The organism is Acidovorax sp. IB03 (genome assembly GCF_016406015.1).
Classification (GTDB): Bacteria; Pseudomonadota; Gammaproteobacteria; order Burkholderiales; family Burkholderiaceae_C; genus Acidovorax; species Acidovorax temperans.
Map to the genome: position 1 here is coordinate 127,151 of NZ_JAEFCH010000004.1, position 57,084 is coordinate 184,234.

General features: G+C 61.0%; 52 protein-coding genes and 2 pseudogenes (2 of these 54 only partly in view). 16 read left to right on the plus strand and 38 right to left on the minus strand.

Annotated features, from left to right (window positions below; genetic code table 11):
• The 6 genes from IHV84_RS20730 to arsB all read left to right on the plus strand — a co-directional run.
• A protein-coding gene (locus tag IHV84_RS20730) for an EAL domain-containing protein (protein WP_198845889.1) crosses the window boundary here: on the plus strand, positions 1-1,903 show its 3' portion. It extends 632 nt beyond the left edge of the window; only the last 1,903 of its 2,535 coding nucleotides appear in the window; its start codon lies beyond the left edge, outside the window; it ends in the stop codon at positions 1,901-1,903.
• Positions 1,904-2,030: 127 nt separating this feature from the next.
• Positions 2,031-2,720 (plus strand): DUF3334 family protein, encoded by a 690-nt coding sequence (locus tag IHV84_RS03860; protein WP_198845890.1) that lies wholly within the window; start codon positions 2,031-2,033, stop codon positions 2,718-2,720.
• 124 nt (positions 2,721-2,844) lie between these two features.
• On the plus strand, positions 2,845-3,168 hold the full coding sequence (locus tag IHV84_RS03865; protein ID WP_067512141.1) for a helix-turn-helix transcriptional regulator: 324 nt from the start codon (positions 2,845-2,847) through the stop codon (positions 3,166-3,168).
• A gap of 29 nt (positions 3,169-3,197) precedes the next feature.
• Positions 3,198-3,689 carry an ArsI/CadI family heavy metal resistance metalloenzyme gene (locus tag IHV84_RS03870; protein WP_198845891.1) on the plus strand — a complete coding sequence of 164 codons (492 nt, stop codon included), beginning with the start codon at positions 3,198-3,200 and terminating at the stop codon, positions 3,687-3,689.
• Positions 3,690-3,702: 13 nt separating this feature from the next.
• A complete protein-coding gene (locus tag IHV84_RS03875) occupies positions 3,703-4,209 on the plus strand; it encodes an arsenate reductase ArsC (RefSeq protein WP_198845892.1) in 507 nt (168 codons plus the stop codon).
• Positions 4,210-4,238: 29 nt separating this feature from the next.
• Positions 4,239-5,315 (plus strand): ACR3 family arsenite efflux transporter, encoded by a 1,077-nt coding sequence (gene arsB / locus IHV84_RS03880; protein ID WP_233099689.1) that lies wholly within the window; start codon positions 4,239-4,241, stop codon positions 5,313-5,315.
• Between the two features lie 105 nt (positions 5,316-5,420).
• On the opposite strand, the pseudogene IHV84_RS03885 reads toward arsB, so the two are convergent.
• The 4 genes and pseudogenes from IHV84_RS03885 to IHV84_RS03900 form a co-directional block, all read right to left on the minus strand.
• A pseudogene (locus tag IHV84_RS03885) lies at positions 5,421-5,684 on the minus strand (SMP-30/gluconolactonase/LRE family protein); the annotation flags it as partial.
• Positions 5,685-5,715: 31 nt separating this feature from the next.
• Positions 5,716-7,050, minus strand: coding sequence for a glucarate dehydratase (gene gudD, locus IHV84_RS03890; protein WP_198845893.1), 1,335 nt, complete (start codon positions 7,048-7,050; stop codon positions 5,716-5,718).
• Positions 7,051-7,145: 95 nt separating this feature from the next.
• Positions 7,146-8,061: pseudogene (locus tag IHV84_RS03895) on the minus strand (Bug family tripartite tricarboxylate transporter substrate binding protein).
• A 273-nt stretch (positions 8,062-8,334) separates the two neighbouring features.
• Positions 8,335-9,363, minus strand: coding sequence for a LacI family DNA-binding transcriptional regulator (locus IHV84_RS03900; RefSeq protein WP_198845894.1), 1,029 nt, complete (start codon positions 9,361-9,363; stop codon positions 8,335-8,337).
• A 95-nt stretch (positions 9,364-9,458) separates the two neighbouring features.
• On the opposite strand from IHV84_RS03900, the gene garD reads away from it, so the two are divergent.
• Together garD and IHV84_RS03910 are read left to right on the plus strand one after the other, a co-directional pair.
• Positions 9,459-11,036 carry a galactarate dehydratase gene (garD, locus tag IHV84_RS03905; protein WP_198845895.1) on the plus strand — a complete coding sequence of 526 codons (1,578 nt, stop codon included), beginning with the start codon at positions 9,459-9,461 and terminating at the stop codon, positions 11,034-11,036.
• Between the two features lie 153 nt (positions 11,037-11,189).
• The gene (locus IHV84_RS03910; protein ID WP_066695076.1) at positions 11,190-12,014 is read left to right on the plus strand and encodes an MBL fold metallo-hydrolase; all 825 of its coding nucleotides are present in this window, start codon (positions 11,190-11,192) and stop codon (positions 12,012-12,014) included.
• A gap of 156 nt (positions 12,015-12,170) precedes the next feature.
• Here the strand turns inward: IHV84_RS03910 and hisD are convergent, their stop codons facing one another.
• From hisD to IHV84_RS04050, 28 genes are all read right to left on the minus strand, one after another.
• Positions 12,171-13,496, minus strand: coding sequence for a histidinol dehydrogenase (gene hisD, locus IHV84_RS03915; RefSeq protein WP_198845896.1), 1,326 nt, complete (start codon positions 13,494-13,496; stop codon positions 12,171-12,173).
• Positions 13,497-13,516: 20 nt separating this feature from the next.
• Positions 13,517-14,164 (minus strand): ATP phosphoribosyltransferase, encoded by a 648-nt coding sequence (hisG, locus tag IHV84_RS03920; protein WP_370541183.1) that lies wholly within the window; start codon positions 14,162-14,164, stop codon positions 13,517-13,519.
• Positions 14,165-14,362: 198 nt separating this feature from the next.
• Positions 14,363-15,634: a UDP-N-acetylglucosamine 1-carboxyvinyltransferase gene (gene murA / locus IHV84_RS03925; protein ID WP_198845897.1), complete on the minus strand. Its 1,272-nt coding sequence runs from the start codon at positions 15,632-15,634 to the stop codon at positions 14,363-14,365.
• Positions 15,635-15,719: 85 nt separating this feature from the next.
• Positions 15,720-15,962, minus strand: a complete 243-nt coding sequence (locus IHV84_RS03930; RefSeq protein WP_044397039.1) for a BolA family protein — start codon at positions 15,960-15,962, stop codon at positions 15,720-15,722.
• 1 nt (position 15,963) lies between these two features.
• Positions 15,964-16,719, minus strand: coding sequence for an ABC transporter permease (locus IHV84_RS03935; RefSeq protein ID WP_066695064.1), 756 nt, complete (start codon positions 16,717-16,719; stop codon positions 15,964-15,966).
• Positions 16,716-17,654 carry an ABC transporter ATP-binding protein gene (locus IHV84_RS03940; RefSeq protein WP_198845898.1) on the minus strand — a complete coding sequence of 313 codons (939 nt, stop codon included), beginning with the start codon at positions 17,652-17,654 and terminating at the stop codon, positions 16,716-16,718. The genes IHV84_RS03935 and IHV84_RS03940 overlap by 4 nt, the downstream gene beginning before the upstream one ends.
• A gap of 50 nt (positions 17,655-17,704) precedes the next feature.
• Positions 17,705-18,001, minus strand: coding sequence for a lipid asymmetry maintenance protein MlaB (locus IHV84_RS03945; RefSeq protein WP_044397037.1), 297 nt, complete (start codon positions 17,999-18,001; stop codon positions 17,705-17,707).
• A gap of 35 nt (positions 18,002-18,036) precedes the next feature.
• Complete coding sequence (locus IHV84_RS03950) at positions 18,037-18,678, minus strand: phospholipid-binding protein MlaC (protein ID WP_198845899.1); 642 nt, start codon at positions 18,676-18,678, stop codon at positions 18,037-18,039.
• Positions 18,679-18,820: 142 nt separating this feature from the next.
• On the minus strand, positions 18,821-19,618 hold the full coding sequence (locus IHV84_RS03955; protein WP_198845900.1) for a VacJ family lipoprotein: 798 nt from the start codon (positions 19,616-19,618) through the stop codon (positions 18,821-18,823).
• Positions 19,615-20,103 carry an outer membrane lipid asymmetry maintenance protein MlaD gene (mlaD, locus tag IHV84_RS03960; protein WP_198845901.1) on the minus strand — a complete coding sequence of 163 codons (489 nt, stop codon included), beginning with the start codon at positions 20,101-20,103 and terminating at the stop codon, positions 19,615-19,617. The genes IHV84_RS03955 and mlaD overlap by 4 nt, the downstream gene beginning before the upstream one ends.
• A gap of 31 nt (positions 20,104-20,134) precedes the next feature.
• On the minus strand, positions 20,135-20,917 hold the full coding sequence (gene mlaE, locus IHV84_RS03965; RefSeq protein ID WP_044397034.1) for a lipid asymmetry maintenance ABC transporter permease subunit MlaE: 783 nt from the start codon (positions 20,915-20,917) through the stop codon (positions 20,135-20,137).
• Positions 20,914-21,732: an ABC transporter ATP-binding protein gene (locus tag IHV84_RS03970; RefSeq protein ID WP_198845902.1), complete on the minus strand. Its 819-nt coding sequence runs from the start codon at positions 21,730-21,732 to the stop codon at positions 20,914-20,916. The genes mlaE and IHV84_RS03970 overlap by 4 nt, the downstream gene beginning before the upstream one ends.
• 234 nt (positions 21,733-21,966) lie before the next feature.
• Complete coding sequence (locus IHV84_RS03975) at positions 21,967-22,770, minus strand: amino acid ABC transporter ATP-binding protein (RefSeq protein WP_288484331.1); 804 nt, start codon at positions 22,768-22,770, stop codon at positions 21,967-21,969.
• Complete coding sequence (locus tag IHV84_RS03980; RefSeq protein ID WP_044397031.1) at positions 22,751-23,404, minus strand: amino acid ABC transporter permease; 654 nt, start codon at positions 23,402-23,404, stop codon at positions 22,751-22,753. The genes IHV84_RS03975 and IHV84_RS03980 overlap by 20 nt, the downstream gene beginning before the upstream one ends.
• 175 nt (positions 23,405-23,579) lie before the next feature.
• Positions 23,580-24,377, minus strand: a complete 798-nt coding sequence (locus IHV84_RS03985) for an amino acid ABC transporter substrate-binding protein (protein WP_198845903.1) — start codon at positions 24,375-24,377, stop codon at positions 23,580-23,582.
• Between the two features lie 258 nt (positions 24,378-24,635).
• Positions 24,636-26,114, minus strand: a complete 1,479-nt coding sequence (locus IHV84_RS03990) for a glutamate synthase subunit beta (protein WP_198845904.1) — start codon at positions 26,112-26,114, stop codon at positions 24,636-24,638.
• A gap of 50 nt (positions 26,115-26,164) precedes the next feature.
• Positions 26,165-30,898, minus strand: coding sequence for a glutamate synthase-related protein (locus tag IHV84_RS03995; protein WP_198845905.1), 4,734 nt, complete (start codon positions 30,896-30,898; stop codon positions 26,165-26,167).
• Positions 30,899-31,067: 169 nt separating this feature from the next.
• Positions 31,068-31,766, minus strand: a complete 699-nt coding sequence (locus tag IHV84_RS04000; RefSeq protein WP_142081861.1) for a transposase — start codon at positions 31,764-31,766, stop codon at positions 31,068-31,070.
• Between the two features lie 55 nt (positions 31,767-31,821).
• Positions 31,822-32,721: an SAM-dependent methyltransferase gene (locus IHV84_RS04005; protein ID WP_370541180.1), complete on the minus strand. Its 900-nt coding sequence runs from the start codon at positions 32,719-32,721 to the stop codon at positions 31,822-31,824.
• Positions 32,722-32,750: 29 nt separating this feature from the next.
• Entirely contained in the window at positions 32,751-33,374 is a 624-nt protein-coding gene (locus tag IHV84_RS04010; protein ID WP_233099690.1) for a DUF1415 domain-containing protein, read from the minus strand.
• Positions 33,375-33,481: 107 nt separating this feature from the next.
• A complete protein-coding gene (locus IHV84_RS04015) occupies positions 33,482-34,642 on the minus strand; it encodes a deoxyguanosinetriphosphate triphosphohydrolase (protein ID WP_066698409.1) in 1,161 nt (386 codons plus the stop codon).
• 67 nt (positions 34,643-34,709) lie between these two features.
• Positions 34,710-35,825, minus strand: a complete 1,116-nt coding sequence (gene aroB / locus IHV84_RS04020; RefSeq protein WP_198845908.1) for a 3-dehydroquinate synthase — start codon at positions 35,823-35,825, stop codon at positions 34,710-34,712.
• Positions 35,826-35,942: 117 nt separating this feature from the next.
• Positions 35,943-37,502, minus strand: coding sequence for a hypothetical protein (locus IHV84_RS04025; protein WP_198845909.1), 1,560 nt, complete (start codon positions 37,500-37,502; stop codon positions 35,943-35,945).
• A gap of 23 nt (positions 37,503-37,525) precedes the next feature.
• Entirely contained in the window at positions 37,526-39,664 is a 2,139-nt protein-coding gene (gene pilQ, locus IHV84_RS04030) for a type IV pilus secretin PilQ (protein WP_198845910.1), read from the minus strand.
• Positions 39,661-40,164: a pilus assembly protein PilP gene (locus IHV84_RS04035; protein ID WP_066698421.1), complete on the minus strand. Its 504-nt coding sequence runs from the start codon at positions 40,162-40,164 to the stop codon at positions 39,661-39,663. The genes pilQ and IHV84_RS04035 overlap by 4 nt, the downstream gene beginning before the upstream one ends.
• 38 nt (positions 40,165-40,202) lie before the next feature.
• Positions 40,203-40,889, minus strand: a complete 687-nt coding sequence (locus IHV84_RS04040; protein ID WP_044397020.1) for a type 4a pilus biogenesis protein PilO — start codon at positions 40,887-40,889, stop codon at positions 40,203-40,205.
• On the minus strand, positions 40,886-41,512 hold the full coding sequence (locus IHV84_RS04045; RefSeq protein WP_198845911.1) for a PilN domain-containing protein: 627 nt from the start codon (positions 41,510-41,512) through the stop codon (positions 40,886-40,888). The genes IHV84_RS04040 and IHV84_RS04045 overlap by 4 nt, the downstream gene beginning before the upstream one ends.
• Positions 41,509-42,588, minus strand: coding sequence for a pilus assembly protein PilM (locus IHV84_RS04050; protein WP_370541181.1), 1,080 nt, complete (start codon positions 42,586-42,588; stop codon positions 41,509-41,511). Before IHV84_RS04050 ends, IHV84_RS04045 begins: the two co-directional genes overlap by 4 nt.
• Positions 42,589-42,850: 262 nt before the next feature.
• Between IHV84_RS04050 and IHV84_RS04055 the strand changes: the two genes are divergently transcribed.
• On the plus strand, positions 42,851-45,244 hold the full coding sequence (locus IHV84_RS04055) for a penicillin-binding protein 1A (RefSeq protein ID WP_198845941.1): 2,394 nt from the start codon (positions 42,851-42,853) through the stop codon (positions 45,242-45,244).
• Between the two features lie 81 nt (positions 45,245-45,325).
• On the opposite strand, the gene cyaY is transcribed toward IHV84_RS04055, so the two are convergent.
• On the minus strand, positions 45,326-45,655 hold the full coding sequence (gene cyaY, locus IHV84_RS04060; RefSeq protein WP_044397066.1) for an iron donor protein CyaY: 330 nt from the start codon (positions 45,653-45,655) through the stop codon (positions 45,326-45,328).
• A 12-nt stretch (positions 45,656-45,667) separates the two neighbouring features.
• Here cyaY and IHV84_RS04065 point away from each other — a divergent pair, with 12 nt between their 5' ends.
• From IHV84_RS04065 to IHV84_RS04085, 5 genes are all read left to right on the plus strand, one after another.
• On the plus strand, positions 45,668-45,850 hold the full coding sequence (locus IHV84_RS04065; protein WP_198845913.1) for a lipoprotein: 183 nt from the start codon (positions 45,668-45,670) through the stop codon (positions 45,848-45,850).
• Between the two features lie 265 nt (positions 45,851-46,115).
• Positions 46,116-46,427 carry an HU family DNA-binding protein gene (locus IHV84_RS04070; RefSeq protein ID WP_066698437.1) on the plus strand — a complete coding sequence of 104 codons (312 nt, stop codon included), beginning with the start codon at positions 46,116-46,118 and terminating at the stop codon, positions 46,425-46,427.
• Between the two features lie 279 nt (positions 46,428-46,706).
• Positions 46,707-47,987 carry a methyl-accepting chemotaxis protein gene (locus IHV84_RS04075; protein WP_198845914.1) on the plus strand — a complete coding sequence of 427 codons (1,281 nt, stop codon included), beginning with the start codon at positions 46,707-46,709 and terminating at the stop codon, positions 47,985-47,987.
• 212 nt (positions 47,988-48,199) lie between these two features.
• Complete coding sequence (locus tag IHV84_RS04080; RefSeq protein WP_198845915.1) at positions 48,200-48,532, plus strand: metal-sulfur cluster assembly factor; 333 nt, start codon at positions 48,200-48,202, stop codon at positions 48,530-48,532.
• A 23-nt stretch (positions 48,533-48,555) separates the two neighbouring features.
• Complete coding sequence (locus IHV84_RS04085; RefSeq protein WP_233099691.1) at positions 48,556-49,680, plus strand: hypothetical protein; 1,125 nt, start codon at positions 48,556-48,558, stop codon at positions 49,678-49,680.
• A gap of 48 nt (positions 49,681-49,728) precedes the next feature.
• Here the strand turns inward: IHV84_RS04085 and IHV84_RS04090 are convergent, their stop codons facing one another.
• The 3 genes from IHV84_RS04090 to IHV84_RS04100 form a co-directional block, all read right to left on the minus strand.
• Complete coding sequence (locus tag IHV84_RS04090) at positions 49,729-50,064, minus strand: hypothetical protein (RefSeq protein ID WP_198845916.1); 336 nt, start codon at positions 50,062-50,064, stop codon at positions 49,729-49,731.
• Positions 50,065-50,174: 110 nt separating this feature from the next.
• Positions 50,175-50,408: a hypothetical protein gene (locus IHV84_RS04095; protein ID WP_067513407.1), complete on the minus strand. Its 234-nt coding sequence runs from the start codon at positions 50,406-50,408 to the stop codon at positions 50,175-50,177.
• 258 nt (positions 50,409-50,666) lie between these two features.
• A complete protein-coding gene (locus tag IHV84_RS04100; RefSeq protein WP_198845917.1) occupies positions 50,667-51,149 on the minus strand; it encodes a GreA/GreB family elongation factor in 483 nt (160 codons plus the stop codon).
• A gap of 431 nt (positions 51,150-51,580) precedes the next feature.
• On the opposite strand from IHV84_RS04100, the gene IHV84_RS04105 reads away from it, so the two are divergent.
• Positions 51,581-52,411 (plus strand): urease accessory protein UreD, encoded by an 831-nt coding sequence (locus IHV84_RS04105; protein ID WP_198845918.1) that lies wholly within the window; start codon positions 51,581-51,583, stop codon positions 52,409-52,411.
• 46 nt (positions 52,412-52,457) lie between these two features.
• Here the strand turns inward: IHV84_RS04105 and IHV84_RS04110 are convergent, their stop codons facing one another.
• Positions 52,458-53,369 carry a DNA-binding response regulator gene (locus IHV84_RS04110; RefSeq protein ID WP_198845919.1) on the minus strand — a complete coding sequence of 304 codons (912 nt, stop codon included), beginning with the start codon at positions 53,367-53,369 and terminating at the stop codon, positions 52,458-52,460.
• The gene (locus IHV84_RS04115) at positions 53,359-56,739 is read right to left on the minus strand and encodes an ATP-binding protein (RefSeq protein WP_198845920.1); all 3,381 of its coding nucleotides are present in this window, start codon (positions 56,737-56,739) and stop codon (positions 53,359-53,361) included. The genes IHV84_RS04110 and IHV84_RS04115 overlap by 11 nt, the downstream gene beginning before the upstream one ends.
• Before the next feature lie 204 nt (positions 56,740-56,943).
• On the opposite strand from IHV84_RS04115, the gene urtA reads away from it, so the two are divergent.
• Positions 56,944-57,084, plus strand: partial view of an urea ABC transporter substrate-binding protein gene (gene urtA / locus IHV84_RS04120; protein WP_044397004.1) — the beginning only. It continues 1,137 nt past the right edge of the window; 141 of the gene's 1,278 nt are visible here — the first part of the coding sequence; it begins with the start codon at positions 56,944-56,946; its stop codon lies off the right edge, out of view.

The window sequence follows — 57,084 nt, forward strand, 5'->3', positions numbered from 1 at the left end:
TCTGTCGAATGTGATGGATGTGTCCCATATCTCTGCGCTGATTGATGCCGCCATGCGCCAGCAAAGCGCGCGCGAGACGCTGGAGGTGCGCCCCCACCACAACCCGCTGGCCGTCCCCGTGAGCATCACAGCCCACACACTGCCCAAGACCGAAGCCGGCGACGAGCAGCGCTTGCTGCTGGTGTTTGAAGACCTGCGCGAACAAACACAGCTCACGCGCGAACTGCTCAACGCCCAGGCGGTGGCCAACATCGGCACCTGGCAGACGCATTTCGACGGTGCCATCACCCTCACCCCCCAGGCGGCGCGGCTTTTTGGCTGGCCCATGACCAAGCCGTTCACCTATGCGCAATTTCTGACCTCCATCCACGAGGACGACCGGGTTCGGGTGGATGCCGAATGGAACGCTGGCTTGCGCCTGGGTCGTTTCCGGTTTGAATGCCGGGTGCAGTCGAGCCCCCGCGTGCGCTGGGTGGAAATGCGCGGCGTGATTGAAAAAGGCCGCACGGACCAACCCATTCGCGGTTACGGCACAGTGCTGGACATCACCGACCGCAAGACCACCGAGCACGCCATGGAGCGCCTGGCGTTTTACGACTCGCTCACCGGCCTGCCCAACCGCACCAACGGCATGATGCTGGCGCAGCAAATGCTCGACCAGGCCCGGCAGGCAGGCGTGGCGGTCGCTGTGCTGTTTGTGGACTTCGACCGCTTCAAGGAAATCAACGACACCCATGGCCACATCGTGGGTGACAACGTGCTCAGCGAGCTGGCGGCCCGGTTTCGCTCGGCCTGCGCCAAGAATGATGTCTTTGCGCGCGTGGGTGGCGATGAATTCATGTGCGCTTACAAGCTCGCACCCGGCGAAGACCCACTGGAGCGGGCAAAGCAATTGCAGCACGCGCTCGGCCTTCCGGTGGTGTTCGACAGCCTGAAGTTTGAGGTAGGCGCCAGCATCGGCGTGGCCCTGTTCCCCGAGCATGGCGACAGCGTGGAAGACCTGCTCAAATATGCCGACATCGCCATGTGCGACATCAAGGGGCGCGGGGGCGACAGCCTGCTCTTTAACGAAGCGCTGGCCCTGAAGCTGGAGAGGCGCATCTCGCTGGGCGCCAAGCTGGCCCATGCACTGGCCCATTCGCAACTGCAACTGCACTACCAGCCCAAGGTGCACCTGGCCACCGGCACGCTGTGCGGCGTGGAAGCGCTCTCGCGCTGGTGCGACGAAGAGGGGCAATGGATCAGCCCGGCCGAATTCATTCCGGTGGCGGAAGAGCGCGGGCTGATCAACGAGCTGGGCGACTGGACGCTGACGCAGGCCGCGCGCGACATTCGCTACTGGCAAGAAGCAGGCGCGGCGGTGGTGCCCCGCGTGGCGGTCAACGTGTCTGCAGCGCAGATGATGGACGAAGGCTTTGCGGAGCGCGCACTCCACCTGGTGCGCGCGCAAGGGGTGGAGCCCCGCATGATCGAGCTGGAAATGACCGAATCCGCACTGATGAACGAGCCCGAAAAGGCGCGCCATGCGGCTTCGCGGCTGGTGCAGGCGGGTTTCTGCCTGTCCATCGACGACTTCGGCACCGGATACTCGTCGCTGGGGCGGCTGCAGAGCTTTCCCGTGTTCAAGCTCAAGATCGACATGTCCTTCGTGCGCGACATGGATACCAACGCAGGCAACCGCGCCATCGTCACGGCCGTGATCGGCATGGCCAAAGCGCTGAAGCTGGAGACGGTGGCCGAGGGCGTGGAGACTGCGGCGCAAGCGGCCTTGCTGACGGAGCTGCATTGCGACGAAGCGCAGGGCTACCTCTATTCCAAGGCCCTGCCACCGCAAGAGCTGCTGCAGCGCTGGCTGCAACAACCCACAGCAGTGACAGCCCCTGGCAGCACACCCAAGGCTTGAATCTGCCCCTGCGCAACCCCAGTGTTGTGCAGGGCACCACCCACGGAGCAATGCTGATGGCGGCCAACGCTTTCATGGCCTATGCTAGCGGGCACTGCTCCCTATCAACGCAACGCACATCGCCATCATGAGCATCCCTGATCAATCCGTCGTATTCGGCACCGAAGACCTGCTGATGAGCCTGTGCAACTCCGTCACGCGCGTGCTCTCCGTGGCCACACAAAGCCAGGTGCACTATTCCGGGATGGTGCAGCGCATCTCCAAAACCTGCCTGAAGCCCGACATTGGATGCTTTGTGCTGTTCGATGGCGGCTTCTCGGGCCTGGTCATCATCAATTTCTCTGCCTCCGCCGCGATGGAGCTGTACCAAAGCTACCTGCTGAGCATGGGGATGTCCAAGGAAGACCTGGTGTCTTCGTACACGTCTGATGAAGTCAGCAACGTGATGGGCGAACTGATGAACCAGGTGGTGGGCGACTTCACCGGCAAGATCCGCCGCGAACTGCAAACCCACATCACCCAGAACCAGCCCAAGATGCTGGTGCTGAACAAGCAGGTGATGCTGAGCGTGGACGCCAACCTCGACAACCCCGAGGCCCGCCGCGTGACCTTCTACACCGGCAACAACAACATCTTCTACCTGGAACTGGCCATCGACCGGACCGAGTTCATCAAGCTCTACGACTTCGAGCCCCAGGAAACCCCCGACCCCGACGCGCTGATGGCCCAGGCCCACCAGCCCGCGCCCGCTGCTGCAGCACCTGCCGCCGCGACGGACAGTGACACCGACGACCTGCTCAAGTCTCTGGGCATGTAAGGACAGCGGCGACAGCACCTGCCGCACACCTGCAGGCTGCCACACGCGGCCCAACGATCATGGCACCGGAAACCCCGGTGCTTTTTTCTTGCCTTGACTTCCATATTTCAATTATCATTGAATTATGGAAACCAATGATGTTGTCAAAGCCATGGCGGCGCTGGCCCAGGCCTCGCGCCTGGAGATTTTTCGCGCCCTGGTCGTGGCCGGTACCGAGGGCATGACGCCCTCAGCCCTGAGTGATGCCCTGGGTGTGGCGGCCAACACCCTCTCGTTCCACCTGAAGGAACTGACCAACGCCGGCCTGGTGGCGCAAGAGCGTGCAGGCCGCAACCTGATCTACCGCGCCCAGTTCGAGCGCATGAACGCGCTGATGGGCTACCTCACCGAAAACTGCTGTCAGGGCCAGGCCTGCCTGCCCGCGCAGACCACCCACTGCGCCTGCTGAGCCCCCCTTTTTCACCCCGGGAGATCCCCATGAAGCGCTTTCACGTTCACCTGCACGTCAACGATTTGGCCGCCAACATCGCCTTCTATTCGCGCCTGTTCAACGCCGCCCCCACCCGCGTGGAGGCCGACTACGCCAAATGGATGCTCGAAGACCCACGCGTGAACTTCGCCATCTCCACGCGCGGCGCGCAAGCAGGGCTGGACCACCTGGGCTTTCAGGTGGATGACGCGGCCGAACTGGCGGCGCTGAAGGAACGCGCCACGGCCGCTGACATGGCTTTGCTGGACGAGGGCGCCACCACCTGTTGCTACGCCCGCAGCGAAAAGCACTGGATCACCGACCCCCAGGGCGTGGCGTGGGAGCACTTTCACACGCTCGAAAACATTCCTGTGTTCAATGAAGCGGCAGCGGTGCCGCAAGGCGCCTGCTGCACCCCCAAAGCAACCGCTTCACCCCAGGCCACCACACAGGCCGCGTGCTGCGGCCCGTCCAAATCTTCTTCTTCCCAGTGCTGCTGACCTGAGGCCCCGAATGACCGAATCCACCACCCCTCTGAACGTTCTCTTCCTGTGCACCCACAACTCGGCACGCAGCATCCTGGCCGAAGCACTGCTCAACGCCATGGGCGAAGGGCGCTTCAAGGCCTATTCCGCTGGCAGCAGCCCGCGTGACAACCAGCAGCCCAATCCGCTGGGCCTGCAGGTGCTGCAAAAAGCCGGCATCCCCACCGAAGGGCTGCGCAGCAAAAGCTGGGACGAGTTTGCGGCCCCCGGCGCGCCCCACATGGACCTCATCATCACCGTGTGCGACAACGCCGCAGGCGAGGTGTGCCCCTTCTGGCCAGGCCACCCGGCCACCGCCCACTGGGGGTATGCCGACCCGTCCGAAGGCGATGGCAGCGACGAAGAAAAGCTCGAAGCCTTCCGCAAGACCCTGCACGCCATCCAGCGCCGCCTGTCGCTGCTGATCAGCCTGCCCGACGAAAAGCTGCACCACGCCATGCTGCAAAGCAGCGCGCGCGACCTGGCCAGCCACTGATCCTCCCCCACCCTCTGCTCCGTTTCCCCATGTCCACCCTCACGCCCACCTCCTGCCCACCCGCCGCGCCCCCCACCCAGGGCATGAGCATGTTCGAGCGCTATCTCACCGTCTGGGTGTTCCTGTGCATCGTGGTGGGCATTGCGCTGGGGCAGTTGTGGCCCGGCGCGTTCCAGGCCATCGGGCGCATGGAAGTCGCCCAGGTCAACCTGCCCGTGGGTGTGCTGATCTGGGTGATGGTCATCCCCATGCTGATGAAGGTGGACTTTGCCGCGCTGGGCGAAGTGCGCCAGCACATGCGGGGCATTGGCGTCACGCTGGTGGTGAACTGGCTGGTCAAGCCGTTTTCGATGGCGTTTCTGGGCTGGCTGTTCATTCGCCAGTGGTTCGCCCCGTGGCTGCCCGCAGACCAGATCGACAGCTACATTGCCGGGCTCATCCTGCTGGCCGCCGCGCCGTGCACGGCCATGGTATTTGTGTGGAGCCGCCTGACCGGGGGCGACCCGCTGTTCACCCTGTCGCAAGTGGCGCTGAACGACAGCATCATGGTGCTGGCCTTCGCACCGCTGGTGGCGTTCTTGCTGGGGGTGTCGGCCATCACCGTGCCGTGGGACACGTTGCTCACCTCGGTGGTGCTGTACATCGTCATCCCCGTGGCCATTGCCCAGGCGCTGCGCCGTGCCCTGCTGGCACGCGGCGCAGCGGCGCTTGATGCAGCCCTGGCACGCATTGGCCCCTGGTCCATCGGCGCGCTGCTGGCCACACTGGTGCTGCTGTTCGCCTTCCAGGGCCAGGCCATCCTCAACCAGCCGGTGGTCATTGCCTTGCTGGCCGTGCCCATTCTCATCCAGGTGTTCTTCAATGCAGGGCTGGCGTACTGGCTCAACCGCGCAGTGGGCGAAAAGCACAGCGTGGCCTGCCCCTCGGCGCTGATCGGCGCATCCAACTTCTTTGAACTGGCCGTGGCCGCCGCCATCAGCCTGTTCGGCTTTCACTCTGGCGCCGCGCTGGCCACGGTGGTGGGGGTGCTGATCGAGGTACCGGTGATGCTGCTGGTGGTGCATATCGTCAACCGCAGCAAGGGCTGGTACGAGCGCACTGCGTAAGGAAGGCATCGTTCAGAACATCAAAAATGATAGCTGCCAGCGCTTACTAAATAAGCGCTGGAGGCACTTTTGGCATCAAACTGCTCCCAGCACCCTTCCCACGCATCACACCGCCCCGTGGGCTTCCACATACAGGGCGTACAGCGAGTGCGAGCTGGCCATGTACAGGCGGTTGCGCTTGGGGCCGCCAAAGCACAGGTTGGCGCAACGCTCGGGCAGGCGGATGTGGGCCAGTGGCTTGCCCTGCGGGTTGAACACCATCACGCCATCCAGGTCTTCGGGCTTGCCCTTGAGCGGGTAGACCTTGCGGCCGCCCTGCTCCACCGGCTCGGCCTGCAGGGCGCCGTTGCTGCCCCAGCCGCACCACAGGGCAGCCGACGCAAGGAGTGGCAGGGCCTGCTCAGCGCACCATGCAGGGCAGCTTGTGGTTGAACTTCCAGCCGGGAATCAGGTACTGCATGGCGATGGCGTCGTCGCGCGCGCCCAGGCCATGCTGCAGATAGAGCTGGTGGGCCTTCTCGACTTCCACCATGTCCAGCTCCACCCCCAGGCCCGGCTTCTGCGGCACCTGCACATGGCCGCCCACGATCTGCAGGGGGTCTTTGGTCAGGCGCTGGCCGTCCTGCCAGATCCAGTGGGTGTCGATGGCCGTGACGCGGCCCGGTGCGGCGGCGCCCACATGGGTGAACATGGCCAGGGACACATCAAAGTGGTTGTTGGAATGCGAGCCCCAGGTCAGGCCCCAGTCGCGGCAGGTCTGCGCCACGCGCACCGAACCCGCCATGGTCCAGAAGTGCGGGTCGGCCAGCGGAATATCCACGCTTTGCAGCGACAGCGCGTGGGTGAACTGCCGCCAGTCGGTGGCAATCATGTTGGTGGCCGTGGGCAGACCGGTGGCGCGGCGGAACTCGGCCATCACCTCGCGGCCGCTGAACCCTTCTTCTGCACCGCAGGGGTCTTCGGCATAGGCCACCACGCCGCGCATTTTCTGGCCCAGGCGAATGGCGTCTTTGAGCAGCCAGCCGCCATTGGGGTCGAGCGTGACGCGGGCCTCGGGGAAGCACTCGTGCAGCGCCACCACGGCTTCCACTTCCTCATCACCGCGCAGCACGCCGCCTTTGAGCTTGAAATCGTTGAAGCCATAGCGCTCGCGCGCAGCCTCGGCCAGGCGCACGATGGACTCTGCCGTCATGGCCTTTTCGTGGCGCAGGCGGAACCAGTTGTTGTCAGCACCCGGGTCGGTGGCGTAAGGCAGGTCGGTCTTTTCGCGGTCGCCAATGTAGAAGAGGTAGCCCAGCATCTCCACGGCATCGCGCTGCTGGCCTTCGCCCAGCAGCGCGGCCACGGGCACGTTCAGGTGCTGGCCCAGCAAGTCGAGCAAGGCAGATTCCACCGCCGTCACGGCATGGATGGCCGTGCGCAGGTCAAAGGTCTGCAGACCCCGGCCACCGGAATCCCGGTCAGCAAACTGCTGCTGCATGCGCTGCAGCACCCGCTGGTAGGCGCCAATGGGCTGGCCCACCACCAGCTCACGGGCGTCTTCCAGCGTCTGGCGAATCTTTTCGCCGCCGGGCACCTCACCCACCCCGGTGTTGCCCGCACTGTCCTTGAGCACGACCAGATTGCGGGTGAAGAACGGGGCGTGGGCACCGCTCAGGTTCATCAGCATGCTGTCGCGGCCCGCCACGGGAATGGCGCGCAGTTCGGTCACAACGGGGGTGGAAGACGGGGTCATGGTCAGAGAGAGGAGTAGTTAAAAAGAGGGGCTGCTGTCCGTCGCGGCAACCTGCAGCCCACGGGCCTGTCAGCAGGGCCCCGCAGGCATGCACATCAATCGGCCTTGATGTTGCGGTCGGCGATCAGCTTCTTCCAGCGTGCGAATTCAGCGGCCTGGTAGGCGGCGAACTGCTCGGGCGTGTTGGCCACGATTTCAAAGCCCAGGTCCAGCAGCTTGGGTTTGACCTGGGCATCGTTCAGCCCGGCCACGATGGCGGCGTGCAGCTTGGCTTTCACATCGGCGGGCAGGCCGCGCGGCGCGGCAAAGGCCTGCCACGAATACACGTTGGCGTCCTTGATGCCGCCCTCTTCCAGCGTCTGCACCTGGGGCAGCAGGGGCGAGCGCTTGGCGCTGGTGATGGCCAGCGCCCGGAGTTTGCCCGCCTGGATTTGCGGCATGGCGGTGTTGATGTTCATGAACGAGGCATCGACCTGGCCGCCCAGCAAATCGGTCATCACCGGGCCACCGCCACGGTAGGGCACGTGCACGCCGCTGGTGTTGGTCTGCTGCCAGAACAGCTCGGCCGTGAGGTGGTCGCTGCTGCCGTTGCCCGACGAGGCAAAGGTCATCTTGCCGGGCTGGGCCTTGTGGAAGGCGATCACATCGGCCAGCGATTTGTGGGGCGATGCGGCGGGCACCACCAGCACATTGGGCGCCTGCACCGCCACCGTGAGGTAGTCAAAGTCTTTCAAGGCGTCGTAGGGCACCTTGGCCAGCAGGTGGGGGGCAATCACCAGCGGGCCCAGCGAGGTCACCAGCAGGGTGTGCCCGTCAGCCGGCGAGCGCACCACAGCACCCGCGCCGATGGTGCCCGTGGCACCGGCCTTGTTGTCCACGACGAAGGTGCCGCCCACCTTGTCTTGCAGCTTGGGGATGAGGGTGCGGGCAATCAGATCGGTGGAGCCGCCGGGGGGGGAATGGCACGACCATGGTCACCGGCTTGTCGGGCCAGGCCAGGGCCGAGGTCATGGTCAACGCAGCAGCCACCGCGCACAACAGCTTCTTCATGTTTGTCTCCTTGGGTTGAATGAGAGCACCGGCATTCGGACGGCCAGCTGAATCTTTCAAAGATAGCGTCAAGCAAAATGGTACCGCTACCAAATTCAGAATGACGCAATGGTAGCGATACCAAAATAGCACGTCAATGTCGTACAACTCAGGGTATTCCCGGAAATTGAAGAAGTTTCTGCGTACCCCTTGCCCGCGCCCCGGGCCCAGCGCCCGCCAGACCGGTCAAAAAACTCAGGTCGTATCGCGTTCGACGATGGAGAAGTCCACCTGCACCACGGCGGGGTCCACCTCCCGCCCCTCGGCACGGTCCATCAAATACCGGGCTGCCAGCCTGCCGATGTGCGCGCCATTGATTTGCACCGTGCTCAAGGCGGGCAACATGTCGGCCACAAAGGGCACATCGCCAAAACCCATGATCGCCAGCCGCCCGGGCACGGCAATCTGCCGGGCGCGGGCCTCGGTCGCCACCCCCACGGCCAGCAGGTCAGAGCTGCAGAACACGGCATCAGCCTCGGGACATTCGTGCACCAGGCGGTCCAGAGCATCACGCCCGCTGCGCAGCGAGCGTTGCGCCCCCACGTTGACCACATGCACCGGGGGCAAGCCCGCCTGCTCGGCGGCCTCGGCAAAGGCAGCGGCGCGCCGCGCAGCCCGCTCGTCTTCGGCGGTGACCAGTGCCAGGCGCTTGCGCCCCTTGGCGACGAAGAACTGCGCCACGGCACGGCCAATATCAAGGTGCGAGAAACCCACCAGCATGTCGATGGGCGTGGGGGTCAGATCCCAGGTTTCCACCACCGGAATGCCCGAGGCCACCAGGCGCGTGCGCCCCTTGCCCGCCCCCATGATGCCGGTGAGAAAAATGCCATCGGGCCGTCGGCCAATGATGGCCTCCAGCAGCAACTCCTCCCGGTCGGCGGAGTAGCCCGACTGCCCCAACATCAGCTGGTAGCCCGCATCAAACAAGGTGCTGTTGAGCGCCTCGATGGTTTCCATGAAGACCGACATCACCGTGCTGGGCACCACCGCCGCAATCAGCCGGCTGCGCGCTGACGCCAGCCCGCCCGCCATGCGGTTGGGCACATAGCCAGTGCGCTGCACGGCATCGAGCACACGCTGGCGCACCTCGGGCGAGACCTGGTCGGGGGTGTTCATCACCCGCGATGCCGTGATGGGCGCCACACCTGCGAGTTTGGCCACATCACGCAGGGTGATCGCACCACTGCTGCGGCGCGAGCGCCTGGGGTTGTCTTTTTCAGTCATCAGTGGTTTAAAATGGTACCGGTACCATACACATCACACAAGCCGGCGCGACCTGGGGAGGGATGCGCGCGAAGTGCCAGATCATAGGAGACAGCATGTCCGATTGCCCCACCGATGAGCCCCTGAAACCGCTCACCATCCGCATGCATGACAGCGACAACGTCGCCATCGTGGCTAACGATGGTGGCCTGCCCGCAGGCACCGCCCTGCCCTCGGGCCTGGTGCTGCGCGACAAGGTGCCGCAGGGCCACAAGGTGGCGCTGGTCGATCTGCCCGCCGGGGGTGCGGTGCTGCGCTACGGCATTCCGATTGGCTATGCCATCAGCGACATTCCGGCGGGCAGCTGGGTGCACGAGCGGCTGCTGTCCATGCCCGAGGCGCGCGAGCTGGACGCCCTGCCCATGGCCACCACGCGCGGCCAGGCCTTGCCCCCGCTGGAGGGCTACACCTTTGAGGGCTACCGCAACGCCGATGGCTCGGTGGGCACTCGCAACATCCTGGCCATCACGCAAACGGTGCAGTGCGTGGCGGGCGTCACCCAATTTGCCGTGCAGCGCATCAAGCAAGAGCTGCTGCCTCGCTACCCGAACGTGAACGACGTGGTGGCGCTGGAACATGGCTACGGCTGCGGCGTGGCGATTGACGCGCCCGACGCCATCATCCCCATCCGCACCCTGCGCAACCTGAGCCTGAACCCCAACTTTGGCGGCGAGGTGATGGTGGTGAGCCTGGGCTGCGAAAAGCTGCAGCCCGAGCGATTGCTGCCCCCCGGCTCCATCCCCGTGGTGGACGAACGCAGCAGCACCCAGGGGCTGGATGTGGTGTGCCTGCAGGACGAAGCCCATGTGGGCTTCATGTCGATGGTGGAGTCCATCATGCGCCAGGCAGAAACCCACCTGCAGCGCCTGAATGCGCGCCGCCGCGAAACCGTGCCTGCGAGCGAACTGGTGGTGGGCGTGCAGTGCGGGGGCAGCGATGCGTTCTCGGGCGTCACCGCCAACCCGGCCGTGGGCTTTTGCACCGACCTGCTGGTGCGGGCCGGGGCCAGCGTGATGTTCTCGGAAACCACCGAAGTGCGTGACGGCATTGCGCAGCTCACGGCCCGCGCCGCCACCCCCGAGCTGGCCGAAGCCATGGTGCGCGAGATGGCCTGGTACGACGCCTACCTGCAGCGCGGCAGCGTGGACCGCAGTGCCAACACCACGCCGGGCAACAAGAAGGGCGGGCTGTCCAACATCGTCGAAAAGGCCATGGGCTCGATCGTCAAGTCCGGCTCCGCCCCCATCTCCGGTGTGCTGTCGCCGGGCGAGAAGCTCCAAACCCGGGGCCTGACCTACGCGGCCACGCCTGCCAGCGACTTCATCTGCGGCACCCTGCAACTGGCTGCGGGCATGAACCTGCATGTGTTCACCACGGGCCGCGGCACGCCTTACGGGCTGGCAGAATGCCCGGTCATCAAGGTGGCTACCCGCACCGATCTGGCCCGCCGCTGGCACGACCTGATGGACGTGAACGCAGGCACCATTGCCGAAGGCCAGGCCACCATTGAAGAGGTGGGCTGGCAGCTCTTTCACCTGATGCTGGACGTGGCCAGCGGCCGCAAGAAGACCTGGGCTGAACACTGGAAGCTGCACAACGCCTTGGTGCTGTTCAACCCGGCCCCGGTGACCTGAGCCGCGGGAGGCCTCTTTCACGTAGCAGCCTTGGAGGGAGGTGCCTAGCAAAGCCAGCACCGCTCTTTTTTTAACAATTCGGCTTGATATTGATCAACTTTCGTTGTTGGGGGTACTCGTACAGTCAACGCTTCATTGCTTCTGTGCGCCACCATGTCCATCGAACTCTATCGCGACAAGAATCATGCTTGCATCATGTTCACCGACCTCATCGAGGAGGATGGGCAGGCAGTGCAGGCCAACCAGTTCCTGATCGTGGACGATGACACCGGTGCCATCATCGACCCCGGTGGCAACCTGGCGTTCAACGAACTGTTCATGGGGATGACGAAGCATTTCCCCCCCCACAAGCTGTCGTACCTGATCGCCTCCCACGCAGACCCGGACATCATTGCCTCGCTGGACCGGTGGCTCACCAGCACCAAGGCATCGCTGGTCATCTCCCGCGTGTGGGAGCGCTTTGCACCGCACTTCACCAAGGTGGGCAAGACAGAAAACCGCGTCATCGGCGTGCCCGACAGCGGTGGTCACTTGCCCCTGGGGCGGCATGAACTGGTGCTGTTGCCAGCCCACTTCATGCACTCGGAAGGCAACTTCCATTTCTACGACCCGGTCAGCAAGATCCTGTTCACGGGTGACCTGGGCGTGTCGATGATGTCCGGCGCCGAGGCAAGCCGCCCCGTCACCGATCTGCAGGCCCACATTCCCCGCATGGAAGGCTTCCACCGCCGCTACATGGTGTCCAACAAGATCCTGCGGTTGTGGGTGAACATGGCCCGGCAACTGGACATTGCCATGATCGTGCCGCAGCACGGCGCCCCCATCATGGGCAAGCCAGCCATCCAGGATTTCTTTGCGTGGATCGAAAACCTCAAATGCGGCATCGACCTGTTTGATGACCGTGCCTACCAGGTGCCCACAGCGCACATCGACCCCGTGACGCGCCAGATGCGTCCCGCCTTGCGGCAGGTGGGTTGACACTCTGAGCAGGGCTGCCGGCGGGCGGGCCCTGCTTTCTGGCAACAAGCCGCACGACAAACGAGTTTTGGAGCCTCCCCTCGAACAAGGGTTCTCACCACATCGCTAAGGACTTGGCCGACAGACCACCGCCGGTGGTCAGCCGTTGGCAGAGACTCAGCCCTGCTTCTTCAAGCGCATCTCTGCCGCCTGCGCATGGGCCTGCAGGCCCTCGCCGTAGGCCAGCTCGGCAGCGATTTTCCCAAGCACCTGGGCACCCGCTTCGCTCACCTCAATGAGGCTGCTGCGTTTCTGGAAGTCGTACACGCCCAGCGGCGAGGAGAAGCGCGCGGTGCCGCTGGTGGGCAGCACATGGTTGGGGCCTGCGCAGTAGTCGCCTAGGCTTTCGGAGGTGTACGCCCCCAGGAAGATCGCGCCCGCGTGGCGCAGCAGTGGCTCCCAGCGGTGCGGGTCGTTGCTGCTGACTTCCAAGTGCTCTGGAGCGATGCGATTGCTGATCGCGCAGGCTTCTTCCATGTCCTTCGTCAAAATCAGCGCACCCCGGCCGGTAAGGCTCTTGGCGATGATTTCGGCGCGCGGCATGGTGTGCAGCAGGCGGTCGATTTCGCGCTGTACGGCGTCGAGATAGGCGGCGTCGGGGCACAGCAGGATGGACTGGGCCAGCTCGTCGTGCTCGGCCTGGCTGAACAGGTCCATCGCCACCCAGTCGGGCGGCGTGGTGCCGTCGGCCAGCACCAGAATTTCGCTGGGGCCCGCAATCATGTCGATGCCCACGGTGCCGAACACGCGCTTCTTGGCGCTGGCCACGTAGGCGTTGCCAGGGCCGGTGATCTTGTCCACCTTGGGCACGGTTTCGGTGCCGTAGGCCAGCGCGGCGACGGCCTGCGCACCGCCGATGGTGAAGGCGCGGGTCACACCGGCCACGTAGGCGGCTGCCAGCACCAGCGCATTCTTCTCGCCCTTGGGGGTGGGCACCACCATGATGATTTCTTCGACCCCCGCCACATGGGCCGGGATGGCGTTCATCAACACGCTGGAGGGGTACGCCGCCTTGCCGCCAGGCACATAGATGCCAACACGGTCCAGGGGAGTGACCTTCTGGCCCAGCAAGGTGCCATCTTCGTCGCGGTAGCTCCAGCTCTCGCCGGAGGCCTTCTTTTGAGCCACGTGGTAACTGCGCACCCGCGCTGCGGCCGCTTGCAATGCGTCACGCTGCACCGCGGGGATGGCGTCGAAGGCCTCCTTGAGTTCTGCCTGGGTCAGCTCCAGCGCTGCCATGGTGGGCGCGGTAAGGCCGTCGAAGCGGGCGGTGTACTCCAGCACCGCCGCGTCGCCGCGCTTTTGCACAGCGGCCAGGATGTCGGCCACGCGCTGCTCGATGGCCGCGTCGGTGTCGGCAGACCAATGCAGGCGGGCTGCAAAATCAGCCTCAAAAGTGGCTGCAGCGGTGGACAGACGAGCGGGAGCAGCTACCAATTTCATAGTGCGTTGCAGTTCAGGTTTCAGTTTTGCTCTGCCGGAATGGCCGAGGCAAAGGCATTGATGATGCGGCGCAGCGGTTCACGCTTGAGCTTGAGCGCCGCCTGGTTAACCACCAGGAACGAGCTGATGTCCATGATGCGCTCCACTTCCACCAGGTGGTTGGCCTTGAGCGTGTTGCCGGTGGAGACCAGATCGACGATGGCGTCGGCCAGGCCGGTGAGCGGGGCCAGCTCCATGCTGCCGTAGAGCTTGACCATGTCCACGTGAACGCCCTTGGTCGCAAAGAATTCGCGGGCGATGGAGGTGTACTTGGTGGCCACCTTCAGGCGCGAGCCCTGTTTGACGGCGCGCTCGTAGTCAAAGTCCTGGCGCACAGCCACGCTCACGCGGCATTTGGCAATGCGCAGATCCAGCGGCTGGTACAGGCCCTGGCTGCCGTGCTCGATCAGGGTGTCCTTGCCCGTCACGCCCAAATCCGCGCCGCCGTATTCCACATAGGTGGGCACGTCAGATGCACGCACCAGCACCACGCGCACGTCAGGCTGGTTGGTGGGCAGGATGAGCTTGCGTGACTTTTCGGGGTCTTCCAGCACCTCGATGCCTGCAGCAGCCAGCAGCGGCAGGGTTTCTTCAAAGATGCGGCCCTTGGAAAGCGCCAGGGTGATCATCGTCATGTTTTTAATTACTCCACTGTTTCTTGCCTGCTACTGCACTGCGATTTGTGCGCGCCCTATGCCGGGGACGCCGTGCAAGGGCCGCCAAGCCGCGTAAGCGGCGCTTCGCTCGCGTGCACTGGCGTCGTCCCCCTTCCCACGCGCAGCGTGAGAGAAGGGGGAAGAGGCGAAGCCGCTCAGGGGGATGACAATTCATCTCACTCGCTCGATGTCGGCACCGATGCCACGCAGTTTGGCTTCCATGCAGTCGTAGCCACGGTCCAGGTGATAAATGCGGTCCACCATGGTTTCGCCATCGGCCACCAGGCCCGCGATGACCAGGCTGGCCGAGGCGCGCAGGTCGGTCGCCATCACCGTGGCGCCGGACAGGCGAGGCACGCCTTCGATCACGGCCACCTTGCCGTCCACCTGGATTTTGGCGCCCAGGCGAACCAGCTCGTTGACGTGCATGAAGCGGTTTTCAAAAATCGTTTCGGTCACCGTGGCCGTGCCCTGGGCGATGCAGTTGAGCGCCATGAACTGGGCCTGCATGTCGGTGGGGAAGCCAGGATATTCGGTGGTGCGAAAGCCCTGGGCCTTGAGCGTGGCGCCGCCAGTGCTTTGCACGCGGATGCCGCCGTCCACCGCCTGCACCTTGGCGCCCGCTTCGCGCAGCTTTTCAATCACAGCGTCGAGGTGGTCGGCACGGCCATGGCGCAGCACCACATCACCGCCGGTGGCGGCCACGGCGCACAGGAAGGTGCCCGCTTCAATGCGGTCGGCCACCACGCGGTGGGTGCAGCCGTGCAGCTTCTCGACGCCCTGGATGCGGATGCGGCTGGTGCCGTGGCCTTCGATCTTCGCGCCCATGGCGATCAGCATCTCGGCCAGGTCCGAAATCTCGGGCTCTTGCGCGGCGTTTTCCAGCACCGTCTCGCCCTCGGCCAGCGCAGCGGCCATCATGAAATTTTCGGTGCCCGTCACAGTGACCATGTCAGTGGTAATGCGGGCGCCCTTCAGCCGCGTCCAGCCTGCGGGCAGCTTGGCGATCATGTAGCCGTGCTCGACCACGATCTCGGCGCCCATGGCGGCCATGCCCTTGATGTGCTGGTCCACCGGGCGCGAACCAATCGCGCAGCCGCCGGGCAGCGACACCGTGGCCTCGCCAAAGCGCGCCAGCAGCGGGCCCAGCGCCAGCACCGAGGCGCGCATGGTCTTGACCAGCTCGTAAGGGGCCTCGGGCCAGTTCAAAGCGCTGGCGTCAATGCGCACCGTGCCGTCGTCAGCCCGCTCGGCCGTCACACCCATGTTGCGGATGAGCTTGAGCATGGTGCTCACGTCCTGCAATTGGGGCACGTTGAGCAGGGTCACGGGCTCGGCCGTGAGCAGTGCGGCGCACAACTCCGGCAAGGCGGCATTTTTGGCACCAGACACCAGCACCTCGCCTTGCAAGGTACGGCCGCCGCGGATCAGGAGTTTGTCCATCTCAAAAAACCAGAATATGAATCAAAAGTGCCTCCAGCGCTTTCGTGTCAAGCGCCAGCAGCTATCAATACAGTAGCAAGCCGAATCAAGCCTGCTGGGTGGCCCACTCGGCGGGCGTGAAGGTCTTCATCGACAACGCATGCACTTCATCGGTCTGCATGCGGTTGCCCAGGGTGGCGTACACGCGGCGCTGGCGCTGCAGGGTGCGCTGGCCCTCGAACTCGGCCGAAACGATGGTGGCGTACCAGTGGCGGCCGTCGCCCTCCAGGGTGATGTGGTCGCAGGCCAGGCCAGCGCTGATGATGTCTTTGAGTTGGTCTGCAGTCATTTCAGTTTCTGATTTTGTAGCCGGTGCGCAGCAGGTGCACAGCCAGTGCGCTTACCGCAAGCCAGGCCAGACCGACGATGCCCAGGCTGACCCAGGGCGACACATCGCTTTGGCCAAAGAAGCCGTAGCGGAAGCCGTCGATCATGTAGAAAAACGGGTTGAGGTGGCTCACGGTCTGCCAGAACGGCGGCAGCGACTGAATGGAGTAGAACACGCCCGATAGGAAGGTCATGGGCACGATGATGAAGTTCTGGAACGCGGCCATCTGGTCGAACTTGTCGGCCCACAGCCCCGCAATCAAGCCCAGCGTGGCCAGCAGCGCAGCGCCCAGCAGGGCAAACAGCAGGATCCACAGCGGCGCCGCAAACTCCGGCCGTGCAAACGCCAGCGTGACGATGAACACGCCCAGGCCCACCACCAGACCACGCACCACCGACGAGCCCACATAGGCCACGAACCACGCCCAGTGCGACAGCGGCGTGAGCAGCACAAACACCAGGCTGCCCATGATCTTGCTCTGGATGATGCTGGACGAGCTGTTGGCAAACGCGTTTTGCAGCACGCTCATCATCACAAGGCCTGGCACCAGAAACGCGGTGTAGCTGATGCGGTCGTAGACCTTCACATGGTCTTCCAGCACATGGCCGAAGATCAGCAGGTACAGCACGGCGGTGAGCACCGGCGCGGCCACGGTCTGGAAGCTGACCTTCCAGAAGCGCAGCACTTCTTTATAAAAAAGCGTCTGCCAACCCGTCATAGAGCCACCTCGGACAAAGGAATGTTGGAAGCCGAGGTACCCGACATCACCTGCAAGAACACATCTTCCAGGTCAGGCCGGCGGATCTCCATGTCCTGCACCTCCACGCCGGCGACGCGCAGCGTAGCCAGGTGGTTTTCAATTTCTGCCGCATCCTGCGCGGGCAACTGAACAATGCGCCCCGTGACCCGCGCGATGGATGCCAGCGCCGCAGGCAGCACCGCGTCGGTCTTGAACTGCAGCACGCTGCCAGAAGCGGCCTTGAGCAGCTCGGACGTGCGGTTCAGCGCCGCCACCTGCCCGGCCTTGAGCATGGCGATGCGGCCGCACAGCGCCTCGGCTTCTTCCAGGTAATGGGTGGTGAGCAGCACCGTGTGCCCTTCCTTGTTCAGGCGGGCGATGAAGTGCCACAGCGTCTGGCGCAGCTCTACGTCCACACCGGCGGTGGGCTCGTCCAGCACGATGATGGGCGGCTTGTGCACCAGCGCCTGGGCGACCAGCACGCGGCGCTTCATGCCGCCCGAAAGCTGGCGCATGTTGGCGTTGGCCTTGTCGGCCAGGCCCAGGTTTTCGAGCAGCTCGTCAATCCAGGCGTCGTTGTTCTTCACACCGAAATAGCCGGACTGGAAGCGCAGCGCCTCGCGCACGTTGAAGAAGGGGTCGAACACCAGCTCCTGCGGCACGATGCCCAGCTTGCGGCGGGCATCGGCATAGTTGGCTTGCACATCGCTGCCTTGCACCAGCACACGGCCACTGGTGGCGCGGCCCAGGCCCGCCAGGATGCTGATGAGGGTGGTTTTGCCGGCGCCATTGGGCCCAAGGAGCCCAAAAAATTCGCCCTGTTCAATGTCCAGGCTGACTTGGTTCAGCGCCTGGAAAGGGCCTTTGGGCGTGGCAAAGGTCTTGGAGATGGCTTGGAATGAGACTGCGGGCATGAAGCCCTCGATTTTACGGGCTGGGGGCGGTCTGCGCTCGTCCGCACCCATCAGGCCGCGTCGTTGAGCAGGCCATCCACCCCATACAGCCCCGCCATGCCCTGCAGCGCCTGTGGCAGGCCCTGTACGGCAAAGCGCAGCCCGGCGGCCAGCGCTTCGCGCCGAAACTCCAGCAGCACGGCCAGGGCCGAGGTGTCAAACACGCGCAGCGGGGCGGCGTCTACCACTAGGGCGCTGCCAGGCGCAGCGCCCCCCACCGACTGCAGCAACTGCGCCAGACAGGCCGTGGCCTGGCGGTGGGTCAGCTCGGAGGGCAAACGCAGTGCAGCGGCGGCAGAGGTCGTCATGGCGTGTGGAATGAAAAGAAGCTGCGCGCCAACGGTCAGCCTTTAGCGGCGTTCGACTTGTTGCGGGCCACCAGCGTGTCGATCAGGCCATCAATGCCCTTGGCGTTGATTTCCTGCGCGAACTGGCTGCGGTAGGTTTCCACCAGCCACACGCCCAGCACGTTGAGGTTGTAAATCTTCCAGCCCGCGCCCTCGCCCGGCGTCTTTTCCAGGCGGTAGTCGAGCTGAATGGGGTCCCCCTTGCCCACGATTTCGGTGCGCACCAGCACATCCTTGTCGTCTGCGGCCGCCCGCATGGGTTTGATGCGCACCGTCTGGTCGCTCACCTGCGCCAAGGCGCCTGCGTAAGTGCGCACGAGCAAAACCTTGAACTCGTCCTGCAAGCGCTTTTGCTGTTCTGGCGTGGCCTGGCGCCAGCCGGGGCCCACCGCAGCAGCGGTCATGCGGCGAAAGTTCACGTTGGGCATCACGGTCTTGTCCACCAGCGCGATCACCTTGTCGATATCACCCGCCTGGATGGCCTTGTCCGCGCGCACGGTGTTGAGCACGTCCTCCGAAAGGCGCCTGATCAGCGCATCCGGCGTCTCATCGGCCGCCAGCGCCGCCAGTGGCAGCCCCAGCGCATAAACGGTTCCAGCAGCAAGGGCAGCACGCCCCAATTCACGTCGATTCATCATTCTTTCGGCTCCAGCTGCACCACGGGCAGCCTTGATGGCATTTTGTTCTGGGCTCTCAGCACACAGGCTTCTGCTGTGTACCAAGGTGCAAGCATGTGCAACGCCGCGCGCAATCCACGCAGCATCACGGGCTTATCGGGTCTTAGCGGTCAGGCTCGGGCGGCAGCACGCCGTCGTTGGCGCCGCGATCGGCATCGTCCTTGAACAGCGGCTCGCTCGACTGACCCTTGCGCAACTGCATGTACACGTCGCGGGTGAAGGAATATTTGTCGAGCGCGGCATTGTCAATCACAGACCCGGCGCGCAGCAAGTTCGCGCGCGTGTCCACCATGCGCAGGGCGTACAGCGAATTGCGGTCAGACACAGGGCGCACCTGCCGCAACGGGTTGCCATTCATATCCAGCGGCAGTGCCACGGCATCGCGCAGCGTGGAGGGCCCCAGCAGGGGCAGCACCACATACGGACCGGTGTCCACGCCCCAGCGCCCCAGCGTGAGGCCGAAGTCCTGGCGGGACCGCTCAATGCCCAACTCGCTGGCCACATCCAGCAAGCCGCCCAGACCAAAGATGGTGTTCACATTCACCCGCATGAAGCTGTTGGCCGCGCCCTCGGCACGCAGCTGCAGCAGGTTGTTCACAAACGACCACACATCGGACAGGTTGCCGAAGAAGTTGCTCACGCCCGTGCGCACCGGCGTTGGCGTCACCTCTACATACGCCGTGGCCACGGGTTTCAGAATGGCCGCGTCCACATCATCATTGAAGCGCGTCATGCTGCGGTTGTAGGACTCGAACGGGTCGTCCGGGTTGGTGCGTGGGCCACTGGCGCAGCCCACCAGTGCCAGCGCGGCCAATACGGGCAAGCCCCGGCGGGCCCAGGCCGCGAGTCGGGGTTGGGCCGCCTTCACTGCGGGGGCGTCATTGACTGTCGATGTTTTCATTTGTTGGTGTCCGTCCCTGCGGATTTGCCGCCGTCTTCGGCCTTGTTGTAGAGGAACTGGCCGATCAGGTTTTCCAGCACCACGGCCGACTGCGTGGCCGTGACCGTATCCCCGGCCACCAGGTTTTTCTCGTCGGCGCCCGCTTCAATGCCGATGTACTGCTCGCCCAGCAAACCGCTGGTCAAAATCTTCAGCGAGCTGTCTTTGGGGAAAGCGTAGCGATCATCCATGGACAAGGTCACGCGCGCCTGAAAGGTCTTGTCATCAAACGTGATGGATTCCACACGCCCGACCACCACACCCGCGCTGCGCACAGCCGCCTGCGGCTTGAGGCCGCCAATGTTGTCAAACCGCGCACTGATGCGGTAACCCTTTTGAAAATTGAAACTGAGCAGGTTGGCCGACTGCAGCGCCAGGAACACTAGCGCCACCGCACCCAGCATCACAAACAACCCGACCCACACATCATTTTTGGAGCGTTGCACGCTGATCCTTCCACCACCGGGCGAGCCGGCATCAAATACTGAACATCAAGGCCGTGAGGACGAAGTCCAACGCCAGCACGGCCAACGAGGCAATGACCACGGTGCGCGTGGTGGCACGGGAAACCCCCTCGGGCGTAGGGCGGGCCTCAAAACCCTGCAAAAGCGCAATGAACGTCACGGTGAAGCCAAACACCAGGCTTTTGAGCACGCCATTGCCCACGTCTTTCCACACATCCACCCCGCCCTGCATCTGGCTCCAGAAGGCGCCGGGGTCGATGCCGATCATCAGCACGCCCACCACCCAGCCGCCAATCACGCCCACGGCGCTGAACACGGCAGCCAGCAGGGGCATGGTGATGACACCGGCCCAAAACCGGGGGGCGAGGATGCGGCGCACCGGATCCACGGCCATCATTTCCATGGCGCTGAGCTGCTCACCCGCACGCATGAGGCCGATCTCGGCCGTCAGCGAAGTACCTGCACGCCCCGCGAACAACAGAGCCGTGACCACCGGGCCCAGCTCGCGCACCAGCGACAGCGCCACCAAAAGGCCCAGCGCTTCCGAAGATCCGTAGCGCTGCAGCGTGTAATACCCCTGCAGGCCCAGCACAAAACCGACAAAGAGCCCCGACACCGCAATGATGGCCAGGGAGTAGTTGCCCAGAAAGTGCACCTGATCGCGCACCAGCCCTGGCCGCGCAAACGCAGCGCCCACCAACTGCATCAGGCGAGCAAACAGCCGGGCGCCACGGCCAATGTCGGCCAGTTTCGACCGCACGGCAAAACCGAGGTTGGCGGGATGGAACCAGTTCATGGCCGTGCCCCTGCGGTAGGGCCAAAGTCCTGGGCGGCATCAGGCCCTGGGTAGTGGAAGGGCACGGGCCCCACGGGCAGCGCATTCACGAACTGGTGCACCAGCGGGTCGGTGCTGGCCATCACCTCCGCAGGGGTGCCCTGCGCCGCTACCACACCCGGCCCCAGAACGATGACGTGGTCCGCCAGATGGAAGGTTGCCGTGAGGTCGTGCGACACCAGCACGCTGGTCAGGCCCATGGCGTCGTTGAGCTGGCGGATGAGCTGGGCCGTGGTGCCCAGCGAGATAGGGTCCAGGCCCGCAAAGGGCTCGTCGTACATGATGAGTTCGGGGTCGAGCGCAATGGCCCGGGCCAGGGCCACACGCCGGGCCATGCCGCCGGATATCTGGCTGGGCAGCAAATCCCGCGCCCCGCGCAAGCCCACGGCGTTCAGCTTCATCAGCACCACATCGCGGATCAGGGCTTCAGACAAGTCCGTGTGCTCGCGCAGCGGAAAGGCCACGTTCTCAAACACGCTCAGGTCGGTGAACAACGCTCCGAACTGGAACAGCATGCCCATGCGACGGCGCGCTGCGAACAGGCCGGCCGCATCGAGCAGGCCCACGTCCTGCCCGTCAAACAGGACCTGGCCCCGCTGTGCGCGTTGCTGCCCGCCAATCAACCGCAAGACCGTGGTTTTGCCCCCGCCCGAGGCGCCCATGAGCGCCGTGACCTTGCCGCGCGGCACTTGCAGCGACACGTCGCGCAGGATCACCCGCTCCCCATAGGAGAAGGTGACATTGCGCAAGTCAACGAGGGCGGAAGTGTCTGGCATTCAAAAGTGCAGGGACAAAGCAAACGAAAAGGAACGGGCAAACCCCGATTGTCGCGGCGCAGCATTCACCGCAGAAGGCGCTATGGTAATCCATGCACCTATACATACATTCACATTTGTTTGTTTCTGAAACGTGAATGCTGTGTTCGCAATGTCGGAGGCTGCGCGCTAGTGAGTAACAGCGCTCCCATCCGGAGCGTCGGGGCAACCCACGCGCGTCACATCAGAGGCCTGCTACAGCATATGGTTCAAAAAAGCCCGGCTGCGCTCGTGGCCCGGGCTACCAAAAAACTCGGCAGCAGGCCGCGTTTCCAGCAGCTCGCCCTGGTCCATGAACGCCACGGTGTGCGCCACCTCGCGCGCAAAGCCCATTTCGTGCGTCACCACCAGCATGGTCATGCGCTCCTGGGCCAGGGCGCGCATGGTGCGCAGCACCTCGCCCGTCAGTTCGGGGTCGAGCGCCGAGGTGGGCTCGTCAAACAGCATGATGTCGGGCTCCATGGCCAGTGCCCGGGCGATGGCCACACGCTGTTTTTGCCCACCCGACAGGCGCGCGGGGTAGTTGTCACGCTTGGCACGCAGGCCCACTTTGTCCAGCAGCACTTCGGCGCGGGCAATGGCCTCGTCGCGGGCCATACCGCGCACCACCAGGGGCGCTTCGATCAGGTTTTCCAGCACGGTGAGGTGCGGAAACAGGTTGAAGTGCTGGAACACCATACCGGTCTTGCGGCAGATGCGGCGCACCTCGGCATCGCTGACGTACGTGCAGTTCCCCGCAGCATCCGTCTGCGCCAAGGCCTCGCCTTCGATGGCGATGAAGCCCCGGTCGATGGTCTCCAGATGGTTCAGGCAGCGCAGGAAGGTGCTCTTGCCCGAGCCCGAAGGCCCGATCAGCGCCACCACTTCGCCCTGCCCCACCGTGAGCGAGACATTGCGCAGCACGGGCACACGCCCAAAGGCTTTATGAATGCCGCGGGCTTCGATCATGGGCTGACTGGCGGCAGCGGCGCCTGCGCGCTCATTCGTCGTGCTTGGCATAACGTTTCTCCAGACGCTGAAAGCCCCAGGTGAGCACCAGGGTCATCACAAGATAGAAAGCCGCCGCCACGATGAAGGGCGTGGTGGTGAAGTCACGCTGCACGATGCCGCGCGCTGCACGCAGCAAGTCGTTGAGGGCCAACACGTAGATGAGAGACGTGTCCTTGACCAAGGTGATGGTCTCGTTGCTCATGGGCGGCAGGATGCGGCGCACCATTTGCGGCAACACGATGCGGCGCATGGTCTGGCCATAGCTCATGCCCAGCACCTTGGCGCCTTCGTATTGGCCCCGGTCAATGGACTGGATGCCCGCGCGGAAGATTTCAGCGAAATACGCCGCGTAGTTCAGCGCGAAGGCGACCACGGCAGCAGGAAAATCTGGCAGCCGCACACCGATCACCGGCACGAATGGCAGCGCAAAGTAGATGAACAACATCTGCAGCATGAGCGGCGTGCCACGCATGAGCCAGATGTAGCCATTGACGAAGGCCGACAAGGCCTTCCAGCGCGACACGCGCGCCAACGCCAACACCAGCCCCAGCGGCACCGCCAGCAGCAAGGTGATGACAAAAAGCTTCAGGGTGACAGTAGCGCCTTGCGCCAGCGGCCCCAGAAGTGAGAGAACGTAATCCATGCTGTCGCGACAGTTCCGTGTTTTGTTTCAGCGACCGTCCAAACAGGCGCTGCGCAGGCCAGTAGCCACCGCGCAAGGGCCGCCCCGCAGCGCTGGTGGCGTCCCCCTTCCCGACTTGCGCAGCAAGGCGAGAGAAGGGGGAAGCGGCGCAGCCGCTCAGGGGGATGTGCCGAAGTTATTTAATGATGTTCTTGCCAAACCACTGTTCGGCAATCTTGGCAGCGGCGCCATCGGCCTTCATGTCGGCCAGAGCCTTGTCGAGCTTGCCCTGCAGCTCGGTGTCGTCCTTGCGCACGCCCACGCCGTAGTCTTCCGTGCCGAAGTGGGCTTCCAGAACCACGTAGTCCTGGGGCTTCTTGGCCACGTAGTAACGGCCCACCACTTCGTCCACCACCACGGCGTCCAGGCGGCCGGTGGACAGGTCCATCAGCGCGGTCACGTTGTCGCCAAAGGTCTTGAAGTCCTTGAAGCTCTTGAAGACGGCCTCTTCCTTCTTCACGGCGTCGACAGCGCTGCTGCCTTCCTGGGCGCCCACGGTCTTGCCGGCCAGATCGGCCTTGGTCTTGATGGCGGAGCTGGCTGCCACCACGATGATCTGGTGGTTTTCCATGTAAGGCGCGGTGAAGGCAATGTTCTGCTTGCGCTCTTCGGTGATGGTCAGGCCGTTCCACAGCGCGTCCACGCGCTTGCCCGACAGCTCGGCTTCCTTGGCGCTCCAGTCGATGGGCTTGAAGCTCACTTCCAGGCCCAGGCGCTTGGCGGCTTCCTTGGCCATGTCGATGTCAAAGCCCACCAGCTCGTTCTTCTCGTCACGGAAACCCATGGGCGGGAAGTTGTCGTCCAGGCCCACAACGATCTTGGTCACAGCCGCTGGCGCGGGCGTGGCGGCCGCAGGCGCGGGGGTTTCGGTCTTGCTGCACCCAGCAATCAAGGCGCCCAGCAAAACAAGGGCAGCGGCAGCGGTCTTCTTCATGGCAAATCGATTCTCAAAACACAAAAACAAAACACGGCACGCAATCGCGGCCGTGGCGCAAAACCCATGATTGTCCCTTAGAACCTGTTCTTATGACGTCCAGCCGGGCACCTGCAAACCTGAGCGGCGCCTCGGCACTTCATACCAAAACAGCCTCCAGCGCCCACTCAATAAGCGCGACCAGCTATTAAAACAGGAGCAACGAAAAAGCGCCCCGCAGGGCGCTTGGCATGGTGAGCGGCGCCGCAGCGCCTTCGCTCAGCGTGGCAGGTCGGAGTAACCCATCAGGAACTCGTCCACCGAGCGTGCTGCCTGGCGGCCTTCGCGAATGGCCCACACCACGAGCGACTGGCCGCGGCGGATGTCGCCCGCAGCGAACACCTTGGGCACGTTGGTGGCGTAGCCGCCGTCAAAGTCCGTCGTGGCGCGGGCATTGCCGCGAGCGTCCTTCTCCACGCCAAAGGCGTCGAGCACCGTCGCCACCGGGCTCACAAAGCCCATGGCCAGCAGCACCAGGTCGGCCTTGAAGACCTTTTCGGTGCCAGGCACTTCAACGAACTTGCCGTCCTTGAATTCGACCTGCACGGTCTTAAGGCCGGTGACCTTGCCCTTGTCGCCCATGAACTCCTTGGTGGAGATGGCAAATTCACGCTCGCAACCCTCTTCGTGGCTAGAAGAGGTGCGCAGCTTGTAGGGCCAGTAGGGCCAGACCAAAGGCTTGTTCTCCTGCTCGGGGGGCATGGGCATCAACTCGAACTGGGTCACGCTGGCCGCGCCATGGCGGTTGCTGGTGCCCACGCAGTCAGAGCCGGTGTCACCGCCGCCGATCACAACGACGTGCTTGCCATCGGCTCGCAGCTGGCCCTTGACCTTGTCGCCCGCGTTCACGCGGTTTTGCTGGGGCAGGAACTCCATCGCGAAGTGGATGCCATCGAGGTCGCGGCCGGGCACGGGCAGGTCGCGCGATTGCTCGGCGCCACCGGTCAGCAGCACGGCGTCAAACTCTTTTTGCAGTTCTTCCGGCGTGATGGTTTCCTTGGCCAGGTTGGTGACCTTGGAGCCCTTGCCCAGCGGGTCCTTGGCTGCGCCCACCACCACACCGGTGCGGAAGACCACCCCCTCGGCCTTCATCTGCTCCACACGGCGGTCGATGTGCGACTTTTCCATCTTGAAGTCAGGAATGCCGTAGCGCAGCAGGCCACCCACGCGGTCGTTCTTTTCAAACACCGTCACATCGTGGCCCGCGCGGGCCAGTTGCTGGGCTGCCGCCATGCCGGCAGGGCCTGCGCCCACCACGGCCACCTTCTTGCCTGTCTTGTGCTTGGCAGGGCGCGGCTGCACCCAGCCTTCCGCCCAGGCGCGGTCGATGATGGCGTGCTCGATGGACTTGATGCCCACGGGGTCGTTGTTCACATTCAGCACGCAAGCCGCTTCGCAAGGCGCGGGGCAGATGCGGCCGGTGAACTCGGGGAAGTTGTTGGTGCTGTGCAGGACGGCAATCGCGCTCTTCCAGTCTTGCTGGTACACGAGGTCGTTGAAGTCCGGGATGATGTTGTTGACCGGGCAGCCGTTGCTGCAGAACGGCGTGCCGCAGTCCATGCAGCGCGCGCCCTGGATCTTCGCCTGGTCTGCGTCCAGACCAATGACGAATTCCTTGTAGTGCTTGAGTCGCTCACCGACGGGCTTGTAGCCCTCTTCGATGCGCTCGTATTCCATGAAGCCAGTAGTTTTTCCCATGACGGAGTGTCCTTGTCTATGAATGTGGTGCGAAGGTCTGCGGGGTCACCTTATTTGGCGGGTACTGCTTCTTTTTTAGTAGCAGCTACCGCTGGTGTAGCGGACTCCTCCAGCACTTTCCGTTCATAAATCTCAGCCAGCGCGCGCTTGTACTCGGTGGGGAACACCTTGACGAATTTGGCGCGCGAAGCGGCCCAGTTGTCCAGCAGCTCGCGGGCGCGCTTGCTGCCCGTCCAGCGGTTGTGGTCTTCCAGCAGCTTCTTGAGCTGGGCTTCATCGGTCTGGCCGTTGTGCCAGATCGAGCGGGGCACGGTGGCTTCTTGCTCAGCAGAAGGCAGGATGCGTTCCAGCGCGACCATCGACATGTTGCAGCGCGACTCGAACAAACCGTCTTCGTCGTACACGTACGCCACGCCGCCGCTCATACCCGCCGCAAAGTTGCGGCCCGTCTTGCCCAGCACCACCACGGTGCCGCCAGTCATGTATTCGCAACCGTGGTCGCCCGTGCCTTCCACAACGGCAGTGGCACCCGACAGACGCACGGCAAAACGCTCGCCCGCCACACCGCTGAAGAAGGCTTCACCCGTGGTCGCACCGTACATGACGGTGTTGCCCACGATGGTGTTGCGCACCGCGTCGCCACGGAAGTCAATGCTGGGGCGCACGATGACGCGGCCGCCCGACAGGCCCTTGCCTGTGTAGTCGTTGGCATCGCCAATCAAATACAGCGTGATGCCGCGTGTGAGGAACGCGCCAAACGACTGACCACCCGTGCCTTCGAGCTGGATGCGGATGGTGTCATCCGGCAGGCCTTCAGGGTGCACGCGGGTCACAGCGCCCGAGAGCATCGCGCCGACCGAGCGGTTGACGTTGCGCGCCACTTCGATGAACTGCACGCGCTCGCCCTTTTGGATGGCGGGCTGGCTGCGCTCGATGAGCTTGCGGTCCAGCGTGTGCTCGATGTTGTGGTCTTGCACGTCCACATGGAAGCGCGGCACATCGGCGGGCACATTGGGCTGGGCAAACAGACGGCTGAAGTCCAGGCCGCGTGCCTTCCAGTGCTCGATACCGTTGCGCATGTCCAGCAGATCGGTGCGGCCGATCATGTCGTCGAACTTACGGATACCCAGCTGGGCCATGATCTGGCGCACTTCTTCCGCGATGAAGAAGAAGTAGTTCACCACATGCTCTGGCTTGCCCGAGAACTTCTTGCGCAGCTCGGGGTCTTGCGTGGCCACGCCCACGGGGCAGGTGTTGAGGTGGCACTTGCGCATCATGATGCAGCCTTCCACCACCAGCGGAGCGGTGGCGAAGCCGAATTCATCCGCGCCCAGCAGCGCGCCGATGGCGACGTCACGGCCGGTCTTCATCTGGCCGTCGGCCTGCACGCGGATACGGCCGCGCAGGCGGTTGAGCACCAGGGTCTGCTGGGTTTCGGCCAGGCCGATTTCCCACGGGCCGCCCGCGTGCTTGATGGACGACCAGGGCGATGCGCCCGTGCCGCCATCGTGACCGGCGATCACCACATGGTCGGCCTTGCACTTGGCCACGCCGGCTGCAATGGTGCCCACGCCCACTTCGGACACCAGCTTGACGCTGATGCCGGCGTGCGGTGCCACGTTCTTCAGGTCGTGGATCAGCTGGGCCAAATCTTCGATGGAATAGATGTCGTGGTGCGGCGGGGGCGAGATCAGGCCCACACCGGGCACGCTGTGGCGCAGCTTGCCGATGTAGGTCGAGACCTTGCCGCCGGGCAGCTGACCGCCTTCACCGGGCTTGGCGCCCTGGGCCATCTTGATCTGGATCTGGTCGGCTGACGAGAGGTATTCCGCCGTCACACCAAAGCGGCCCGACGCCACCTGCTTGATGCGGCTGCGCAGCGAATCGCCGTCCAGCAACGGCAGATCGACCTCCACGTTCTCGGCGCCAATCACGCTCTTGAGCGTGTCGCCCTTCTTGATCGGGATGCCCTTGAGTTCGTTGCGGTAACGCGCGGCGTCCTCACCGCCCTCACCCGTGTTGCTCTTGCCGCCAATGCGGTTCATGGCCACGGCCAGCGTGGCGTGCGCCTCGGTGGAGATGGATCCGAGGGACATGGCGCCAGTGGCGAAGCGCTTGACGATTTCCTTGGCAGGCTCGACTTCATCAATCGAGATGGCCTTGGACGGATCGATCTTGAACTCGAACAGGCCGCGCAGCGTCATGTGGCGCTTGCTCTGGTCGTTGATGATCTGGGCGTATTCCTTGTACGTGTTCCAGTTGTTGGCACGCGTGCTGTGCTGCAACTTGGCAATCGCGTCCGGCGTCCACATGTGGTCTTCGCCACGGGCGCGCCAGGCGTATTCACCACCCGCGTCCAGCATGGTTTCGAGCACAGGGTCGTCACCAAACGCGGCCTTGTGCATGCGAATGGCTTCTTCGGCGATTTCGAACACGCCAATGCCTTCCACGCGGCTGGCGGTGCCGGTGAAGTACTTGCTGACGGTTTCCGTGTTCAGACCGATGGCCTCGAACAATTGCGCCCCGCAGTAGCTCATGTACGTGCTCACGCCCATCTTGGACATGATCTTGGACAGGCCCTTGCCAATCGCCTTGACGTAGTTGTAGATCGCCTTGTCGGCCGACAGGTCGCCACCCAGTTCCTTGTGCATGTCGGCCAGGGTTTCCATGGCCAGGTAGGGGTGCACGGCTTCGGCGCCGTAGCCTGCCAGCACGGCGAAGTGGTGCACTTCACGCGCGGTGCCGGTCTCAACCACCAGGCCCGCCGTGGTGCGCAGGCCTGCAACCACCAGGTGCTGGTGGATGGCCGACAACGCCAGCAGCGCGGGGATGGCCACCTGCGTGGCGCTCACGGCGCGGTCGCTGATGATGAGGATGTTGGCACCGCCCTTGATGGCGTCCACAGCCTGCGCGCACAGCGAGGCCAGCTTGGCTTCCACGCCTTCACGGCCCCAGCTCAGGGGGTAGGTGATGTCGATGGTCACGCTCTTGAACTTGCCGTTGGTGTGGCGTTCAATGTCGCGCAGCTTGGCCATGTCGGCGAAGTTCAGCACAGGCTGGCTGACTTCGAGGCGCATGGGCGGGTTGACCTGGTTGATGTCCAGCAGGTTGGGCTTGGGGCCGATGAAGCTGTTGAGCGACATCACGATCGCTTCGCGGATCGGGTCGATCGGCGGGTTGGTCACCTGCGCAAACAGCTGCTTGAAGTAGTTGTACAGCGGCTTGTTCTTGCCCGAGAGTACGGCCAGCGGGCTGTCGTTGCCCATGGAGCCAATGCCTTCTTCGCCATTTTTGGCCATGGGGGCCATCAGGAACTTGATGTCTTCCTGCGTGTAGCCAAAGGCTTGCTGGCGGTCCAGCAGGGGCAGGTCAGCAGTTTGTGGGGCCACAGCATCAGCACCGGTTTCAATGCTGTCGAGCTTGATGCGCAGGTTCTCGATCCACTGCTTGTAGGGCTTGGTGTTGACGATGTTAGCCTTGAGCTCATCGTCATCGATCATGCGGCCTTGTTCCAAGTCGATCAGGAACATCTTGCCAGGCTGCAGGCGCCACTTGCGCACGATCTTGTTCTCGGGGATGGGCAACACGCCAGACTCCGAGCCCATGATGACCAGATCGTCGTCGGTGATGCAATAGCGCGAGGGGCGCAGGCCGTTGCGGTCCAGCGTGGCGCCGATCTGGCGACCATCGGTGAACACGATGGAGGCAGGGCCGTCCCAAGGCTCGAGCATGGCGGCGTGGTATTCATAGAAGGCGCGACGGCGCTCATCCATGGTGGTGTGCTGCTCCCAGGGCTCGGGGATCATCATCATCACGGCCTGGCTGATGGGGTAGCCCGCCATCGTCAGCAATTCCAGGCAGTTGTCGAACGTGGCGGTGTCGGACTGGTCGGCAAAGCTGATGGGGTAGAGCTTTTGCAGGTCGGCCGCCAGCACGGGCGAGGCCATCACGCCTTCGCGGGCCTTCATCCAGTTGTAGTTGCCCTTGACGGTGTTGATTTCACCGTTGTGCGCCACATAGCGGTAGGGGTGGGCCAATGGCCACTCTGGGAAGGTGTTGGTGGAAAAGCGTTGGTGCACCAGGCCGATGGCCGAAACGCAGCGCTCATCCTGCAGGTCGAGGTAGTACTTGCCCACCTGGTCGGCCAGCAGCAGGCCCTTGTAGACCACGGTGCGGCTGGACATGGATGGAACGTAGTATTCCTTGCTGTGCTTGAGCTTGAGCGCCTGGATGTTGGCGCTGGCCGTTTTGCGGATCACGTACAGCTTGCGCTCCAGCGCGTCCTGCACGATCACGTCGTTGCCACGGCCGATGAAGACCTGGCGCAGGATGGGCTCCTTCTTGCGCACGGTGGGGGACATGGGCATGTCCACATTCACCGGTACATCGCGCCAGCCCAGCAGCACCTGGCCTTCGGCCTTGATGGCGCGCTCCATCTCCTGCTCGCAAGCCAGGCGGGAAGCATGCTCTTTGGGCAGGAAGATCATGCCCACACCGTACTCGCCCGCCGCAGGCAAGGTCACGCCTTGCTTGGCCATTTCTTCGCGGTACAGAGCGTCCGGAATCTGGATCAGGATGCCCGCGCCATCGCCCATCAGCGGGTCGGCACCCACGGCGCCACGGTGGTCAATGTTCTCCAGGATCTTCAGCGCTTGCGTCACGATGTCGTGGCGCTTCACACCCTTGATGTGGGCCACAAAGCCGAGCCCGCAGGCGTCGTGTTCGTTACCCGATGAATACAAACCGTGTTGTTGCAGATGCTGAATCTCGGCGGCCGTGGTCATGGCGCACTCCTCATATTTTTCGCAGGGATGCCGAGATTAGTGCAATGCAACATGAGTTGCAAGAAATTTAATTAGGGTCAGATACTAATTAATAAATCACCAGATTGGTGCTTACATTTATTGGGGACACATTAAATACGCACCAAAAAAAGGCATGCATAGAAAGCCTTCAGTTTTCGACGGGAGTCTTGCGTGGCCTGCCAGGCTTGGACTTGATGATGCGCCGAGGGGTTTGTTGCTGCAAGCCCTGCACAAACTCCGGACTGCCGAGTGCCCAGCCGCTCAGCGCAGCATCCGCCAGCAAGCGCTCCACTTGCTGTGATTGACCCTCTTGGAGCATGGAGGCATAGGCTGCCTCGCGGGCAAACGGGGTGTTGCCCAAAGCCCAGTAGGCTGCGTGCGGGCTCAACATGCGGTCATGCCGCAAGCCCAGCCAATGGGCAGCGCTGGACCACGGGTAATCAGCCGCTTGGGCCACCATGCCCGAACGCACGGGGTTCGAGTCAATGAAAGCCATGCAGGGCAACAAGTACGTCTGCGCTTCCAGCACCGTCGCACGGTAGCGCCCTTCCCACAGCGTGCCGGTGCGTTGGTGCCGCTTGTTGAAATATTGGGCATAGGCCCTGCCGACCGACTGCATCATCTTGGGCAAGCCCTCTTCCGAAGCAGGCGTCACCAAAAGATGAAAATGGTTGGGCATGGCCACGTAGGCATGCACCTGCACCTGGTTTTTGACGGAATGCTCTGCCAGCAGCGCCAAAAACTTTTCAAAGTCTTCAGCATCCGTGAAGACAACCTGGCGGTTGTTTCCACGCTGAATGACGTGGTGGGGATACTGGGGCAGCGTCAGTCGAGGGAGTCGGGCCATGGAGCGGGCAGTGAGGGCAAGAAGAAACAAAGCCCAATACTAACCCGTCCCCATTTTATTGCTCAGGCTGCGCTGCTCCCAGGCCGAACCGCGGGCCCATGGATTGCTCCAGACCGAACTCGCGCAGCAGCGCCACCAAGCGCTCTGCCGCACTGCGCTTTTTCTGACCGGTGTACCGCGCAATGATCAGCTCGTTCTTCATGCTGTGCTCCCACCCCACCAGCTCGGTCACCGTGACTTGGTAACCCTGCGCCTCCAGATAGAGGCAGCGCAACACGTTGGTCACCTGACTGCCCAACTCCCGGGTGTGCAGTGGGTGGCGCCACAACTCGGCCAGCGGTGTGCGCCCCAGCTGCAAAGCCTTGTCACGCCGCAAGCAGGCCGCCATTTCAGCCTGGCAGCAAGGCACCAGCACCATGGCCCTGGCCTGCTTCTGAAGGCCGAAGGCAATGGCGTCATCGGTCGCGGTATCGCAGGCATGCAAGGCAGTGACCACATCAATCTGGGCGGGCAACTCGGCCGCATCCATCGACTCGGCCACCGATAGATTGAGAAATGACATGCGGCCAAAACCTAGGCGCGCCGCCAATAACCGTGATCGCTCGACCAGTTCGGCGCGCGTTTCAATGCCATAGATATGACCACGACCCAGCGCCTTGAAGTACAGGTCGTACAGAATGAACCCCAGGTACGACTTGCCCGCTCCATGGTCCGCCAGCGTAGGGCTGCGCCCCTCCGCCGAGAAGTCTTGCAGCAAAGGCTCAATGAAATTGAACAGGTGGTACACCTGCTTGAGCTTGCGGCGAGAGTCCTGGTTCAGCTTTCCTTCTCTGGTCAGGATGTGCAGTTCCTGCAGCAGCTCAATGGATTGGCCAGGACGCAGTTCCTGCATCACCGCAGCATCAGCGCCGCGCTCCTTCGCCGTTACATGAGAGGTCGGCTTTCCCGTTTTCATTCCCTGACGGTTCGCTTGGCGTGGAGCATTCATGCATGTTCCCCCTGGCCGTTCACTGAAGGCTGCGCATGCATAGGGCACCTGGGCCCTACATCCAGGTCCGCCCACCCCTGCGGCCCCAGGCCTTCCAGCACTTCAATATTTCTCTCAAAAATGGCATCAGCCTCGGGGAAAACCGCTACAGCACGGTCGATGCTTTCTTCACGCAACAAATGCAAGGTGGGATACGGCGTGCGGTTGGTGCAATTGGAAACGTCGTCTGCCTGCGTGCCAGCAAACTGGAACTGGGGGTGGAAAAAAGCCACCTGCAAGATACCGTCAAGCTCCAGTTCTTCAATCAAATCATCGGCCAGCGCCGTGAAGTCATTGAAATCCAAGAAGTCTTGCATGCACGCAGGCGCGATCAGCAACGTCGTATCGCGCTCTTCGGCAGAGATCGCGTTCAGCGCCAAGAGCTCGCGCCGCAAATCGCCCAGCAACGCCTGTGGCTCCGCCGCCGGGCTGACCACGTAATGCACCTGCCCTTTGACGTGCACGCCTTTGGCAAACGGGCATAGATTGAGGCCGATGACCGCGCGCTCCAGCCATCGCACGGTGTCTTGCAGCACCACGTCTTCACGGATGCCGTTGGGCAAAGGGCTGGTTTCGGTCAAAGAGGAATGTGGGGAAGATGGCATCAGGCACGCAGGGTGAGGGGTCGCGACACGCGAAGGCGCAAATTGTAGGCGCCGGGCCGCCTTGGCCGCTCGGCCACGCCCCATCAAGCCATCAAGCGCTCACCCGAAAGACGCTCGTGTTCGCGGATGGCGAACCTGTCTGTCATTCCGGCGATGAAGTCAGCCACAGTCACTGCGCGCACCGTGTCGTCACCCTGCTGCGCCTTCCATGCGAAGGCTGGCTTCATCTCAGCCGGACTGTGCACGTAAATGGCAAACAAATCTCGCACAATCCGCTTCGCATTTCCCGTCATCTCCATCACCTGGGGGTGACGGTACAGGGAACGGAACAAAAACCGCTTGAGCTCTAGAGACTGCTCACGCATCAATGGACTGAAACGCACCAGAACCGGCAATGCACGCACCGACTCCACGTCGGTCGGCCGGTATTCATTGATCGCCTCACGCGTCGCATCCATCACATCGTAAACCTGCGCGCTGAGCATTCGACGGATGGATTCATGCAGACAGCGGCGCTGCATGCCTTGGCCCAGCAAATGCGGATGTTCTGTGGTCGCTTCGTCACGAAAGCGCGCAAACAGCGGCACATCGTCCAGCTGATCCAACGTCAAAAGCCCCGAGCGCACACCATCGTCAATATCGTGCGCGTTGTAGGCAATTTCGTCAGCCAAGTTGCACAGCTGGGCTTCCAGGCTCGGTTGCTGCTTGTGCAAAAACCGCCATCCCACGCCATTCGGCTCTTGCCCTTCCAGGCGCTGCGCATTTTGCAAAGAGCAATGCTTGAGGATGCCCTCCCGGGTTTCAAACGTGAGATTGAGGCCATCGTAGGCGGGGTATCTCTCTTCCAGGCTATCGACCACCCGCAAACTCTGCAGGTTGTGCTCAAACCCACCAAAAGGCTTCATGCATTCGTTGAGCGCATCCTGCCCCGCATGGCCAAACGGGGTGTGCCCCAAATCATGCGCCAGCGAGATGGCCTCCACCAAATCCTCATTGATCTGAAGCGCCCGGGCAATGGAACGCCCCAGCTGGGCAACCTCCAGGGAATGCGTCAACCGCGTACGAAAAAGGTCACCTTCATGGTTCAGGAACACCTGCGTCTTGTAAACAAGACGCCGGAACGCGGTGGAGTGAACGATGCGGTCGCGATCCCTCTGGTAGTCCGTGCGGGTCGGAGCGGCCACCTCAGGGTGCAGGCGCCCTTTGCTGTTGGCAGGATGACAGGCAAACGGGGCAAGATTCATGGCTTCGCATTAAAACGACCTCTAGCGCTTATCAGATAAGCGCTAGAAGCTATCAAATTAATAGCAATCAGGCGCAACAGGCATCAATCACTTCACGCACCAGCGCATCGGGCGCGGCACGCACGCAGGCCCGGCCCGGCCCGTCAATCAGCACAAAACGGATTTCGCCCGCCTCCGCCTTCTTGTCCACGCGCATCAGTTCCAGATAGCGACCAGCATTGTCGGCAGCATCCAGCACCGCGCCACGCAGGGGCAGTCCGGCACGCTGCACCAGCACCTTCAAGCGCGCCACAAACGCATCATCTACCAAGCCCAGCCGGTGCGACAGCTCGGCCGCCATCACCATGCCTGCACCCACACCCTCACCATGTAGCCAGGCGCCATAACCCATGCCGGCCTCTATGGCGTGGCCAAAGGTGTGACCAAAATTCAAAATGGCGCGAAGTCCGGCCTCGCGCTCGTCCTGCCCCACCACCCAGGCCTTGATCTCGCAGCTGCGCCGCACCGCATGCGCCAGCGCCGTGCGGTCGCGCGCCAAAAGCGAATCCATGTGCTCTTCCAGCCAGCCCATGAAATCCATGTCGGCAATCGGCCCGTATTTGATGACCTCAGCCAGGCCGGCAGAAAGCTCGCGCGCAGGCAACGTATCGAGCGTGGCCAAGTCACACACCACCAGCTGCGGCTGGTAGAACGCGCCAATCATGTTCTTGCCCAGCGGGTGGTTGATGGCCGTTTTGCCGCCCACCGACGAATCGACCTGCGCCAGCAGCGTGGTCGGCACCTGCACAAACGGCACACCGCGCATATAGCTGGCAGCGGCGAAGCCCGTCATGTCACCGACCACGCCGCCGCCCAGGGCGAACAACACGGTCTTGCGGTCGCAGCCGTGCTGCAGCAGGGCGTCGAAGATCAGGTTCAGGGTTTGCCAGTTTTTGTGCTCTTCGCCGTCTGGCAGCGTCACCGTGTGCACGACTGGATAGCGTTGCTTCAGTGCCACGACCAACCTTGAACCGTAAAGGGGCTGCACCGTTTCGTTAGTCACAACCAAAGCAGCCGTGCCTGCTGGCACTGCCCCATCACCGCTCAGACCCTGCAGCAGATTTTGACCGATTTGGATGTCGTAGCTACGGTCATCCAGCTGGATGCGCACATTCTCGGCATTGAAAAATACGAACGGCTTCATGCGAAATTTATTCATCAAAAAATAATCCCCGGCTAGCGGGGATCATTTCAACTAAAGAGGTCAGATAAACCAATGCGGAAGCGGAAACTTTTGTTGGATACCAGACACCGTTATACCTTACTGACAACTAGGTGCAGCTACATCCAATCGCACGGTTTGCACGGTCTTGCTAGGCCCTCCAGTAAACGTGAAGATCCAAGTGTCTTTACCGCCAGGGCTACCCGCTTTACCACCGGCTGACAATCGCACTTCTGTACGACCACTGGACCGATCCAGCGTTGGTGAGCCAGCTATTACCGACGGGGTAGCAAGCTCCTTCAGTGAAGTCACTGCGATAGTAGTGCCAGTCGGCGCAGCAAACTTTTTATCAGTACCCAGGAACAAGCTCACGCTTTCATACTTACAAGTTGCTTTGTCGGCCAATGACAGCTGGAGGGCCTCACTTGGTGGAAGTGCCGCATATGAAATCGCGATATCAGAAAGTGCCTTTTCATAGAGGTTAAGCCAACCAACCGAGGTCACCCACAGCTGCATCGAATCGCTGATTAATGTTCCCTGCCCCGTCTGCGTAGAGAACACAACGGTCACGGGCTCACCGTCTGTCGGGCGCGGGTTCTGCACCGTGTAGTCCACGCTGCAAACACCGTTAACGGTAGTGCAACCACCGCGTCCGGATGTTCCGACAGCGCCAAAATCTGCTTGCGCAACCACGGGCACGCCGTCTGCGACCGGATTACCGTTGGCATCAACAATCCTCACAGTCAACTTAGACGAATCGCCGGAAAGATCGTAGTCCAAATTAAACTTTGAGGCAGAAAGGTCAAAACCACTCGGAGTAGCCACACCGGTTGTGACCGTCAACGTGTCGGACTGCGTGCTGATGCTGCTACGGTCACGAACCGCTGCCTTGATGATGACCGAGGTCGGCGAAGACTTCGAGTTCACCGTCGCAATGACCTGACCGGAAGCGTTGGTCGTGCCAGACGAGGCATTCAGGGTCACGCTGTCAGCCGGCACCGCGGTGAAATCCACCACGACGTCCTGGAGCGGTGAGCCACTAGAGTCCACCACGGTAAAAGTCAGCAGGGCTACTTCAGAGCGTCCGTTACCGCCAGCACCTGCAATCACGATGGATTTGTCGCTGGGAGCGACGTTGGTGAAATTGATGGCCGAGGCAGCTGCCTGTGGATTTTGTACCACACCGCCAGAAATAGCCACGTTTTGCCTACCAACCAAAGAGACTTCCGTGCCCGTTTTGCTGGTCACGGCGGTCGTTGCGACAAGCTGTGTTGCCCCCTGCGACGTCACGGTTGCAGCCTTCAAATCGATCTCAGCAACGCCAGCACTATTGGTGAGGGCCGTCGCCGATCCCGGCATGAATGCCAGCAAGCCGGGACCACTTTCAGAAAAAGTAACGATGACATTCGATATGGCATTGCCCGATGGGTCTTTGACGGTCGCCCTGGCGCGCACCGTGGGATCGGAGGACGCGAAGTTATTCACCGCCACGTCCGCGCCAGTGACACGGCTGTACGCCTGAACGGTCACAGTCCCATTGTTCGCAGTACCACCTGTGCCACCACCACTGCCGGAAGTGCCAGGGTCACCACCCCCACCACCGCATGCCACCAAAACGGCCACCAATGGCACGGTCAATATCCTGAAAAGATTTCTCATTTTTTCCCCAACAATTAATCTATTTACCGCACTGGACCACGGTCAGTAATGACCTTCGGCGTAATAAAAACCAACATTTCACGTTTCGAAGACTCTTTTGTCCGGCTCTTGAACAAATTGCCCACCACCGGCACATCCCCCAAAACAGGAATTTTATTTTCCTGATTTGACTCTTCCATCTCAAAAATACCACCAATAACAACCGTGCCACCATTTTCAATCAAAACCTGAGTTTTAATATGTTTTGTATCAATCGCAACACCTTGGGTTGTCGTTTCACCTCGGCTGTCCTTATTAACATCCAAGTCTAAGATAATATTACCTTCTGGCGTTATTTGAGGTGTGACTTCGAGCTTCAAAACAGCTTTCTTGAAAGCAATAGTAGTGGCTCCGTTAGGTGCGGTAACCGAATAGGGATACTCAGTCCCTTGCTCGATCAGAGCTTTTGTTTGATCCGCAGTGATCAATCTTGGGCTAGAAACAATTTTACCTTGCCCTTCCGCCTCCATGGCAGAGAGTTCAAGCGTCAAAAATCTGTTGGCTGCTGAGTTGAAGATAGATAAAGCGAATGATCCAAAATTTTCGACTCCGGACAAAGATGCTGGTAAATTAACGAACGTACCCGAAGTATCGAATGTAGACCCATAGCCAGTGGAAGTTGTAGCATTTTGGTAGCTGGTACCAAATGCTATGCGATTGTTCCCACCAATCCCGTACCCCCCATCTCCCCCTCGCTGAGCGCGAAGGTCTCCACCTCCAAGCTTCACACCGAGAGAGCGACCAAATGTGTCACGAGCCTCAACAATCCGAGCCTCAATTACAACCTGACGTACGGCGACATCCAAGGTATTCAAAAGCTGGCGAACCTCTTCCAGCTTTGCTGGCGTATCCGTGACAAAAATTTGATTAGTTCGAGGTTCAGAAATCGCACTCCCTCTCTCAGAAAGAAATCTGTTTGAACTACTACCAGCAGTGGAACCGCTAGAGGCAGTGAGTTGATTAACCATATCAGCGGCTTTGGCATAATTCAACTGAAATGCCTGAGTCCGCAAAGGCTCCAATTTTTGAATTGCCTGAGCTGCCTGGTAATCCTTCTTCGTACGATCATCTATCTCGTCTTTAGGAGCGATCCACAGCACGCTACCAATTTTTCGCATCCCGAGACCCTTGGCATCCATGATGATTTGCAAAGCCTGGTCCCACGGAACGTCTTTTAAACGAAGGGTAAGCGCCCCAGTTACCGTATCTGATGTGACGATATTGAAATTAGTAAAGTCCGCGATAACCTGCAAAAGAGAGCGAACTTCAATGTTCTGGAAGTTCAAAGACAATTTTTCTCCGCTATAGCTTGGGCCAGAAGTCAGCTTTGAAAGATCGATTTTTTTCTGACGAACCTCAATGACAAACTGATTATCACTTTGGTAAGCACTATGCTCCCACTCACCGATTGGCTCAACCAACATCCGAACTTTATCGCCCTGCTGAGTAGTGGTCACCGTTTGAATGGGGGTACCAAAGTCACCCACATCTAACCGGCGACGCAAGCCCTCAGGCAAGCTAGACCGAAGAAACTCAACCGCCAGTCCTTTACCCTGCTGCTGAAGATCAACACCTATCTGATTGTTAGGCAGCTCCACGATCACTCGTCCAGAGCCATCAGCGCCACGACGAAAATCAATATCTTTGATTGCAAGAGTATTGTTGTTATAGCTATCCGAAAACTTTACAGGGGTCTGCACCTGATTCAGAGACGAAGAACTCACCGCATCCAACATGATCAGCAGCGAGTTGCCCTGCAACTCTGCCTTGTACGATGTGGGCTGTTTAAGGTTCAGAACGATTCGTGATCGCCCACCTGCCTCCACCACGTTTGCAGACCTAAGATTGCCTTGATTAATTTCCACCACGCTCCGCCCGGAGCCGTTCGTGGCTCCAGGGAAATCCAACGCAATGCGAGCAGGGGATTGCGTGGAGAAGCCGGTTGGCAAGGCAGACAAAGGCTCGGCGAGTTCTACACGGAGCACCTCTGCCCCCCCCTGAACGGAGCCAGTCACTGATCGTATGGACTGATCTGCAATAGCAAAGAACGGAACGGCGACAGCGCAGAAGGCCAAAGTCCCTCGTTGGATATTCTTGATGAATAAATTATTTTTCAGGATCATTTTTTTGCACCCTCTTGCAAATCGAGTGAAGTCATTTTCTCGGTCCAATCCCCAGTGGAGTCCTGGACAATTTCCCTCAACTGAATTGCAGATTCAGTTATTTTCACTACACGACCGTAATTCTGCCCAAGATAATCACCGACTTGAACTTGGTATAGAAGATTATCAACCTTTAACAAAGCAGTCGGCTTGCCAGCTTTGGTGAGACTTCCCACCATTGCCATGGTATCCAATGGATACGCCTCCAAAGGCTGCTTCCGCCTGATTTGCTCCGGCGCTATGAGCGAAGCATTCGCACCTGTTTGGGAAGAGTCCCGTTTCAACGCCTGAACCAATTTCAAACTGTTAAACGGATCCACTTCAGACGCCACAACGTAGGCCTGAGGTTCGAACTTTTTCGGCTCCGATATAGGAGTCACACGAGGTTTAGTTTGCGCCCTCTCATTTGCCATCCACTGCTGCAAATCATCTTCACTAGAGGAAACACATGCAGAAAGCATCCCTGCAATCAGAGGTATAAGTACTAATTTAGGCGCAATCACTTGGAAGCTCCCGGTTTAGTGGAACCAGCTTTTCGTTGAGCCTGAATTTCTTCCCCATCTAAGTACCTAAAAGTTCGAGCCGTCCCCTCCAAAACTAGCACATTGGTGTCTTTCGGATTTCCAGAAATCGATAGATCATTCAGAGTGACAATGCGAGAAAGATGTGCCACATCAGCAGCAAAAGAGCCAATGTCGTGATACTTGCCAGTTACTTTTAACGCAATAGGCAATTCTGCGTAATAGTCTCTAACCACTAACTGCCCAGGCCTGAAAAGCTCAAACTGCAAACTGCGCCCAAGACCTGCTTGATTGATATCAGAGAGCAAAGCAGCCATTTCCGCCTTGCTGGGCAATTGTTTCTCTAACTGAAGAACATACTGCTGCACCTGCTCACGCTGCTTTTTCAAAGCTTCCAAGCTCACGGCTTTTAAGAGTTTTTTCTGATAATCGGCACGAAGTGATACCTCTGTGCCTCGCTCAGTCTCCAGCTCTGCCACATAATCTTGCAAGACCACAAACCACAGAACCACTGCCACGATCATGGAGGTAGCAACATACAACAAAACGCGCGGCAAAACAGGCCAAAGCGACGGATCTTTTGCATCCAACCCACCAAATTGACGCTGCAGATATATCTGCAGATCCTCTAGGTTAAGTCGCGAAGATGATTTCTTATTGGTCATGGTTGCTTTTCCCCTGACACACCAGTTTTTGCGGATGAAGCACCGGAAGCTTTTGCAACTTCACTAGGACGCATCAGGGTGAATTGCATCTTAAAGCTAGCCACACGGCGCTGATCTTTAGGGCCTACAGAAACATTCGCTGCAGTAATCTCAAGCAACTCCGGTTTAGAAATCCATGGCGTGTTGTTTGAAAGGTTTCTTAGGAGTTCAGAAACTCGCTCGTTCGATTGCGCCACCCCCTGCATCATGACGGTGTTGTTGCTTTGCTTAAAATTAGATACATACACCCCATCAGGCAACTGACGCACCAGTTCATTCAGCAAATGAACTGGCATATTTCTATCTGCCTGAAGATTTTCGACAGCTTTTTGCCGAGAAATAAGCGCTGATATTTCCTCCTCGATCGTGGCTATTTCCTTGATCTGCCCTTCCAAAACGGCAATTTCCCTACTCAAAAATTGGTTTCTTCCCTGCTGATCTGCTATCAGCATTTGCAGCCACCAGTAAATCACACCCGCTATGATTAGCCCCACCAAAAAAGAGGCAAGCAAAGATGCCTGGAATGCTTCCCGGCGGCGCTTTCTGGCAACCTCTCGGTGAGGAAGTAAATTAATCAAAATCACCGCAAAAACCTCCGCATAGCCAGTCCACACGATGTGAGATAAGAGGGCGCCTCACGCACCATCTTCTTCAATCGCACCCCGCTTCCAATTTCCATACCATCAAAAGGATTGAGGGAGCTGCATGGAAAACCAGATTGCTGAGTCACAGCCTCAGTCAATCCCGGCAAAGGGGCGGAGCCTCCGGCCAGCATGATGTGATCCACACGGTTGTGCGGGGTACTGGTGAAAAAGAACTGAAGAGCTCTTACGATCTCTTGAGCCATACTATCGACGAAGGGGCGCAGAACCGCCGACTGGTAGTCCTCCGGCAGATCACCGTTTCGCTTCTTGGTCTCAGCCTCCTCCACGGAGAATCCATATTGGCGGACGATGAGTTGTGTAAGCTGGGCACCACCGAATGCCTGATCTCGGTCGTACAGCACCTCGTCGTTCAAAATCACCTGCATGCTCGTAGTCAAAGCACCCACCTCGAAGAGGGCCACCATGGCATTTGAGCCTTTCCCCGGCAAGGCTTCTATGAGCCGCCCGGCAGCCAAGCGGGATGCATTGGACTCGATGTCAACAACGATAGGCTTGAGGCCTGCCGCCTCCGCCAAGCCCTGTCGATCTTGGACTTTCTCCCGCCGCGAGGCAGCAATAAGCACATCAATGTCACCAGGGGAGTTTTTGCTAGGGCCAATAACGCAAAAATCTAAACTCACCTCATCCAGCGAGAACGGAATGTACTGATTTGCCTCAGACTCCACCTGAACCTCAAGCTCCTGCTCAGTCATCCCCCCGGGCAAAGTTATGCGCTTGGTGATCACGGCTGATGAAGGGAGAGCGAGCGCTACGTTCTTTGTGCGAGTACCACTCTTCTTAACAACGCGGCGCACAGCTTCAGCAACCTCATCGAATTTTTCGATGTTGCCATCCGTTATCCAGCCACGCTCCAAGGGCTCGATAGCACAACGTTCAAGAACGAGGCCTCCCGCCTTGTTCTTACCCAACTCGACCAGCTTGACACTGGACGAACTGATGTCGATACCCAGCAGAGGTGCAGCCTGACGACTGAACAAAGATCCCATTGAGATCAAGATTGGCCCCCTGTAATTTGTATAAATAACGCAACAAAACTTAACACTTCACTTGAATGCTATCAGTAAGATAGTTCTCCGACAAAGAATTTTGCCTGCTTAAGAGCCCTCGAACGTTGCCAAAACAAGACGGTTTTTTGCGTCTCCTGTGAGTTACATAGCCACTCTGCCGTTTTCAACGGCATTGAGCCCCCCATTACTTCAACTCGGCGTAATTTTTGCCAGCATTTTTATAATGCTCTGAACAGTTTTGAGCAGCGATATGCCTTCCCGCCCCTCCGATCAAGCCCCACAAGCCACCCCGAAGTCCAGCGCCGGCCGCAGATGGACAAGCACTCTTCTCAAAATTTTGGCCTGGGGCTTAGGCCTAGCAGCGGCATCGACGGTCGGTTTAGCGCTGACTGTGCTGATCGCTCTCGCGGTCGCTTACCCCAATCTTCCAGACGTATCGGACTTGGCGGACTACCGCCCCAAGCTGCCCCTGCGCGTCTTCTCTTCTGAGGGGGCCTTGCTTGGCGAGTTTGGGGAAGAGAGGCGAAATTTGACTCCGATCCAAGACATCCCCAAAGTGATGAAGGATGCCGTTTTAGCAATTGAGGATGCTCGCTTCTTTCAGCACGGCGGCGTGGACTACAAAGGGGTCGTGCGTGCGGGGCTGGCAAACGTTGGCAGGGTTAAAAGCCAAGGCGCTTCTACGATTACCATGCAAGTTGCCAGAAATGTTTACCTCTCCTCAGAAAAAACATTTACTCGCAAAATTTACGAAATACTACTCACATTCAAGCTTGAGCACTTGCTCACGAAAGATCAGATTCTTGAAATATATATGAATCAGATTTTTCTTGGTAACCGTGCATATGGTTTCGCAGCAGCCTCTGAAGCATATTTTGGCAAGCCTCTCCAATCTATCTCCATCGCCGAGGCGGCTATGCTGGCAGGCCTTCCCAAGGCCCCATCAGCTTACAACCCCATCAACAATCCTAAGCGTGCCCGGTCGCGTCAGTTGTACATCATTGAACGCATGGAGGAGAACGGCTTCATCACAGAACAGGAAGCCATTGAAGCGAAAAAGGAAGAACTGAAAATCCGGTCAGGGTTGAGCAATACGCGAGTGCACGCGGAGTACGTGGCAGAGATGGCCCGGCAACTTATCTTTGCTCAGTATGGCAACGAAGCCTACACACGCGGTCTTAACGTGTACACCACGCTCAACGCTGGGGACCAAGAAGCCGCCTACACCGCTCTGCGGCGTGGAATCATGGATTACGAGCGTCGGCAACATTACAGGGGACCGGAGAAATTCGTAGCACTCCCATCGGGAGAGGGGCCAGAAGTAGAAGATGCGATTGACGAAGCTCTGGCCAGCCACCCCGATAACGGCGATGTGCTTGCTGCTGTGGTGCTTGAAGCCACTGCAAAAAAAGTTGTGGTCGCACGTGCAAACGGGGATGTCATTGAAGTCACGGGCGACGGACTGAAGCCGGTGCAGTCTGGCTTGAACGACAAAGCAGCCCCCAACATCAAAATCCGCCGGGGTGCCGTCATACGAATCTCCAAAGGAGCAAAGAGCTGGGAGATTACACAGCTGCCAGAAGTCGAGGGGGCGTTTGTCGCCTTGGACCCTCGTTCAGGAGCCATCAAAGCTCTAGTGGGGGGGTTCGACTTCGATAAAAACAAGTTCAATCACGCCGCTCAAGCCTGGAGACAGCCAGGGTCGAGTTTCAAACCCTTCATCTATTCGGCAGCCTTGGAGAAAGGCTTTACTCCTGCCACGGTGATCAACGATGCCCCGCTGTTTTTTGATGCCGGCACGACAGGCGGTCAACCCTGGGAGCCAAAAAACTACGATGGCAAATATGACGGGCCAATGACCATGCGGACGGGCTTGGCCAAATCTAAAAATATGATTTCCATCCGGATTCTTCAGTCAGTGGGCCCAAAAACGGCTCAGGAATGGGTATCACGTTTTGGATTTGATGCCGAGAAGCACCCAGCCTATCTGACCATGGCACTGGGCGCAGGTTCGGTCACGCCTATGCAGATGGCGGCGGCTTACTCGGTATTTGCTAACGGCGGCTATCGCGTGCACCCATGGCTGATCACTAAAGTCACAGATCACAAAGGCCGAGTTATCTCGGAAACCACACCTCCGACACTCGACGAGACGAATCGGGCTATTGATGCACGAAATGCATTTGTGATGAACAGCCTGCTGCAAGAGGTGACCCGCTCTGGAACTGCCGCTAGAGCACAAGCAACGCTCAAACGCACGGATTTGGCGGGCAAAACAGGCACTACGAATGACTCTGTGGACGCTTGGTTCGCGGGGTACCAACCCACTGTGGCGGCGGTCACCTGGATCGGATACGACACACCGCGAAATCTGGGCAGTCGCGAAACTGGAGGGGGGCTGAGCTTACCCGTGTGGATCAGTTTCATGGACAGAGCACTCAAAGGCGTGCCAATCACGGAACCTAAGGTGCCTGCGGGCGTGGTGAACGTTGGGGGTGATTGGTTCTATGAAGAATATGCACGCAGCGGCGTACCTAGCCTGGGCTTGGAAGACAAAGGATCTTCCACGACACCTCTTGCAGCGCCGCCACAGCAGCCGGCGGCAGAAGAGCGCAACCGTATTTTGGATCTTTTCAAAAACTAGGTCGGGGCATCAACACGCCGTCCAGTTCAATTGACATTCGCTGGAGCACGATATGGATTGGGGCAACCCTGCCCCGCTGTCTTATCCCGCGAATGTCAAAGGGATCCCGGCCTGAAGTGAGGCAGCTCGACTCAAGCAAGCGAAAAATTCACCCTCGCCTTTTGTGTCTTGCCAAGAAGACCCGTCATATCGATAGTGGTATCCGCCCGATCTAGCAGCCATCCAGATCTCGTGAAGAGGTTTTTGCAGATTGATCACGATTTGGGTTCGGTTGGGAAAGGTCAAAGTGATCATTCCTCCGGACCGCTGGTTATCAATATCGGCATCAGAGGCCTCATTGATGTCATCGCAGCTACGCTCTACCGCAAGCAGAAGCTTCTCCGCAAGATCCATGAATTCAAGATCAGTCATTACAATTTGCATATGTTGAAAGCAGCCCAAATTCTAGTGAGTGCGCTTGTCCTTGCTGGCAGTGCGGCAGCCTTGGTCGGATGCGGGCAGCGCGGGCCCCTTTATTTACCGAGTACTCCCGAGGCTCAAAAGCGAGCAACGTTGCCCGAGACACTGAACCCCGCCTCATCCGAACCAAGAGAAAAAACCAAGTAACGATTTCTGTGCGAACTAGGGTCGTACAGCCTCTCCTGAGGTGAAGATTCGATGAAACTGTTGACGTGGTGCCCCCCCCGGGGTTTGAACTTCAACTGAACAGATTCGAACTGAATTGCTGTGGCTGCTTGCATCGCAGAAGTTGGTAGCTGATCGGCATGAAGAGTCTTCTGAGACTGGATAAGCGAACCGATCACAATCAACGCAAGTTACACAGATTGAGCTATAAACCGGCATCTCAACACTTTTAAATCACAGAGCATCTATGAACCGCGCAGAACTCGTTGAAATCCTCGCCTCCAAGAATGACCTGTCCAAGGCAGCCGCCAATGCTGTACTGGAAACGCTGATCGACACCATTCAAACAGCAGTCAAGAAGGGCGATGCTGTCCAACTCGTGGGATTTGGTACTTTCAAATCTGCGAAGCGTGCAGCACGCACAGGCAAGAATCCTTCCACTGGCGCCGCCCTGAAGATTCCTGCGACCACTGTGCCTAAGTTTGTGGCGGGTGCGAAGTTCAAGGCAGTGGTGGACCCGAAAGCAGCCAAGCGCAAAGCAGAGAAGGCAGGCAAATAAATCTCTGCAGCATTGCTAGCGATATGCAACCGCCAATGCCTAACCGCATTGGCGGTTTTTTATTGCCCGGCAGCCCAGGCAAGCCTCATGTGAAACAGAGATGCATCAGCTACCTGCCAGAGCGTCATCGCTTTGGTCTATGGCATGCCTCGCATGGCCGAGAAAAGCGTGAGAAACCGCTCTGTGTCTTGATCATCCAAAGCCCATCGCCGTTTGAATGCGCTTGATTGGGAGGTTTTCGTGATTGAACCTTCCGCGAGGCCGGCAGTGCGAGCCCGCATGGGCACTTTGCGAAAGCAATTGGACGAGTTGTTCCAGCGCCTGGAGCCTATGCTCCAAAGCAACGAAGGGCGGGCATTGTTTGTTGAAATGCGTACCCGTAGGCTGGCCTATGTGGCGGCCTTCACTGCAGCGGCAGACATGCAGGAATCCGATGCGGCGGCCGCCAACCAACTGCTCACGCAGAAAGTTCTCCCAGCGATTGACGCATTGGCGCAGCCCATCACGCAACTCAAAGCGTTGCAACTGAAGATTTCCAATACGTCGGGGAGCCGACTGGAAGCGCAGATGCAGCGCCAGAACCAGATCAACCTGGCCATTGGTGCGGTGGCGGTAATTCTGGTGGTGGTGCTGGCAGGCTCACTGGTCAGGGCCATCATGCAGCCCTTGGAACACGCCATGAAGGTGGCGGCCACAGTCGCGCAAGGGGATCTGACCTTGCCCATCCGTACAGACGGAGACCACGAATTCACCCGGCTCCTGGAGTCGCTCAAGGCCATGCAAAGCCATTTATCCGCAACCCTCATGCGGGTGCAGGAGAACACCACGGAAGTGGCCTCAGCCTCATCCCAGATCGCGGCTGCGAACCTGGACCTGAGCGCACGAACCGAGGCCCAGGCCAGCTCACTGGAACAAACCGCAGCCTCAATGGAGCAAATTACTGCGTCCGTCCAAAGTAACCAGCAGATGACCCAGACGGCCAACCAGTTGTCGGCCACAGCCGCCAAGCACGCCAAGGACGTGGGCGAGCGTGTGCAAGAAGTGGTGGGAATGATTCGCGACCTGCACGAATCTTCGCAGCGCATCCGCGACATCACCAGCGTCATCGACGGCATCGCTTTTCAGACCAACATTCTGGCGCTGAACGCAGCCGTGGAGGCCGCACGCGCCGGCGAGCAAGGCAGGGGCTTCGCCGTGGTGGCCGCCGAAGTGCGCTCGCTGGCCAAGCGCTCGGCAGAAGCTGCGCAAGAAATCAAGACCATCATCCAGACGAACACCGAAAAGATGGATGCGGGCACAGAGCTGGCAGAAAAAGCTGGTACCGCAGTCCAGGAGGTGGTTACGTCGATTGAGCGAGTCAACGCCACTGCTGCCGATGTCGCCGTAGCCTCCCGCGAGCAATCCGATGGCATCGATCAAATCAGCCAGGCCGTCATGCAGCCGGACCAAGCCACCCAGCAAAACGCAGCCTTGGTAGAGGAAACCTCTGCCGCCACCAGCAACCTGGACGACCAGGTGCAATCACTCAAGCAGCAGATTTCACGCTTCCGCCTGGCCTGAGGCTCAGCGAACAAGGCTGCTTCGTCTGCGAGCGCTTGAACGAAGCCAGCCTTGGCGTAGAACGCCACCGTATTGCCCCCTCCTCCATCAAAACCACTTTTTGAGTCGCGGCCGGGAAGTCCTCATAATGGCTGCGCAACCGAACTCTTCGCAGTGACCGACCATGCCAAAGCGTACCGATGCTTCCACCCGGGCTCCGCGAGCCTTGTGCCATGACTGAGCATCCCTTCCCCTACGAGGGCCCCGAGGAGTTACGCCAGCCCATCCTGACGGCGCTGCGCCGCGTGGTGGACCCTGAAGTGGCGCTGAACGTGGTCGATGTCGGTCTCATCTACGGCGTCACCGTGGCCGATGGCAAGCTGCATGCCCAGGTCACCATGACCTCTGCGGCGTGTCCGGTGACCGATGTGATCCTAGAGGACATCGAAACACAGCTGGACCGCGACATGCCACCCGAATTGTTGATAAAGGTCGAGCTGGTGTGGTCCCCGCCCTGGTCCACCGACCGCATGAGCGAGCGGGCTCGCCGCTTCATGGGATGGTGACCCCGCCTCCTCCCTCGGCACCCATGCGAACACGCGTCGCGCCCGCCAGGCCTCGCACGCTGGCGCCGCTGGTTCTGATCCTGGTAGCGCTGGCACTGGTGAGCGGCATCACCGGGGGCCTCGTTCGCGCTGGGGTGCCCTTGCCCTCCCTCTTCCCGCTTTCGGGCTGGGCGGGGCATGCCGCGGTGGCCCACGCGGGGCTGATGATTTGCGGCTTCATGGGCACAGTGATTGGCGTGGAGCGAGCCGTGGCCGTGAAATTGCGTGCGGCCTGGCTCGCCCCACTGGCATCTGGCGTTGGGGCCCTGTGCCTGCTGGTCAATAAGACCGACGTCGGCGCCGTACTGTGGCTCGCCGCTGCCGTGTTCTTCACCGCCGTCAACGTCGTCGTTGTGCATCGTCAGCGGGCCGCGCACACCCTGCTGCTGCTCGGGGGGGCTTTGGCGTGGTTGATTGGCTGCGTGCTGTTTTTGCGCCGGCCTGGCGACGCTGCCAGCCTGCCCTGGTGGTTCGCCTTTCTGGTCATGACCATTGCTGCAGAACGCCTGGAGATGACGCGGCTGATGCGCAGGCGCCCTGGTGCCAACGCATCGCTTTGGCTGCTGCTGGGGTTGATGACACTGGGCGCTGCGTTGACGAGTTTTTCGGTGCGCATAGGCGGCGTGTTGTACGGCCTGTCGCTGCTGCTCCTGGCGCTGTGGCTGGGAGTGTTCGACATCGCACGCCGCACGGTGTTTGCCCACGGGCTGGCCCGCTACATGGCCGTGTGTCTGCTCGGGGGCTACGCCTGGCTTGCGGTTGCTGGCTGGGCCTGGACGGGCAGCACGCTCGGTTTGCCCCTGCGAGACATGGCCCTGCATGCACTCGGGCTGGGCTTCATTGTGAGCATGATGCTGGGGCATGCCCCGGTCATCCTTCCTGCCATTGCACGCATCAAAATTGAATTCGGTAAGTTCTTCTACCTGCCCTTGGTGGCCTTGCACCTGTCACTGATCGTGCGCCTGGTCTGGGGTCTGGATGACCCGCACTGGCGCGCCACGGGGGCGCTGCTGAACACGGGTGCCATGGCGCTTTTTGCCGCCACCATGCTGGGGGGAGCGCTGTTGTGGCGAGTGCGTCACGCGCGTGCGGGTAACGACGGCGAATAAACACGACCAGCACGACACCACACTCCACTCCCGCTGCAAGCTCCCCCCTTAAAAAGCGCAGTCTTCATGCCCCCACCAGGCTGTTGATCTGCGCTTGTTTGCGTGACATGTCGTCATCAGAGTCGGCAACCCGTGCTGACTGAACCAAGCACCGATGCCGATGGCCTCAGCCCGACCGGCTTCGGACAAATTGCGCTGTGAACTGCATTGACCCAGGATAAAACCCGGCGGATCGCCCACCCCCGGCTCGGTACTGGTGTGGCGAATCAGCAGTACACCGCCCTCACGCGCCATCATGGCAAGAGACGGCGCCGATGGCGCACCAAAGGCGGCACGCCCCAGAACACACAACCCCGATCCGATCAGCCATGCGCGTCGATCCATTTTTCCTGCCTCCAGAGTTGGGACCTCAAAACGACCTGGCATCGCCGATCCGCATCTGCCTGATTGAGGGCCCAGCTCAGGATTGAATATCAACCGACCAATTTTTGCCGTCAGGGGAGCCGCAAATCCATACCAAGCTTCCAGGAAAGGCCGAACGTGAAGGCCAACACACACAAAAGCGCCAGCATGAAGATGGCTAAAAACTTGCTACCCCTGCGTATCAGGGCGCGCCTGTCCATCACCTTGTTGCCCTGGTCGTAGTGCCACTTGATGGCAAAAAACATGCAGGCGCCGAAGATGAGAACCTTGAACGTCAGGAAGGCTACCGGAACCCAATCAATCATTTTGAGAAACTCCAATGGTTCGCACCAAATAACTTCATAAACAGCGAGCTCGCATCCATGCGACCTTGCGTCCTGCTCTGCCAGAGCGCGGGCACTGTGAAGTCGTAACCTCACCTGTGACACCTTGTTGCTGCCCAATAGCCACAGCGCAGCAAATAGCGTTCGTTAGCGGAATGCTTCCAACATCAAGTTCGGCTGGCGGACTGCACGGTCTGCCTGAATCGTCAAGACTCCTACAGTGCAAAACAGCCTTGCGGCTCAGTGAACCCGTAGCACCTCAAACTGCTGCTGGTGGGGAGAGACCTGTATCGAGACCTCATCACCCTCGCATTTACCCAGAATGGCCTTGCCCAAAGGTGCTTCGCTGCTGATGACCTGAACGAGGTAAGCCCCGCTCACCAACTTCATGCTGCCTCCTTCCGGGCCGAGAAAAAGCTGCAGCTGCTTATCGTTTGCATCAACCAAGCAAACCAGCGCACCGATTTGTATACCTTGATTGGCGTCATAGGGGCGCGGATGGAACTGGCGCCAATGGGCCATCGCATGGCGGATGGCTTCTGCGCGCCGAGCTTGGCCGGTCGCAAGGTAAGCGGCTTCGAGTCCCAACGTGTCGTATTTGTTCTCGGCGATGTTTTCTTCGTGGGTCGCCGCCTCATGGGCCACTCGCACTGCCTCTTCGACTTTCAGCAGGTCCTCGGCTAGTCGCTCCAGCACTTGCTGCCGCAGCAAGAATTTATCCATGATGAAAGATAGGCATCTCAAACAAGCGAAGGCAATTCGTGATTATGAAGGGCTCCGCCCGCCGTTGATACTTGGGCTGGCAGATTGGGATGGAAACGCTTCTGTTATCCCAAAGGCTGAACATTAACTTTGGGCGACTGCTTCAATGACGCAAGCTCGAGACTTCGAATAGAGTGCAGCGCCATCAATGCTGCGCCCTGCGCCAGCGATGCCTCATCGATGTTGGGGCAGGGATGATGGCGCAAGTACTAGGAACTGGCTTTTTTACAGAGATCCTGCTGTTACCCGAGTGAGCCACTCGCGGTGCCAGTCGGGCGCACAACGGCCACATCGCAAGTTAGGCGCAAAACTTGCATGGTCTTGCAAATGCCGACCTATCACGCCCACCTGAGACTTATCCGGCACCCGTCCAACGTGGTGTCCCGATACCCATGAGCTGGCGCGCCTGCTTGGAGCTGCACTACAGCTTGGAATCAGCGCGTACCGTTGCCCGCTATCGCCATGACGGGCCGCTGCGCGTGCTGCGGAGCCTCTACCCCGAGGGCGACACCGTTTGCCACAACGTACTGGTCCATCCGCCGGGCGGTCTGGTGGGGGGCGACACGGTGGAGACCCAGGTGTCGGTGGCGCCCGGCGCGCACGGTCTCGTCACCACACCCGGCGCCACCCGTTTCTACCGCTCGTTGGGCGAGCCGGCCCGTCAGCGCGTGCACGCCCGGCTGGAGGCTGGCGCACGGCTAGAGTGGCTGCCGCTGGAGGCCCTGGCCTATAACCAATGCCAGGCTGAAAACCGTGCCGTGTTTGATCTTGCCCCCGGTGCCGAACTGCTGGGCTGGGATATCACCGCGCTGGGCCTGCCCGCGGCAGACCAGCCTTTTGCGGAGGGCTGCTTCACGCAGCATCTCGAGGTGCCGGGCGTCTGGCTGGAGCAGGGCCGCATCGCAGCCGACGACCTTCGGCTGCTCAATAGCCCGCTGGGCCTGGCCGGCCAGCGCTGCCTGGCCACGCTTTTTTTCATGGCAGGCACGCCCATCGAGCGTCAGCGCCGCGACGTCGCGCTCGACGCTGTGCGCCGGGTGATCGACGCGCATCCCTTGCGGCTCAGCGCCGGCGCTACCAGCCCGCATCCACAGGTGCTGGTGCTGCGGGTACTGGCTCCGCTGGTTGAACCGGTACTGGAACTGTTGCGCCCGGCCCGTGCAGCGTGGCGCCAGGCACTGTGGCAGATGGACGCTGTGGCACCTCGGGTCTGGGCGACCTGAGCTTGTTGCGGCACGATGCGACCGATGGAGCTCTGGAATCCCCGGCTCAGGCGTCCTGCAGCAGGCTGCTCGCGATCGCCGCTGCCGCCGTGCGCGTTTCCACCCCCAGCTTCTCGAAGATGTGCTCCAGGTGTTTGTTCACCGTGCGCGGGCTCATGCCGAGGATGTCGGCAATGTCGCGATTGGTCTTGCCCTTGGCGAGCCAGGACAGCACCTCGGTCTCACGTGGTGTGAGGACTGCGCCAACCAGGCGTTTGTGTGCCGCATTCACTGCGGGACCGCCCTGGCGCAACAGGATCATGGTCTCGCCCGGGCCGGTCTGCCCTAGGTATTGGGCCTGCAACTGGCTGCCGTTGGGCAGCGGGGTTAACGTCTCACCCTGCGTGATGGCAGCCTGCAACCAGCCCTTTAGCGGCGTCGCGTCGTCCTGCGGGCCCAGCGCTTCTTCCAGCCAGTGCATGGCCTGCGGCGAACGCCAGGCGATGCGACCCTGGCTGTCGAGCAACACTACACCAAGTCCGGCCACATCCACTGCCTCGCGTGCCAGCCGGCTGACATGCGCATTGCGCAGGTGGGTGGCCAAGCGTGCCAGCACCTCGGGAATCTTCAGCGGCTTGACCACATAGTCCACTCCGCCGCTGGCAAACCCTTCAACGATTTGTTCAGTCTCGGCCAAGCCAGTCATGAAGATCACTGGCACGTGGGCCCAGGAGGGTTCGGACTTGAGGCGGCGGCACAGAGCAAAACCGTTCTCGCCCGGCATGATGGCGTCGAGCAGCACGGCGTCGGGGACGGCCATTTCGAAGCGCTCCAGCGCCTCGATGGCGTCGCGCGCCACCAGCACGGTATAGCCTTCGATTGCCAGCGCATCGCAAAGCATGCGCAGGGTGTCGGGCGCGTCGTCCACCACCAGCACGACGCTGGAGACTGCAGGCGGCATGACGGGTTCAGCTTTCATCTTCGGTATCTTTCAGGCGTTCGATCAGGGCAGAGAAGTCAAAACGGTCCACGTGCACCGTCAGGCTTTGCAGCACTTCCGCAATCGCCGGCTCCTGCTCGGCACTGCTGCGCAGCAGGCCACGCAAGCCACTGGCATTGCCCATGCGAGCCAGGCCGATCAGACGGTGGCGCAGTTCATCTGGCAGTGGCAACTTGTCTTCCGACTCCCGCTTCACCGATGGGACTTCAGGGGTGTGCGGCAGGTTGTGCTCGTGCACCCACTCCAGCTGCAGGACCCGCGCCAGCAGGTCCAGCAGCTCGGATTCGATCACTGGCTTGCTCACGAAACCCTGGCAGCCAACGGCTTCCAGCAGCTCGGGTCGGTTCTCGAACGGGTCGGCCGAGACGAAGATGATCGGCAAGTCGGGCCCGACATTGCTGCGGATGAGTTGCGCGGTCTGCCAGCCGTTGAGGTCGTCCATGTTGATGTCGAGGAGTACCGCATCGGGTCTGTGCTGCTGCAAGATCTCCAGGCATTCGCGGCCGCTGGCTGCCTCGCGCATGATGAAGCCCAGCGGCAGCAGCAGGCTGGCCAGCAGCTGCCGCTGGATGGGCTGGTCGTCCACCACGAGCAAGGTGCGGCGAGGGTCGAGGTAGCCGACGATGGGACGCAGGTGGCGCACGGTGCGTGCGACCGGGGCCTTGATCTCGCGCAAATAAAGGCGCACGCTGAAGGTGCTGCCCTGGCCCACGGCGCTGCGCAGTGTGAGCTCACCGCCCATGAGGCTGGTGAGCAGACTGGTGATGGTCAGACCCAGGCCGGTTCCCGCTTCGCTGGCACGCCGTCCGGCGCTGCCGCGCTCGAAGGGCTGGAAGATGCGCCCCTGGTCTTGCGGGGCGATGCCGATGCCAGTGTCTTCCACCTCGAAGCGCACCACTTCGTGCCGGCAGTCCACGCGCAGCACGACAGCACCCCGGTTGGTGAAGCGCACAGCGTTGCCCAGCAGGTTGATGAGGATCTGGCGCAGGCGCTTGGCGTCGGCCTGCACCCAAGCGGGTACGCGGCCCTGGGTTTCGAGGCGGAACGCGAGGCCCTTGCCCTCGGCCTGGGGCTGCACCATACGCGCCAGTTCGGAGAGGAATTCCTGGAAGGGCAGCGGCGCTGGGTCCAGCCTCAGGCGGCCGGCCTCGATGCGGGCCAGGTCCAGCAGGCCGTCGATCAGTGCGTGCATGTGCTGGCCGCTTTGCTGGATGGTCGTGACGGCCTCGCGCGCGCTGCCCTGAAGCTCGCCGCTGCGCAGCAGGATTTGCGAATAGCCCAGGATGCTGTTGAGGGGCGTGCGCAGCTCGTGCGTCATACCGGCCACGTAGCGCGTCTTGGCCTGACTCGCATTCTCGGCCACCTCCTTGGCGCTTTGCAGCGCGGCGTCGGTGCGCTGGTGGGCGTCGATTTCCTTTTGCAGCAACTGGGTCTGGCGCTCGGATTCGTCGTGCGCCATGCGCCGACTTTCGTTGGCCAGCACCAACCACCAGGCCCACACTGCAGCCAGCAGAGCAAGCAGCGAAAACACCTTGACGAAGGGACCGCGCAACGCGTCGGGCGGCGCGGTCAGGCTCTCCTGCATGTAGACCACACCCAGCACAAAGGCCATGACGGCGCAAAGGGAGAGGAAGACCGTGAAGTACTGGCCGACGCGGAAGTTGAAGCGGTTGTTCAGGCTGGGGGGCAGGATGGCTGCGAGCGCGGCGCGCACCTGGTCAGCCGCGCGCGCCTGGGTCTTGCAGCGATCATGGCAGCGTGATTCGAGCGAACAGCACAGCGAGCAGATCGGCGCACCGTAGGCCGGGCAGGCAGCCATGTCGGTGCTCTCGAACGGGTTTTCGCAGACGCTGCAGCGCACGAGTTCACCGACCTGCCAGGGCGAAGGATCGCGGCGCGCAAGGTAGTAGCGCCCCCGGGTGGCCCAGGCCAGCAGCGGCGCCGTGACCATGGCGGTGAAGAGCGCGATGAAGGGCGCGAAGGCGGCAGCGTATTCGCCCAGCCAGCCGAAGTGGGCCACGACCGAGAGCACCACGGCCAGTCCCATCGCACCCAGGCCCACAGGGTTGATGTCGTAGAGGTAAGCGCGGCGGAACTCCACGCCCTTGGGACTCAGACCCAGCGGCTTGCTGATGACCAGGTCCGCGACCAGCGCGCCCACCCAGGCGATGGCCACGTTGGCGTACAGGCCCAGCACGCGCTCGAGCGCGCCGAAGACGCCCAGCGTCATGAGCAGCATGGCGATGATGACGTTGAACACCAGCCAGACCACGCGGCCCGGGTGGCTGCGCGTGAGCCGCGCGAAGAAGTTGCTCCATGCCAGTGAGCCGGCATAGGCGTTGGTGACGTTGATCTTGACCTGCGAGATCACCACGAACAACACCGTGAGCAGCAGCGCAGCTGTGGGGTCGCTCAGTGAGCGCAGGTAGCCCACCAGGTACATCTGCGTGGGCTCGGCAGCGTGCAGCGGCGATGTGCCGTACTGCAGCGCGACGAAGGCCAGAAAGGCCCCGCCCAGCATCTTGAGCATGCCCGGCAAGATCCAGCCCGGGCCCGCCACGAGCACTGCGCCCCACCAGCGCCAGCGGTTGGCCGAGGTGCGTGCAGGCATGAAGCGCAGGTAGTCCACCTGCTCGCCGATCTGCAGCACGAGCGCGAAGGTCACCGCGGCGGCAGCGCCGAACATCAGCGGCTCGAAGTCGTTGCTGCCCGAGGTCAGTCCGGACAGGCCCGTGAACTGCACGTAGAAATCGGGCTGGGCCAGCGCAAACCATGCGAAGGGCCACAGCAGCAGCACCACCCACAGCGGCTGGGTCCAGGTCTGCAGACGGGAGATGAAGGTGATGCCGTGCAGCACCATGGGGATGATGACCAGCGAGGACAGCACATAACACCACACCAGCGGCCAGTCCAGCACGAGCTGCAGCGCCAGCGCCATGATGGACGCCTCCAGGGCGAAGAAGATGAAGGTGAAGCTGGCGTAGATGAGCGAGGTGACGGTAGAGCCCAGGTAGCCGAAGCCAGCGCCGCGCGTGAGCAGATCCATGTCCAACCCGTAGCGCGCCGCATAGACGGCAATGGGCAGACCCGTGAGGAAGGTGACCAGGCCCATGACCAATATGGCCCAGAGCGCGTTGGAAAAGCCGTAGTTCAGCGCGATGGCGCCGCCGATGGCCTCCAGCGCCAGAAAGGACACGCCGCCCAAGGCTGTGTTGGCCACGCGCAGCTCACTCCATTTGCGTGCACTCTGGGGCGTGTAGCGCAGCGCGTAGTCCTCCAACGTCTCGTTGGCTACCCAGGAGTTGTAGTCGCGGCGGATGCGAAAGATCTTTTGTGGTGCGTGGTTCATGCCTGCGCTTTTTTGGTGCATGCACTGTCAATACCAGTGCACACGCAAGAACCGTACTCAGCGATGCGCGCAGCCCGCGTACGTCAATTGACGTATGGGCCGTGGAGAGGGTTGTCCCTAATCTCAAGGCCGTGGTGACGCCGTGTCGCCCAGCACCTCCCGCAGGTGTTCTTGGTTCCCAACTCTTCTCTTCAGGAGTGCCCCATGAAAGACCAGACCGATCCGTCCCTGCTCCACCCGTCTGCTGCCGCCGACCTGCAGCGCCGCCGCCTTCTGCAGGCCATGGGCGCCATGTCCGTGGTCGGTCTGCCCGGCATAGCCATGGCCCAGCAGTTCCCCACAGCC

What these genes read in the sequence shown, in the direction of transcription:
- arsB (WP_233099689.1), top strand. Translation starts at nt 4,239, where the DNA reads ATGTCCACCCTCACGCCCACCTCCTGCCCACCCGCCGCGCCCCCCACC.
- IHV84_RS04035 (WP_066698421.1), bottom strand. Translation starts at nt 40,164, where the DNA reads ATGCTTTCTGCATGTGTTTCCTCTAGTGAAGATGATTTGCAGCAGTGG.
- IHV84_RS03975 (WP_288484331.1), bottom strand. Translation starts at nt 22,770, where the DNA reads ATGCCAAGCACGACGAATGAGCGCGCAGGCGCCGCTGCCGCCAGTCAG.
- IHV84_RS04065 (WP_198845913.1), top strand. Translation starts at nt 45,668, where the DNA reads ATGTTGAAAGCAGCCCAAATTCTAGTGAGTGCGCTTGTCCTTGCTGGC.
- gudD (WP_198845893.1), bottom strand. Translation starts at nt 7,050, where the DNA reads ATGACCCCGTCTTCCACCCCCGTTGTGACCGAACTGCGCGCCATTCCC.
- IHV84_RS03945 (WP_044397037.1), bottom strand. Translation starts at nt 18,001, where the DNA reads ATGACGACCTCTGCCGCCGCTGCACTGCGTTTGCCCTCCGAGCTGACC.
- cyaY (WP_044397066.1), bottom strand. Translation starts at nt 45,655, where the DNA reads ATGACTGATCTTGAATTCATGGATCTTGCGGAGAAGCTTCTGCTTGCG.
- pilQ (WP_198845910.1), bottom strand. Translation starts at nt 39,664, where the DNA reads ATGATCCTGAAAAATAATTTATTCATCAAGAATATCCAACGAGGGACT.
- IHV84_RS04070 (WP_066698437.1), top strand. Translation starts at nt 46,116, where the DNA reads ATGAACCGCGCAGAACTCGTTGAAATCCTCGCCTCCAAGAATGACCTG.
- IHV84_RS03875 (WP_198845892.1), top strand. Translation starts at nt 3,703, where the DNA reads ATGACCGAATCCACCACCCCTCTGAACGTTCTCTTCCTGTGCACCCAC.
- IHV84_RS03970 (WP_198845902.1), bottom strand. Translation starts at nt 21,732, where the DNA reads ATGCCAGACACTTCCGCCCTCGTTGACTTGCGCAATGTCACCTTCTCC.
- IHV84_RS03940 (WP_198845898.1), bottom strand. Translation starts at nt 17,654, where the DNA reads ATGCCCGCAGTCTCATTCCAAGCCATCTCCAAGACCTTTGCCACGCCC.
- IHV84_RS03990 (WP_198845904.1), bottom strand. Translation starts at nt 26,114, where the DNA reads ATGGGAAAAACTACTGGCTTCATGGAATACGAGCGCATCGAAGAGGGC.
- IHV84_RS03900 (WP_198845894.1), bottom strand. Translation starts at nt 9,363, where the DNA reads ATGACTGAAAAAGACAACCCCAGGCGCTCGCGCCGCAGCAGTGGTGCG.
- mlaE (WP_044397034.1), bottom strand. Translation starts at nt 20,917, where the DNA reads ATGAACTGGTTCCATCCCGCCAACCTCGGTTTTGCCGTGCGGTCGAAA.
- IHV84_RS03935 (WP_066695064.1), bottom strand. Translation starts at nt 16,719, where the DNA reads ATGACGGGTTGGCAGACGCTTTTTTATAAAGAAGTGCTGCGCTTCTGG.
- IHV84_RS04055 (WP_198845941.1), top strand. Translation starts at nt 42,851, where the DNA reads ATGCCTTCCCGCCCCTCCGATCAAGCCCCACAAGCCACCCCGAAGTCC.
- IHV84_RS03955 (WP_198845900.1), bottom strand. Translation starts at nt 19,618, where the DNA reads ATGAAAACATCGACAGTCAATGACGCCCCCGCAGTGAAGGCGGCCCAA.
- IHV84_RS03985 (WP_198845903.1), bottom strand. Translation starts at nt 24,377, where the DNA reads ATGAAGAAGACCGCTGCCGCTGCCCTTGTTTTGCTGGGCGCCTTGATT.
- aroB (WP_198845908.1), bottom strand. Translation starts at nt 35,825, where the DNA reads ATGAAGCCGTTCGTATTTTTCAATGCCGAGAATGTGCGCATCCAGCTG.
- IHV84_RS03865 (WP_067512141.1), top strand. Translation starts at nt 2,845, where the DNA reads ATGGAAACCAATGATGTTGTCAAAGCCATGGCGGCGCTGGCCCAGGCC.
- IHV84_RS03980 (WP_044397031.1), bottom strand. Translation starts at nt 23,404, where the DNA reads ATGGATTACGTTCTCTCACTTCTGGGGCCGCTGGCGCAAGGCGCTACT.
- IHV84_RS03860 (WP_198845890.1), top strand. Translation starts at nt 2,031, where the DNA reads ATGAGCATCCCTGATCAATCCGTCGTATTCGGCACCGAAGACCTGCTG.
- IHV84_RS04005 (WP_370541180.1), bottom strand. Translation starts at nt 32,721, where the DNA reads ATGAAAACGGGAAAGCCGACCTCTCATGTAACGGCGAAGGAGCGCGGC.
- IHV84_RS04115 (WP_198845920.1), bottom strand. Translation starts at nt 56,739, where the DNA reads ATGAACCACGCACCACAAAAGATCTTTCGCATCCGCCGCGACTACAAC.
- IHV84_RS03870 (WP_198845891.1), top strand. Translation starts at nt 3,198, where the DNA reads ATGAAGCGCTTTCACGTTCACCTGCACGTCAACGATTTGGCCGCCAAC.
- IHV84_RS04040 (WP_044397020.1), bottom strand. Translation starts at nt 40,889, where the DNA reads ATGACCAATAAGAAATCATCTTCGCGACTTAACCTAGAGGATCTGCAG.
- IHV84_RS04100 (WP_198845917.1), bottom strand. Translation starts at nt 51,149, where the DNA reads ATGGATAAATTCTTGCTGCGGCAGCAAGTGCTGGAGCGACTAGCCGAG.
- IHV84_RS03950 (WP_198845899.1), bottom strand. Translation starts at nt 18,678, where the DNA reads ATGATGAATCGACGTGAATTGGGGCGTGCTGCCCTTGCTGCTGGAACC.
- IHV84_RS04110 (WP_198845919.1), bottom strand. Translation starts at nt 53,369, where the DNA reads ATGAAAGCTGAACCCGTCATGCCGCCTGCAGTCTCCAGCGTCGTGCTG.
- IHV84_RS04085 (WP_233099691.1), top strand. Translation starts at nt 48,556, where the DNA reads ATGCGAACACGCGTCGCGCCCGCCAGGCCTCGCACGCTGGCGCCGCTG.
- IHV84_RS04095 (WP_067513407.1), bottom strand. Translation starts at nt 50,408, where the DNA reads ATGATTGATTGGGTTCCGGTAGCCTTCCTGACGTTCAAGGTTCTCATC.
- garD (WP_198845895.1), top strand. Translation starts at nt 9,459, where the DNA reads ATGTCCGATTGCCCCACCGATGAGCCCCTGAAACCGCTCACCATCCGC.
- IHV84_RS03910 (WP_066695076.1), top strand. Translation starts at nt 11,190, where the DNA reads ATGTCCATCGAACTCTATCGCGACAAGAATCATGCTTGCATCATGTTC.
- IHV84_RS04015 (WP_066698409.1), bottom strand. Translation starts at nt 34,642, where the DNA reads ATGAATCTTGCCCCGTTTGCCTGTCATCCTGCCAACAGCAAAGGGCGC.
- IHV84_RS04105 (WP_198845918.1), top strand. Translation starts at nt 51,581, where the DNA reads ATGAGCTGGCGCGCCTGCTTGGAGCTGCACTACAGCTTGGAATCAGCG.
- IHV84_RS04025 (WP_198845909.1), bottom strand. Translation starts at nt 37,502, where the DNA reads ATGAGAAATCTTTTCAGGATATTGACCGTGCCATTGGTGGCCGTTTTG.
- IHV84_RS04000 (WP_142081861.1), bottom strand. Translation starts at nt 31,766, where the DNA reads ATGGCCCGACTCCCTCGACTGACGCTGCCCCAGTATCCCCACCACGTC.
- IHV84_RS04090 (WP_198845916.1), bottom strand. Translation starts at nt 50,064, where the DNA reads ATGGATCGACGCGCATGGCTGATCGGATCGGGGTTGTGTGTTCTGGGG.
- hisD (WP_198845896.1), bottom strand. Translation starts at nt 13,496, where the DNA reads ATGAAATTGGTAGCTGCTCCCGCTCGTCTGTCCACCGCTGCAGCCACT.
- IHV84_RS03930 (WP_044397039.1), bottom strand. Translation starts at nt 15,962, where the DNA reads ATGACTGCAGACCAACTCAAAGACATCATCAGCGCTGGCCTGGCCTGC.
- hisG (WP_370541183.1), bottom strand. Translation starts at nt 14,164, where the DNA reads ATGATCACCCTGGCGCTTTCCAAGGGCCGCATCTTTGAAGAAACCCTG.
- IHV84_RS04075 (WP_198845914.1), top strand. Translation starts at nt 46,707, where the DNA reads ATGGGCACTTTGCGAAAGCAATTGGACGAGTTGTTCCAGCGCCTGGAG.
- IHV84_RS04080 (WP_198845915.1), top strand. Translation starts at nt 48,200, where the DNA reads ATGACTGAGCATCCCTTCCCCTACGAGGGCCCCGAGGAGTTACGCCAG.
- murA (WP_198845897.1), bottom strand. Translation starts at nt 15,634, where the DNA reads ATGGACAAACTCCTGATCCGCGGCGGCCGTACCTTGCAAGGCGAGGTG.
- IHV84_RS03995 (WP_198845905.1), bottom strand. Translation starts at nt 30,898, where the DNA reads ATGACCACGGCCGCCGAGATTCAGCATCTGCAACAACACGGTTTGTAT.